The organism is Spirosoma liriopis, from assembly GCF_023196085.1.
Lineage (GTDB): Bacteria > Bacteroidota > Bacteroidia > Cytophagales > Spirosomataceae > Spirosoma > Spirosoma oryzicola.
The window spans coordinates 518,637-576,307 of record NZ_JALPRF010000001.1; the positions used below are offsets into that span (position 1 = coordinate 518,637).

46 protein-coding genes and 1 riboswitch (1 of these 47 only partly in view) are annotated in these 57,671 nt (G+C 50.6%); of the genes, 20 read left to right on the forward strand and 26 right to left on the reverse strand.

Features of this window, described 5'->3' with window-relative positions; all coding sequences use genetic code 11:
- Positions 1-432, forward strand: partial view of a 2,3-bisphosphoglycerate-independent phosphoglycerate mutase gene (gene gpmI, locus M0L20_RS02190; protein ID WP_232559188.1) — the final stretch only. Its footprint begins 1,140 nt before the window's first position; only the last 432 of its 1,572 coding nucleotides appear in the window; its start codon lies beyond the left edge, outside the window; it ends in the stop codon at positions 430-432.
- 63 nt (positions 433-495) lie between these two features.
- Here gpmI and odhB read toward each other — a convergent pair whose 3' ends face one another.
- From odhB to mce, 3 genes are all read right to left on the reverse strand, one after another.
- Positions 496-2,127, reverse strand: coding sequence for a 2-oxoglutarate dehydrogenase complex dihydrolipoyllysine-residue succinyltransferase (odhB, locus tag M0L20_RS02195; RefSeq protein WP_248475415.1), 1,632 nt, complete (start codon positions 2,125-2,127; stop codon positions 496-498).
- A 92-nt stretch (positions 2,128-2,219) separates the two neighbouring features.
- Complete coding sequence (locus tag M0L20_RS02200) at positions 2,220-5,000, reverse strand: 2-oxoglutarate dehydrogenase E1 component (protein WP_248475416.1); 2,781 nt, start codon at positions 4,998-5,000, stop codon at positions 2,220-2,222.
- Positions 5,001-5,230: 230 nt separating this feature from the next.
- Entirely contained in the window at positions 5,231-5,635 is a 405-nt protein-coding gene (gene mce, locus M0L20_RS02205) for a methylmalonyl-CoA epimerase (protein WP_248475417.1), read from the reverse strand.
- A 106-nt stretch (positions 5,636-5,741) separates the two neighbouring features.
- On the opposite strand from mce, the gene M0L20_RS02210 reads away from it, so the two are divergent.
- Positions 5,742-6,068 carry a HesB/IscA family protein gene (locus M0L20_RS02210; protein WP_232559192.1) on the forward strand — a complete coding sequence of 109 codons (327 nt, stop codon included), beginning with the start codon at positions 5,742-5,744 and terminating at the stop codon, positions 6,066-6,068.
- Between the two features lie 85 nt (positions 6,069-6,153).
- Here M0L20_RS02210 and M0L20_RS02215 read toward each other — a convergent pair whose 3' ends face one another.
- The 6 genes from M0L20_RS02215 to M0L20_RS02240 all read right to left on the reverse strand — a co-directional run bounded on the left by M0L20_RS02215 (position 6,154) and on the right by M0L20_RS02240 (position 11,801).
- Positions 6,154-7,182, reverse strand: a complete 1,029-nt coding sequence (locus M0L20_RS02215) for a methionine synthase (RefSeq protein ID WP_248475418.1) — start codon at positions 7,180-7,182, stop codon at positions 6,154-6,156.
- A gap of 81 nt (positions 7,183-7,263) precedes the next feature.
- Positions 7,264-7,767: a GNAT family N-acetyltransferase gene (locus M0L20_RS02220; protein ID WP_248475419.1), complete on the reverse strand. Its 504-nt coding sequence runs from the start codon at positions 7,765-7,767 to the stop codon at positions 7,264-7,266.
- On the reverse strand, positions 7,764-8,573 hold the full coding sequence (locus M0L20_RS02225) for a sugar isomerase domain-containing protein (protein ID WP_248475420.1): 810 nt from the start codon (positions 8,571-8,573) through the stop codon (positions 7,764-7,766). The genes M0L20_RS02220 and M0L20_RS02225 overlap by 4 nt, the downstream gene beginning before the upstream one ends.
- Positions 8,574-8,591: 18 nt before the next feature.
- Complete coding sequence (locus M0L20_RS02230; RefSeq protein WP_248475421.1) at positions 8,592-9,482, reverse strand: ROK family protein; 891 nt, start codon at positions 9,480-9,482, stop codon at positions 8,592-8,594.
- A gap of 81 nt (positions 9,483-9,563) precedes the next feature.
- The gene (locus M0L20_RS02235) at positions 9,564-10,346 is read right to left on the reverse strand and encodes an SDR family NAD(P)-dependent oxidoreductase (RefSeq protein WP_248475422.1); all 783 of its coding nucleotides are present in this window, start codon (positions 10,344-10,346) and stop codon (positions 9,564-9,566) included.
- A gap of 231 nt (positions 10,347-10,577) precedes the next feature.
- On the reverse strand, positions 10,578-11,801 hold the full coding sequence (locus tag M0L20_RS02240) for a Gfo/Idh/MocA family protein (protein WP_248475423.1): 1,224 nt from the start codon (positions 11,799-11,801) through the stop codon (positions 10,578-10,580).
- Positions 11,802-11,872: 71 nt separating this feature from the next.
- Between M0L20_RS02240 and pnuC the strand changes: the two genes are divergently transcribed.
- The 3 genes from pnuC (at position 11,873) to M0L20_RS02255 (ending at position 13,608) form a co-directional block, all read left to right on the forward strand.
- Positions 11,873-12,553: a nicotinamide riboside transporter PnuC gene (gene pnuC / locus M0L20_RS02245; RefSeq protein ID WP_248475424.1), complete on the forward strand. Its 681-nt coding sequence runs from the start codon at positions 11,873-11,875 to the stop codon at positions 12,551-12,553.
- 66 nt (positions 12,554-12,619) lie between these two features.
- A complete protein-coding gene (locus M0L20_RS02250; RefSeq protein WP_248475425.1) occupies positions 12,620-13,033 on the forward strand; it encodes a lipocalin-like domain-containing protein in 414 nt (137 codons plus the stop codon).
- 266 nt (positions 13,034-13,299) lie between these two features.
- Complete coding sequence (locus M0L20_RS02255) at positions 13,300-13,608, forward strand: isoamylase early set domain-containing protein (RefSeq protein WP_232559201.1); 309 nt, start codon at positions 13,300-13,302, stop codon at positions 13,606-13,608.
- Positions 13,609-13,712: 104 nt separating this feature from the next.
- Here the strand turns inward: M0L20_RS02255 and M0L20_RS02260 are convergent, their stop codons facing one another.
- From M0L20_RS02260 to M0L20_RS02275, 4 genes are all read right to left on the reverse strand, one after another.
- Positions 13,713-14,648, reverse strand: coding sequence for a hydroxypyruvate isomerase family protein (locus M0L20_RS02260; protein WP_248475426.1), 936 nt, complete (start codon positions 14,646-14,648; stop codon positions 13,713-13,715).
- Positions 14,649-14,701: 53 nt separating this feature from the next.
- Positions 14,702-17,824, reverse strand: a complete 3,123-nt coding sequence (locus M0L20_RS02265) for a PVC-type heme-binding CxxCH protein (protein ID WP_248475427.1) — start codon at positions 17,822-17,824, stop codon at positions 14,702-14,704.
- 237 nt (positions 17,825-18,061) lie between these two features.
- Positions 18,062-19,774: a GMC oxidoreductase gene (locus M0L20_RS02270; RefSeq protein WP_248475428.1), complete on the reverse strand. Its 1,713-nt coding sequence runs from the start codon at positions 19,772-19,774 to the stop codon at positions 18,062-18,064.
- 86 nt (positions 19,775-19,860) lie between these two features.
- Positions 19,861-20,391 carry a gluconate 2-dehydrogenase subunit 3 family protein gene (locus M0L20_RS02275; protein WP_248475429.1) on the reverse strand — a complete coding sequence of 177 codons (531 nt, stop codon included), beginning with the start codon at positions 20,389-20,391 and terminating at the stop codon, positions 19,861-19,863.
- A 259-nt stretch (positions 20,392-20,650) separates the two neighbouring features.
- Between M0L20_RS02275 and M0L20_RS02280 the strand changes: the two genes are divergently transcribed.
- Positions 20,651-22,240, forward strand: coding sequence for a Na+/H+ antiporter (locus M0L20_RS02280; protein WP_232559206.1), 1,590 nt, complete (start codon positions 20,651-20,653; stop codon positions 22,238-22,240).
- Between the two features lie 7 nt (positions 22,241-22,247).
- On the opposite strand, the gene M0L20_RS02285 is transcribed toward M0L20_RS02280, so the two are convergent.
- Complete coding sequence (locus M0L20_RS02285; protein WP_248475430.1) at positions 22,248-23,591, reverse strand: D-arabinono-1,4-lactone oxidase; 1,344 nt, start codon at positions 23,589-23,591, stop codon at positions 22,248-22,250.
- Positions 23,592-23,791: 200 nt separating this feature from the next.
- Here M0L20_RS02285 and M0L20_RS02290 point away from each other — a divergent pair, with 200 nt between their 5' ends.
- Positions 23,792-24,277, forward strand: coding sequence for a Cif family virulence factor (locus M0L20_RS02290; RefSeq protein ID WP_248475431.1), 486 nt, complete (start codon positions 23,792-23,794; stop codon positions 24,275-24,277).
- 107 nt (positions 24,278-24,384) lie between these two features.
- Here the strand turns inward: M0L20_RS02290 and trxA are convergent, their stop codons facing one another.
- Positions 24,385-24,693 carry a thioredoxin gene (gene trxA, locus M0L20_RS02295; protein ID WP_232559209.1) on the reverse strand — a complete coding sequence of 103 codons (309 nt, stop codon included), beginning with the start codon at positions 24,691-24,693 and terminating at the stop codon, positions 24,385-24,387.
- A gap of 104 nt (positions 24,694-24,797) precedes the next feature.
- Here trxA and M0L20_RS02300 point away from each other — a divergent pair, with 104 nt between their 5' ends.
- Positions 24,798-25,403, forward strand: a complete 606-nt coding sequence (locus M0L20_RS02300) for a DUF1684 domain-containing protein (RefSeq protein ID WP_248475432.1) — start codon at positions 24,798-24,800, stop codon at positions 25,401-25,403.
- A gap of 20 nt (positions 25,404-25,423) precedes the next feature.
- On the opposite strand, the gene M0L20_RS02305 is transcribed toward M0L20_RS02300, so the two are convergent.
- On the reverse strand, positions 25,424-26,197 hold the full coding sequence (locus tag M0L20_RS02305) for an SDR family oxidoreductase (protein WP_248475433.1): 774 nt from the start codon (positions 26,195-26,197) through the stop codon (positions 25,424-25,426).
- Positions 26,198-26,445: 248 nt separating this feature from the next.
- On the opposite strand from M0L20_RS02305, the gene M0L20_RS02310 reads away from it, so the two are divergent.
- Both M0L20_RS02310 and M0L20_RS02315 read left to right on the forward strand, forming a co-directional pair.
- Entirely contained in the window at positions 26,446-26,784 is a 339-nt protein-coding gene (locus tag M0L20_RS02310) for a PadR family transcriptional regulator (protein WP_232559212.1), read from the forward strand.
- Positions 26,781-29,483, forward strand: coding sequence for a permease prefix domain 2-containing transporter (locus tag M0L20_RS02315; RefSeq protein ID WP_248475434.1), 2,703 nt, complete (start codon positions 26,781-26,783; stop codon positions 29,481-29,483). The genes M0L20_RS02310 and M0L20_RS02315 overlap by 4 nt, the downstream gene beginning before the upstream one ends.
- A 302-nt stretch (positions 29,484-29,785) precedes the next feature.
- On the opposite strand, the gene M0L20_RS02320 is transcribed toward M0L20_RS02315, so the two are convergent.
- Positions 29,786-32,074 carry a GH92 family glycosyl hydrolase gene (locus M0L20_RS02320; RefSeq protein ID WP_248475435.1) on the reverse strand — a complete coding sequence of 763 codons (2,289 nt, stop codon included), beginning with the start codon at positions 32,072-32,074 and terminating at the stop codon, positions 29,786-29,788.
- Positions 32,075-32,407: 333 nt separating this feature from the next.
- Between M0L20_RS02320 and M0L20_RS02325 the strand changes: the two genes are divergently transcribed.
- From M0L20_RS02325 to M0L20_RS02345, 5 genes are all read left to right on the forward strand, one after another.
- Positions 32,408-34,045, forward strand: a complete 1,638-nt coding sequence (locus M0L20_RS02325) for a hypothetical protein (RefSeq protein ID WP_248475437.1) — start codon at positions 32,408-32,410, stop codon at positions 34,043-34,045.
- Positions 34,046-34,150: 105 nt separating this feature from the next.
- Complete coding sequence (locus M0L20_RS02330) at positions 34,151-35,494, forward strand: M16 family metallopeptidase (RefSeq protein WP_248475439.1); 1,344 nt, start codon at positions 34,151-34,153, stop codon at positions 35,492-35,494.
- A gap of 48 nt (positions 35,495-35,542) precedes the next feature.
- Positions 35,543-36,919, forward strand: coding sequence for a M16 family metallopeptidase (locus M0L20_RS02335; RefSeq protein ID WP_248475440.1), 1,377 nt, complete (start codon positions 35,543-35,545; stop codon positions 36,917-36,919).
- A gap of 106 nt (positions 36,920-37,025) precedes the next feature.
- Positions 37,026-37,215, forward strand: a riboswitch (cobalamin riboswitch).
- Positions 37,216-37,359: 144 nt separating this feature from the next.
- Positions 37,360-39,360 (forward strand): TonB-dependent receptor plug domain-containing protein, encoded by a 2,001-nt coding sequence (locus tag M0L20_RS02340; RefSeq protein ID WP_248475442.1) that lies wholly within the window; start codon positions 37,360-37,362, stop codon positions 39,358-39,360.
- Positions 39,361-39,580: 220 nt separating this feature from the next.
- Positions 39,581-40,672, forward strand: a complete 1,092-nt coding sequence (locus M0L20_RS02345; RefSeq protein ID WP_248475444.1) for a DUF5074 domain-containing protein — start codon at positions 39,581-39,583, stop codon at positions 40,670-40,672.
- Between the two features lie 27 nt (positions 40,673-40,699).
- On the opposite strand, the gene M0L20_RS02350 is transcribed toward M0L20_RS02345, so the two are convergent.
- The 3 genes from M0L20_RS02350 to M0L20_RS02360 form a co-directional block, all read right to left on the reverse strand.
- The gene (locus M0L20_RS02350) at positions 40,700-42,292 is read right to left on the reverse strand and encodes a M20/M25/M40 family metallo-hydrolase (RefSeq protein WP_248475446.1); all 1,593 of its coding nucleotides are present in this window, start codon (positions 42,290-42,292) and stop codon (positions 40,700-40,702) included.
- 195 nt (positions 42,293-42,487) lie between these two features.
- Positions 42,488-43,666 (reverse strand): DUF4062 domain-containing protein, encoded by a 1,179-nt coding sequence (locus tag M0L20_RS02355; RefSeq protein WP_248475448.1) that lies wholly within the window; start codon positions 43,664-43,666, stop codon positions 42,488-42,490.
- Positions 43,667-43,758: 92 nt separating this feature from the next.
- Positions 43,759-46,254 carry a ribonucleoside-diphosphate reductase subunit alpha gene (locus tag M0L20_RS02360; RefSeq protein ID WP_248475450.1) on the reverse strand — a complete coding sequence of 832 codons (2,496 nt, stop codon included), beginning with the start codon at positions 46,252-46,254 and terminating at the stop codon, positions 43,759-43,761.
- Between the two features lie 599 nt (positions 46,255-46,853).
- Here M0L20_RS02360 and M0L20_RS02365 point away from each other — a divergent pair.
- Together M0L20_RS02365 and M0L20_RS02370 are read left to right on the forward strand one after the other, a co-directional pair.
- Positions 46,854-47,096, forward strand: coding sequence for a type B 50S ribosomal protein L31 (locus M0L20_RS02365; protein ID WP_232559222.1), 243 nt, complete (start codon positions 46,854-46,856; stop codon positions 47,094-47,096).
- A gap of 342 nt (positions 47,097-47,438) precedes the next feature.
- Positions 47,439-47,711: a hypothetical protein gene (locus M0L20_RS02370; protein ID WP_232559223.1), complete on the forward strand. Its 273-nt coding sequence runs from the start codon at positions 47,439-47,441 to the stop codon at positions 47,709-47,711.
- Positions 47,712-47,733: 22 nt separating this feature from the next.
- Here the strand turns inward: M0L20_RS02370 and M0L20_RS02375 are convergent, their stop codons facing one another.
- Both M0L20_RS02375 and M0L20_RS02380 read right to left on the reverse strand, forming a co-directional pair.
- Complete coding sequence (locus M0L20_RS02375) at positions 47,734-47,976, reverse strand: hypothetical protein (RefSeq protein ID WP_232559224.1); 243 nt, start codon at positions 47,974-47,976, stop codon at positions 47,734-47,736.
- 174 nt (positions 47,977-48,150) lie between these two features.
- Positions 48,151-48,399, reverse strand: a complete 249-nt coding sequence (locus M0L20_RS02380) for a hypothetical protein (protein WP_232559225.1) — start codon at positions 48,397-48,399, stop codon at positions 48,151-48,153.
- 502 nt (positions 48,400-48,901) lie between these two features.
- Here M0L20_RS02380 and M0L20_RS02385 point away from each other — a divergent pair.
- Positions 48,902-49,144, forward strand: a complete 243-nt coding sequence (locus tag M0L20_RS02385) for a hypothetical protein (RefSeq protein ID WP_248475451.1) — start codon at positions 48,902-48,904, stop codon at positions 49,142-49,144.
- 77 nt (positions 49,145-49,221) lie between these two features.
- Here M0L20_RS02385 and M0L20_RS02390 read toward each other — a convergent pair whose 3' ends face one another.
- On the reverse strand, positions 49,222-50,229 hold the full coding sequence (locus M0L20_RS02390) for a glycosyltransferase family 9 protein (protein ID WP_248475453.1): 1,008 nt from the start codon (positions 50,227-50,229) through the stop codon (positions 49,222-49,224).
- Positions 50,230-50,259: 30 nt separating this feature from the next.
- Between M0L20_RS02390 and M0L20_RS02395 the strand changes: the two genes are divergently transcribed.
- Positions 50,260-51,495, forward strand: coding sequence for a M16 family metallopeptidase (locus tag M0L20_RS02395; RefSeq protein ID WP_248475455.1), 1,236 nt, complete (start codon positions 50,260-50,262; stop codon positions 51,493-51,495).
- A gap of 116 nt (positions 51,496-51,611) precedes the next feature.
- Positions 51,612-52,673 carry a M28 family metallopeptidase gene (locus M0L20_RS02400; protein ID WP_248475457.1) on the forward strand — a complete coding sequence of 354 codons (1,062 nt, stop codon included), beginning with the start codon at positions 51,612-51,614 and terminating at the stop codon, positions 52,671-52,673.
- A 64-nt stretch (positions 52,674-52,737) separates the two neighbouring features.
- Here the strand turns inward: M0L20_RS02400 and M0L20_RS02405 are convergent, their stop codons facing one another.
- The 3 genes from M0L20_RS02405 to M0L20_RS02415 form a co-directional block, all read right to left on the reverse strand.
- Entirely contained in the window at positions 52,738-54,792 is a 2,055-nt protein-coding gene (locus M0L20_RS02405) for an alpha-1,4-glucan--maltose-1-phosphate maltosyltransferase (protein ID WP_248476593.1), read from the reverse strand.
- Positions 54,793-55,174: 382 nt separating this feature from the next.
- On the reverse strand, positions 55,175-56,659 hold the full coding sequence (locus M0L20_RS02410; RefSeq protein WP_248475458.1) for a phosphatase PAP2 family protein: 1,485 nt from the start codon (positions 56,657-56,659) through the stop codon (positions 55,175-55,177).
- 54 nt (positions 56,660-56,713) lie between these two features.
- Entirely contained in the window at positions 56,714-57,634 is a 921-nt protein-coding gene (locus M0L20_RS02415; RefSeq protein ID WP_232559231.1) for a hypothetical protein, read from the reverse strand.
- Positions 57,635-57,671: the final 37 nt, after the last annotated feature.

Genomic DNA, 57,671 nt, shown 5'->3' on the forward strand with positions numbered 1-57,671 from the left:
CAGAAGCCTGAAATGGCTGCTTACGATATCCGCGACGCCATCATACCGGAATTACAGAACGAAGAAACGGATTTCGTTTGCCTGAATTTTGCCAACACTGATATGGTCGGCCATACGGGCGTGTTCGAAGCGGTTGTCAAAGCAGCGGAGACAGCTGATGCTTGTGCTCAAGCGGTTACCGAAGCCGCTCTGGAGCACGGCTATACAACGATCATCATTGCCGACCACGGTAATGCTGAGTACATGGCTAACGAAGATGGTTCACCCAACACGGCCCACACGACCAATCTGGTTCCTTGCATTTTGGTCGATAAGGATTATCATCCGGTTCTAAATGATGGTAAACTCGCCGACATAGCACCAACGATTCTGCACCTGATGGGTATTCCTCAGCCGCCGGAAATGACGGGTGTTAGCCTGATTAACGAATAATATTTTCGCAAAACGAAAAGCCCCGCTCGACACCGAGCGGGGCTTTTCGTTTTGCATAGTAGCTTACATATCCAGTAGCAAGCGGGATGGATCTTCGAGGATCTGTTTTACGCGAACCAGGAAGCTTACCGACTCTTTACCATCGATGATGCGGTGATCGTACGACAGTGCTACGTACATGATAGGCCGGATAACGATTTCGCCATTGACGACAACGGGACGCTCAACAATGTTGTGCATACCCAGAATAGCCGACTGGGGCGCGTTGATGATCGGCGTTGACAGCATGGACCCAAATGTCCCCCCGTTGGTGATCGTAAACGTACCGCCGGTCATTTGCTCAATAGTCAACTTGTTGTCACGGGCTAAACCTGCCAGACGAACGATTTCTTTCTCGACCTGCGCGAAGCTCATTTGCTCTGCGTTCCGAATCACAGGAACGACAAGGCCCCGGTCGGTTGACACAGCGATGGAAATATCACAGAAATCGTTGTAAACGATGCTGTCTCCGTCGATCTGGGCGTTCACGGCTGGGAAGTCTTTCAACGCTGCGCAGACCGCTTTGGCGAAGAACGACATAAAGCCAAGCCCTACGCCATGCTTCTCCTTGAACTTGTCTTTGTATTTGTTCCGCAGGTCCATGACCGGTTTCATGTCTACCTCGTTGAAGGTAGTCAGCATAGCCGTTTCGTTTTTCACGGCTACCAACCGACGGGCAATAGTCCGGCGGAGCGAGGTCATTTTTTCGCGACGCTGATTGCGGCTTCCGGCAATCGGAGCACTAGCCACCGGAGCGGGTGCTGGTGCCGCTGGCTTCGGTGCTGCGGGTTGTGGAGCTGGCTGAGCCGGAGCAGGTGATGCTTTCATTGCATCCTCCTTGGTGATCCGACCACCGACACCCGTTCCTTGTACTTGCTGAGCATTAACGCCTTTCTCGTCCAGAATCTTAGCCGCAGCGGGCGACGGATAATTGGCCGCATAACCGTTCTGACCGTTGCTGGCAGGCTCTGCGGATTTTTCTTGAGAAGCCGGTTGAGCCGGAGCAGGCTGTGGCGATCCTGCGGGTTGAGCAGCCGCTGTTCCGGTTTCGATTTTAGCGATCAAAGCGCCGATTGCCAGGGTTTCACCCGCTTGGGCAACGATGCGAAGCGTTCCGGCGGCTTCGGCGGGAAGCTCAAACGTAGCTTTGTCCGATTCGAGTTCGCACAGTACTTCGTCGAGGGCTACCTGATCCCCATCTTTCTTACTCCAAGAGGCAATTGTAACTTCCGTAACTGACTCACCAACGGCCGGGACTTTCATTTCGATTACACTACCACCCGTAGCAACAGCAGCCGCAGCAGGTTCAGCCACAGGCTGTAAAGCAGGAGCGGATTCGGCGACCGGTGCCGCCTGTTCAGCGGGTTTCGGCGCTTCGGCTTTGGCGGGTTCGGACGATGGCGATGCAGCAGGAGCACTACCGTCACCGTCGATTGTGCAGATACTGGCACCAATTGGAAGAACGTCTCCTTCCTGCGCTAAGATGTGCAGAATACCATCAGCTTCGGCTGTCAACTCAAATGTAGCTTTGTCGGAATCGAGTCCACACAGAACATCGTCCATTTTTACGTGGTCACCTTCCTTTTTGTACCAGGTGCCAACTGTAACTTCGGTAATGGATTCCCCCACGGGAGGAATTTTCATGTCAACGGCCATTTTTTTCTAGTTTTCAGTCTTGGGTCCTCAGTTTTCAGTTCTTGCAGCAATGATTCACCCAAAAACTGAAAACTAAAAACCGAAAACTTTATTTATTCAAAAGCTCTCCGAACGATATCGGCTTGTTCCTGCGTGTGTATTTTGGGATAACCCGTAGCCGGTGATGCCGCAGCCTTACGCGAGATGATGGGTAGATTCATCCCTACCCGCAGCAGGTAAGTCCAGTAGCCCATGTTTTCGGGTTCTTCCTGTACCCAGAACACTTCAGCGGATTTATACTGCTCCAAAATAGCGTCCAGTTGCTTTTTAGGCAGCGGAGCCAGTTGCTCTAGTCGAACAATCGCTACATCGTCACGCTGATCGGCCTGTTGTTTGTCGAGCAGATCGTAGTAGACTTTACCGGTACACAGCAGCACTCGTTTTACTTTTTCGGCCTGTGCATAGTTATCATCGAGCACCTCCTGGAAGCTTCCTTTGGTCAACTCTTCCAGCGGGGAAACACATTTTGGATGACGCAGCAACGACTTAGGCGACATCACCACCAGTGGCTTACGGAACGGCCAAGCCAGTTGCCGACGCAGCAGGTGGAAGAAGTTGGCTGGTGTTGAAATATTGGCAACGACCATGTTGTACTCCGCATAGAGCTGAAGATAACGTTCAGGCCGGGCGTTCGAGTGTTCAGGTCCCTGTCCTTCGTAACCGTGTGGCAAGAGCAACGTTACACCGTTCTCAATGCCCCACTTCGATTCAGCAGCTGCGATAAACTGGTCGATGATCAACTGAGCACCGTTCGAGAAATCCCCGAACTGCGCTTCCCAGATAACCAGCGCGTGCGGGTTCGCCATGGCATAACCATATTCAAAACCCAGTACGCCGTATTCCGACAGCAGTGAGTTGTAGATCTGGAATTTCTGTTGACCGTCCTGGATAAAATCAAGCGATGAATACGACTGGTTCGTTTCCGAATCGTGTAATACTGCATGACGGTGCGAGAACGTACCCCGCTGCACATCCTGACCACTCAACCGAACGGGTTTACCATCCAGCAATAGCGACCCGTAAGCCAGCAGTTCGGCGGTGCCCCAGTTCACCATTTTGGTGTCATTGAGCATCATCTGCCGATCTTTCAGCAGTTTATCAATTTGCTTAAGCGGCTTGAACCCTTCCGGAATTTTGACGAGCGCTTTACCAACTTCCGCCAGTACTTCAGGCGAAACACCCGTTTCGGGTGACTGATCAAAATCAGCGGGTTCGCTGAACCGCAGTTCTGCCCAGTCGAGGTCGAGCCGCAGTGGTTTATACGGAATCTCAGCTTTTTGCTTCACGCGGTCGAGCCGATCCTGCAACTGCTGCTTGAATTCGGTATCCATGCGTTGCGCCAGTTCAGCGTCTACGTCGCCCCGCTCAATCAGCAGGTCTTTGTACAGTTCGCGTGGGTTGGCGTGCTTATCGATGATGTTGTACATCGTCGGCTGCGTAAACTTGGGCTCATCCGATTCGTTATGACCATACCGACGGTAGCAAACCATATCGATAAACACGTCCCGATTGAATTTCTCACGGAACTCAACCGCTAGTTTAGCGCAGAAAATAACGGCTTCCGGATTGTCGCCATTTACGTGGAAAACCGGTGCGTCGATAATTTTGGCAATGTCCGAGCAATAGATCGATGACCGAGCATCATCGAAGTCGGTTGTAAAGCCAATCTGGTTGTTAATGACAAAGTGAACCGTACCACCGGTTTGGTAACCCGGCAGCTTAGCCATTTGCGTAACTTCATAGACGATCCCCTGCCCTGCCACCGCAGCGTCGCCGTGAATCAGGATTGGCATGATCTTTCTGAAGTCACCATTGTATTCTTCGTCGGCCTGCGCCCGCACAAATCCTTCAACTACGGGGTTTACAGCCTCCAGGTGTGAAGGGTTCGGTGCAAGTTTTACGCTGATCTGTTTACCCGATTTGGTTTCGATCAGGCTTGAATAACCCAAGTGGTATTTTACGTCGCCGTCGCCGTGAACTTGCTCAGGCACGTTTCCTTCGAAACCATCAAAGATCGACTCGTAGGATTTACCCAGGATATTGGCCAGCACGTTCAGCCGTCCGCGGTGCGCCATACCGATCATCACTTCTTCCACGCCCATATCGGCGGCCTGACTGATGATGGTATCCAACGCCGGAATGGTCACTTCCCCTCCCTCCAGCGAAAAGCGCTTCTGTCCGAGGTATTTCGTTGCCAGAAAGTTCTCGAAAACGGTCGCTTCATTCAACTTCTCGAAAATACGCTTCTTCTCGTCGTTTGATGGCGTAAAGACCAGCGCTTCTTTTTCGATTTTATTCCGTAGCCAGTTTTTAACGTCCAGCTCACGGATAAACATGTATTCGAAACCGATATCACCGGCATATACCTTCCGAAGCGATTCCATGATGACCCGTAAGGTAGCGGGTCCAATGCCAAGCAATTTACCTGACTCGAATACCGTATCCAGGTCTGCTTCCGACAAGGCGTAATCGGGCAGATCGACCCGTGGCTGACGGTCTTTGCGCTCTTTGAGCGGGTTGGTTTTGGCTAACAGGTGACCGCGAGACCGGTAGGCTTTGATCAGACTGGCAACCGAAACTTCTTTTTCGGCATGACTTGCATCAACCGGTTTTGTCGAAGCGCCAGCTTGAGCAGCCCCATTACCGTTGGTCGAAGCGCCGTTGGTTTTACCATTGGTTCCTTTGGCATTTTCGCCGTAGGTCAATGAAAATTCGAATCCTTTGAAAAATTGTTGCCAGCTTTCGTCAACTGATTGAGGGTCTTGTTTATAAGACTGATACAGTTGGTCTACGTAAGCCGCGTCGGAATTAGCGATATATGAATACTGGTCCATGACGGGGGCGCGTCGTTGTTTTGACCCGCAAAGGTAAGCTATCAACCAAACACTTGGTCCTAAAATTTTTGGTTTTTATTCTATACCTATACTGGAAACGACGCCCTTATTCCAATAACAGCATTAATTGCGGTTTAGTTGACCCCTCTATATACCAACGGACCTATGTAAACGGTGTCACCGGATAAAACATCGTGTTTGTAGGTACGAACCGATCGAGTTAAAAATACTTATCTGATCTCTTGACATAATTCGATCAGGACGCCATTTGTCCCTTTGGGATGCAAGAAACAGACTAGTTTGTTGTCGGCTCCACGCTTAGGCGTCTCGTTTAGCACCGTAAACCCTTCTTGCTGTAAGCGATCCATCTCGGTCCGTATATCGTCAACTTCGAAGGCGATGTGATGGATACCCTCGCCCTTTTTCTCCAAAAATTTGGCGATTGGACTTGTGGGGTTTATGGCTTCAAGCAGCTCTATTTTCGTCTGATTGACCTGAAAGAATGAGGTTGTCACGCCTTCTGCTTCAACCGTTTCGGATTTGTAAGGCTGAACGTTCAGCAGTTTGGCAAATAGCGCATTGGACGCGGCAATATCGCGGACCGCAATACCGATGTGTTCGACGTTGGTTAGCATCGTTATGGATCAATTAACAGACTAACGGGGTAAGCAGAACTTTTCCGATTGGCAGAAAGTTAATAGAATAGCATTAATTCGCGTCAAATTCGATTCCATTACGACTATGGTTACTGTCTCAGAAATCGCCAAAGATAAAATCATTGAACTCCGTCAGAAAGACGGCCTCACCGACAGTTACGCAATCCGAGTGGGTGTTCAGGGCGGAGGCTGTTCGGGCCTGATGTACGATCTACAGTTCGACGCTACACAGCAACCAACCGACCATGTCGTTGAAGATAAAGGCATTAAGATTCTGGTTGACCGCAAAAGCCTGCTTTACCTGGCAGGTACCGAACTCGACTTTTCGGACGGTCTGAACGGAAAAGGTTTTCAGTTTAAAAATCCGAATGCGTCACGTACCTGCGGTTGTGGCGAAAGCTTTGCTGTTTAACCGGATTGTATTCTCGATTAAGAAGACCGCCTGAAAAGCGGTCTTTTTCGTTTATCCCCCTTCTCTGTCTACTGCCTTCCGTTCACTACAGTTCTGATCTGACCATCTTTGCCCCGGCAACCATGTTGGCTAGTTTTTGCTTGGCCGCCCAGCGAGCCGTCTGGCTAAGCCCACAGTCGGGAGCAACGGCCAGTTTTTCGGCGGGTACATAAGGCAAACATTTGCGAATCCGTTCGGCTACGTCGTCGGGCGTTTCGATGTAGTAGCTTTTTACGTCGATCACGCCGACGGCCACATCAACTTTTTCGGCAAACCGTTCGAGCAGATTGACCTCGGCAAAATTCAGGATCGTCATTTCGGAATGAATTTCATCGACGGTCATATCCAGAAAGTCGGGGAGCATGGGTGCGATGGTCTTTTTGCCCACCGAACGTCCTTTGTAGTTGCCGAAACAGAGGTGCATCGACAAGCGGGTTTTACCAACTCCCGGTGCAACGGTCCGATTAAAAATATCGACAAACCGCCGGGTATCTTCGCGGTACGCGTAACACGACATGGACGGCTCATCGACGCAGATTTCCGGGACACCCAGCGCTACCAGATCAGCGATCTCCTTGTTTACCAAGGGTAATAAGGCTTCGGTTACTTCCCACCGATCTTTGTACAAATGGCCCGGCAACAATCGACCGCTGAGCGTATACGGACCCGGAATCGAAACTTTTAGTCCTTGTCCGTTGGGAGCGATTCGTTTTAACCGCAGGTATTCTTCCACTACGCCCAGTCCGTTGGGAGCCGTCAGCGGTTCCAGAATGTTGTGCTTGCCCCGCTGATCATGCGCGGGCGGGCCAAACCGCCGGAGTTCCGTTTCGTTGTTCTGGATGCCGTTGATGTAGCCATAAAACGACAGGTTGAAATCGAAGCGGGTTTGCTCACCGTCGGAAATAACGTCCAGGCCAGCCGCCACCTGATCGTGAACGGACGAAACAACGGCATCGTCAATCATTTCGTTGATGTCCGCAGGACCAAACTGCGCGAGGTGCTGACTGGAAAATTCCAGCCAACCCGGAAACGGCATAGAGCCAACAACCGTAGTTTTGATGGGAACAGGCTGCACGTTGGTAGAGGGTTAGTAAACTGATCAAATCAGGTTAAGGCAAAGCCCTGTTTCATCTACTGTCTGACCGGGTCAGCGCCTTTAGACTATGTATTCCCACCAAAGCATATTCTCAATACGATCGAACAGAGCAAACCCGTTCTTTTCCAGCACCTTCTGCGAAGCTACATTTTCAACGTCGGTATCGGCTATAACGCGATGAACTCCCGGTTGCTGCCCAACCCAGTTGACCAGACCACCCACCATTTCGCTCATGTAGCCGTTTCGCCAAAGCGCCGGGTACGTGCCGTAGCCAATCTCTACCGTACCCGTTTCGTCGGGCTCACCTTTGAATTTCGCTTCGGCCACAAACTGTTGCTTATCGCGATCAATTGCCAGCCACATGGTATGGTAAAGCGGGTCGTTCGACGGATCTTTCAGGCGGGGAACGGTGAAGTGTGTGATGATACTCAGCAAAGGCTCAGTCACTTCCCGATGTCCTTTTTTCAGTCCCAACGTCTTTTCCAACTGGTACCGATCAGCAAGGTGCAGCCGAATTTGATCAAGCGTCAGAGGGATAATTGTCAGGCGCGACGTTTCAATCATAAGTCTTGTGTATTCTCTTGGCTAACGTAACTGGGGATGCCCACCTGCTGGTATAGTTTTGCCAGTCGGTGCGCGTGCTCATCGTAGGCCGATTCGAACAGATCAACCGCTCGTTCGGCACCCACTACCACGCCCGCACTAAGCACTTTTGGCGGACGACCGGCCTCCGTTAGCAGTCGCGCAACTTCGGCTTTGAGGCTATTTACCACAACGGCTCCCCCAACCGTACTGCCGGGCGCGACCGGCGTGTCTAATTCGGGTATGGTTAGCATGGCGTCGCCAACGGGTGCGCCCGTATCCAGAATCAGATCGGCGAAGTCCCCTAATTTTTTTCCATCGGCGCGTTTGCTTGTGCTTTGTTCGGAGTGCTCTTTGGTAATCAGCGCCACCACTTTCACACCCTGCCGCTGAAACAGTTCGGCCATTTCGATGGGAACAACGTTACAACCCGACGACGATATAATCAGAGCGGAATCCTGCCTGGTCAGCGCAAAGTTACGAAGGATGCGGTCGGCCAGCCCCGGAACGTTTTCCAGAAACATTGCCTGCCGCTGCCCGTTGGCTCCTACGACCAGGTTATGGAACGTTAGCGAGAGTTCGACGATGGGGTTAAAACCGGGAAACGAACCGTAACGAGGCCACATTTCTTCGACCATGATCCGGCTGTGACCCGATCCAAACACATGCACCATTCGGCCCGCCAGAATCGTATCGGCAAACCACTGAGCCGCCTGCTGAATTTGGGGAGTCTGGGCTTCGATGCTATCCAGCATCTGGCGGCACTTCGCAATATATTGTTGAGTCATTGATCGGCAAAAATCCAACTAAACTGGTGAAATAGAACGCTGAATGGCAAAACTCGCGGCCCCAATCGCACCCGCCATATCGCCAAATTGGGCAATCTTTAGGGGCGTAGCCTGACCACCGGGTCGCCACTCGTACAAAGTCATAAACTCAGCCAGGGGCCGCATCAAATCCTCTTCAGCTTGCGTAATGCCTCCCCCCAGCACGACCAGGTCTGGCGAGAAACCGTTGATCAGCGAACTCACCCCAATGGCTAGCTTCCGAACAGACGACAGCCAAACCCATTGCGCCACGTAATCACCCTGTTTGTAGGCTTCCAGCAATTGATAGGTCGATGTAAACCGACCCATTGATCGTTTCTCGATGGTACAGTTGCCAATGGCATTTTCCAGGCTTCCCGGCATACCCGTTACGTCCGAATCACTCTCGCCATCGACGGCAATGTGACCAACACTACCCGCCTTCTGAAAATTGCCCTGGTACAAGCGACCATCGATTAGAATACCGCCCCCAACCCCCGTGCCAAGCGTCAGCATCACGACCTGACGATACCCTTTGGCAACCCCAAACCGACTTTCGGCCAGCAATGCTGCATGAGCATCGTTAACGACGTGAACGTTATCATTCAGAAAACTTCCCCAATGAAAGCCTTCCAGACCGCTTAGCCGTCCCGGCATGAACGCGATGTACTGATTGGTTTCGTCGGGCAGCCCCGGCGCTGATAATCCGGTAGCCGTTACGTTGTCCGGGGACAGCTTTCGTAAGTCGGCAACGGTTTCGGCAACGGCCTGTTTCCAGTCCTTTTCACCATTGGTCGGATGGTATAGTTGTTTGACGATTTCGCCCGTTTCACTATTCATTAAAACGCCTTTGATCCAGGTACCGCCAAGGTCAATGCCGATTGCGTTCATCTGTCTAAACGATGCTTTAGGTGACGGGTCAATTAGCTTGTTTTTACGTTATTGAATTAGGCGAATTATCTGAATCCAGGTCTAAACCTGACCTTCACTCACGCTCCATCCGCCGTCGATTGTCAGGACCTGTCCGGTAGTAAAAGCCGAATAATCGGACATAAAGTACACAGCGGCTCCGTCCAGGTCGGTAGGCTGGCCAATTCGACCGCCATCCAAGGGTTGTTTAGTACGAGTAAAGGACATGATCGCATCGTTGGTCGTTGCCCGCTGCGACATGGGTGTTTCAACCAGCGCCGGAGCCAGTACGTTGACGCGAATGTTGTCGTTGGCGTAATAGGCCGCTACGGATTTTGTAAAGCCAATCACGCCCGACTTTACGGCGGCATACGCGTGCGTAGCAAAATACGTTGGTGACGGACTCGACCCCAGCACAGACCCCATGTTCAGAATTGTGCCGCCCGTACCCTGCGCCCGGAACGCCCGAACAGCCGCCTGATTCGACAGCATCAATGAGGTGAGATTGATATTGATGGTATAATTCCAGCCTTCAGGCGTAATCTCGTGAAGCGGCCCGTCGCCGAACCGTCGGCCACTACCGCCCGCTACGTGAAATAAACCGTCGAAGCCACCAAAAATCTGCTGGCAGAGGGCAATGGCTTTGGGAGCCGTTTGCGGATCGGAGGCATCCCCCGACATCGCCAGTCCATTTCCATCAAGTTGTTGCTCGGCAGTAGCACAGCTTTCAGCATTTCGCCCAACGACAACCACCTGCGCTCCCTCGCGCACAAACGCCAAAGCCGCTGACAAACCCATGCCTGTCGTCCCTCCAATCACCACTATCTTTTTCGATTCTAACCACATTCCAATTCCTGATAATTGTTTCGACTAAACTCAACGGATTACGGAGCCAATATAGGGTAATTGGGTTTGTAACTACTGTTTTTTTTGACAGGATTAACAGGATTTACAAGATAGCGAGTCCGAAAACTACGCTCAGTAGTATAGCTATCGGGCGAGTTCTGCTTTACAATAAAGACGGGCGTATACGCCAAAATCCTGTCAATCCTGTTAATCCTGTCGAAAAACCAATCATTACATAATGTCCCGTTCGCTGATTTTTCCGGTTTGTTTGTCTTTCAGGATTACTTTGTGGCGACCGTCGTGGGTAACTTCTTCTTTGATCAGGTAGTACTGCTCGTCGTAATCGACCAGCGTGGTTTGTTGCGTCAGCCCTTCCTGACCACGCCAGACCGGAAGAATTACTTTCTCCCATTGCTTTGTTTCGGCTGACCGATAAGCAGCGTCCAGCACAGCGTTGACGATATAGCCATCGTAGAAGGTTTCGGCGGGTTCACGCCCTTCTTCCTGGGACAGAAACATGTCGGTAAACATGTGATTGTAACCCAGATCATTTACTTCATCGCCCACCGGAAACAACCAGCCCGTAGTCGATTCAGCTTTTTCGGCCACATAATCCGCGCCTTTCCCCTCGGAGCGCCGACCGTCAGAGCGCTGACCGGTCGTGAACATTTCGAAGCCCGTTCGCAAAAAGTTATTGATCCAGATCGTACCTTCGGTGCCCATCACTTCGTCGCGCAGGTCCATACCACCCCGGAAGGTCCAGCTTACTTCGAACTGGCCGATGGCTCCATTTTCGTATTTCACGAGCGCAATGGCGTGATCCTCGGCGTCGATTGGCTTAACCTGCGTGGCAGCCCAGCACATCACTTCCACTGGCTTTACATCCTTACCGATAAAGTTACGGGCGATTTCGACGCAGTGACATCCCAGATCGAGCATGCAACCGCCACCGGCCTGTTCTTTATCCCAGAACCAATCGGAGTGCGGACCGGGGTGCGTTTCACGCGACTTCGCCCAGAGGATTCGACCCAACGCTCCATTCTTTACGCTGTCCAGCGCTTTTAAAAACTTTGGCGTGTAGCACAGATCTTCGAGATAACCGGCAAAAATACCCGCTTCTTCGACCGTCTGCATCATCCGTAAGGCTTCTTCCGCATTGCGACCCAGGGGTTTTGTACACACCACTGATTTCTTATGTTTTGCACAGAGATTGACCGCCGTCTCGTGAAGATTGTTGGGCAGCGCAATACAGACCATATCGACATCAGGATGTGCAACTACTTCTTCCATATCTGTCGAAGCAAAATCACAGCCGTAATCCTGGGCGAACTTGCTGGCGGTTTCCTCCCGACGAGCGTAGATAGCTACTACCTTGTCGCGGCTGCGTTGTCCGTGAATCGAGTCGGCGTAGAAGCGGCCAATGAAGCCACCACCGAGCATGGCAATACGTTGCATAAATGGGTTCAGGTAAATGGTTAATCCGTACTTTCGCAAAAGGTAAGATCCTCCGCTGATTACTTTGCTCAATGGGCCACTTTTTCGACATCAACACGATTTTTTTTACAATCTGGGGTTACTCCATGAGTTACCTTGAGTTTTTCGGGGCCGTCACGGGCGCTGTAGCGGTCTGGTTATCAGCCCAGGCGAACGTGTGGAGCTGGCCTATCGGAGCCGTTAGCGTCTTTTTATTTTTCTTTCTTTTTTATCAGGTTCAGCTGTACCCTGACATGTTTTTGCAGGTATTTTTCTTTGTAACAAACCTACAGGGTTGGTGGCGCTGGACGCATCCTAAGCAGAATGAAGCAACGAGTAGCCATGAACTACGAATCAGCCGAATACCCACTCGACAGCTCGTTGTCTGGACTCTGTCCGGCCTGGTGGCGACACTAGTGCTTGGCACCTTTGCCAGTAATCTGCACGAATGGTTTCCGGTGCTCTTCAGTAAGCCAAGTGCGTTTCCTTACTTAGATTCGTTTACCACCGTCATGAGCATTGTCGCCACGTTTCTGATGATTGAGAAGCGGGTCGAATGCTGGTACGTTTGGCTTGTCGTGGACGCTATCCTGACGTACATGTATTTCGTAAAAGGCGTCAAATTCGTTGGCGTTGAGTACTTTGTGTTTTGCTTTATCGCGGCCGTGGGTGCCTGGCACTGGACACGCGAGTACCGGAGTTACCCAACGCAGCGGGTCGTTCAGCACCAGTAAGCATCGTCGTTCCAACGGTTACGTACGCGGTCGGGTCTTGCTACCAAACGCTAGATTTATTCATCGATGAAACAGTTCTCCGCAGTGCTTCTACTTTTTACGGTTATAGCCTGCTCGAAGTCAGACCAGGACGTTAAGGCTAACCGACTGGTAGGTACGTGGCAGTTGACCACCTACTGTCGGCCAACGGGTGGCGCTTCCTGTACGGCGGTCAGTGTCCCTACGGACAAGGGGGTTTACATTACGTTCGATAAGGATGGTGGATTCAATGAATTCTACGAAAACACCAAGCCCATTGACTACAGCTTTTTAGGCTGCGGCATGGGTAACTACACCATCGAAGGGGACGAGGTTCGAATCATGGCGGTCTGTATGTCATCCATGCAGGGGCGATTAATGAAAATAGTTTCGGTAGCGAATAACCAGCTAATCATTAACCCGTACGGAACCGGCGAATACGTTTTTGTTGAACGACGCTGACCGCATTCGCCACGAATGAGTAAACCGATCTATCAGAACGAACTAACGTTTATTATTCGGTAAATGTAGTGTTATCTGCTTCATTAAATTGGCATAAAGTAGTGTCTTACTCGGCGAATTAAATAGTATTTTTTCTAGACATAACTATAAAACTAAAAGCAAACAATGTAATTTTTTGAAGAATATTAGCGCTTAAGAGTTTGATAACTATGATCTTACTTTTTTTTCAATATAATTTTGCACTGTAAATCAAATAATTAACCACTATGGCGATTGCCAAACAATTTCTCAAAAGCAAGCCTATCGCAAAAGTTACGTTTGAGTTGCCGGCTGAGGCTGTCAACGGTGCAAAAACGGTCGCTCTGGCCGGTGAATTCAATGACTGGGACGTCACAACGCAGGTCTTGAAAAAACAAAAGGATGGTTCGTACAAAACCACAGTTGAACTGCCAGTTGGTGGCGAATACCAATATCGCTACGTGTTAGATGGTACAACCTGGACAAACGATTGGGCCGCTGATAAATATGTTGCTAGTGGCGTTGCGGGTGAAGAAAATTCGGTTGTCGTTCTGTAAGCCAGATCAACCCTTCAGTAGCTCAGAAAAGGATATTAAAAGCAAATAACCCGACTAGGTGGCCGGGTTATTTGCTTTCTGGTCTGTGAGACCAATCTATGTGATTACACGGTAAAGCTATCGGATTCTACGTACGCTTTAATCAACGCCACTTCGCCTTCTTTGCCCTTCTGCGACTTGCCGTGTTCCATGCCAAAAATAAAGTCCTTTCCGGTTTGTTTTTGCTTTTGGTAAATGTGCTTGAACACGTTTTTATAATTGATTTCGCCCGTTGTTGGCTCGTTCCGGCCGGGGTTGTCACCGATCTGAAAATAGCCGATCTCGCTCCAGCACCAGTCGATATGCGGAAGAATATGCCCTTCGTTTTTCTGCATGTGATAAATGTCAAACAGAATTTTGCAGGAAGGACTGTTGACCGCCCGGCAGATTTCGTAGGTCTGGTCCGATGTGCGTAAGAACAGATTAGGCGTATCGCTGAGTGGTTCCAGTACCATTGTCACACCAGCCGGAGCCAGAATGTCGGCTCCCCGGCGCAAGGCATCAATCACGTGACCGGTTTGAATACCAATGGGCAGATTCCGTTCGAAGTCACCCGGCACAACGGTCGTGAACTTACCGTTGATGCGCTTGGCCGTTTCAACCGCTTTCCGACAGCCGTTCAGAAAAATATCGATGTATTCCTGCTTACCGGCGGCCAGCGTGTTTTGTGAGTTACCGCCTTTATCCAGAACAAATACACCCATCGTCATGCCCAGACGCGCCATCTCCTCACCTATCTTGGTTTGTTGCGCCGGGTCACGTCCCATCATGCCGTTATCTTCCAGGGCGGTAAAGCCCATGTCGGCCATAAACTTCAGCTGATCGATAGGATCTTTTCCAGCACTGTTCTCAAACATGCCGAAGTGGGGCGCGTACTTGAGCTTGAAAGTATTTTTAGCCAGAAAGTTAGGTTGCGAGTGCCAGTTGGTTGTGAACGCTTCGCCGGAAGCGGTAGCACCGGCTAAGCCTACTGTCGATTTGACAAAATTGCGTCGTTGCATAGTGGTTGTAGTCAGAACGGTAATTACGTTGATTTAAGAATCCGTCGCCCCGCTTATTTCTTTTTCAAACTCGTTAAATACGCGACAAGGTCTACTAGTTCCTGCGTGCTCATGGCTTCCTGAAGGCCCGATGGCATCATCGACGCGTCCATCTTTTTCATAGACACCACATCGGCCATTTTGTAATTCTGCACGACACCGCCCGGAAATTTCATCTGCAAATCCGTTTCGGTTTTACTGGAAATAATACCCGACATGGTGCTGCCGTCTTTGAATTTCACCTCCCACCCTTCGAAGCCGAAACTGATCCCAGCGTCGGGGTGTAAGATCGCCAGGTATTGACCTTCTTTGGGTAGCTTGGAACCGATCTCGGAAAGTTTAGGCCCGAAATCCATTCCTTCTCCGTTGACCTGATGACAGATTGAGCAGTTGTTTTTGAAGACCATGACGCCTTTTGCGGCATCGCCGTTCATCGCCATCAGTTCGTTCATACCGGGCAATTTTTTACCTTCGGCGCTTTGTCCACCGTCCAGAAAGCTAGCCGCTTGCTGACGAATATTTTTGCGCCAGTCGTTGCTTACCCCTTGTACAGCAGCTTTTTTGTAATCGCCTTTGATGTCGCCTGATTTCAGCAGAGCAACCACCATGTCGGCTCCGTCCATGCTGCCGCCCAACGCACGGGTAGCGGTCATTCGCAGTGATGATGGGCGCTTTTCGTCCAGCGCCACCAGCTTAAGAATCTCCAGGGATTCTTTATTACCCACGCGTTGCAAAGCCGTTACCATCTGCGAGGCATCGTCAGCATTGGTGCTGTTGATGCTGTTCCAGATCAGTGCACTCCCATTTTGCTTGATCAACTGCCGAACGGCATCCCGGCCCAGTGCATCGTTGTATTTGCTGAGCGCCAGCTGACTCAATTTCGCGTTCTCCGAAACGGGCTCGTAGCGCGTCACCAGCTCGATGTATTCAGGCGTTCCATATACATCCGTCAGCAGCTTGTTCAAAGCACTCGTCGCGACGGGCGAACTTTTCACAAAAGCGGGATCGAGGTGGCGCAGTACCAGCTTGGTCACGTCCATTGAACCGCTATTGGCCTGCAAGATTCCCAGCAAGGCAGCTGATTTTTCGCTCGCGCCCGGATTGAAATCAAACGCCCGGAAATAACGCAATCGCTGATTCAGATCCGTTCCACCGTCGCCGGCCAGTTTAGCCAGCAGGGGCACCGATTCTTTCGTGCGGGCTCGCCACACAATGTCACGGCTCGGCGCATTGGCTAACACGTCATTGCCTTGCTGCTTCATCCAGGCGGTAAAATAACTATCCCAACTGCCATCGGCTCCGATACCGAGCGCTTCCAAGTACCAGCGGTCTTTGCCATCGTACTTACTCGCCAATTGGGCCCACAAACCCGGTGCGTCGGACGAAGACGGCCCGGCGTTCTGGTTCCGGCGAAGCGCAAGGGCACATTCCCGGCGCACCTGTGCATCGGGGTCGTTGACCAGTTGTTTTACGTACGGGATAATGTCTGTTTTGAGTTGGCGGGCCGCCCGTAACGCCGTAATGCGGACATCAGGATTATCACTTTTGAGCGCCGTTTCCAGGTATTTAGGTCCTTTGTCCAGTTTGCTCAGCAGCCACAAGGCCCGAGCCTGCATCCGGGGATTGGTAGCCGTTTTGTACAATTTTGCCAATGCCTTCTCGGCCTTGGGACCTGACTCGCGCAGTTTCTGCCATCCGGCGTAGCGAATCGACATGTTCGGGCTTTGCAACGCTTCGATAGCGCCATCGATCGTCGAAACGTCAACCTTCGGCATTTTGTACGGCGAGTTGGGCGGAGCTACCCGGTAGACCCGGCCCCGATTCTGATCCCCCGCCTGGTGACCACCGACACCGGGGTCGTACCAGTCAGCAATGATCAGCGAACCATCAGGAGCCACGCATACGTCAGCCGGGCGAAACCACTGATCGCGAGCGCCTTCCAGCACGTTTACGATATCCGCTCTATACCCTGCGCCATCTTTCTGAACCGTGTACGACCGCACCACATTCGGCCCTGCATCGCAGTGAATGATCTGATTCCGAAATACGTCGGGTAGTAAGCTTCCTTCGTAAACGATGATGCCGGTTGGCGAACCCGCACCCGTCTGCAACAAATTCGGGACAACGCCGGGATCGTTGAGGTGCCAGTGCCGCCGGGGGATTTCGGGTTCGATGTTTTCCCGGTTGGCCTGCCAGCCCGCGCCCGTCATTTCGTCGGTGTACCCGTAGTTGCCGTACTCCATGACGTAATTGATCCGTACGCCTTTGTTGCCATCGTCATCGTTGTCCGACTGCCAGAGCGTTCCGTAGGAGTCAACCGCTACTTCGTAGTTGTTCCGGAAGTTTTGACCAAGCAGCTCTACGTTTTTGCCATCGGGATCGCAGCGGAATACCATGCCCTGCTTGAAATTCTGCTTATTGATGGGTTTTCCGGTGGCAATGTCAATGACGGGCTTTCCGTCTTTATCCAGCAACTGTTGGCCTTCGTTACCGAAATTGAAGTACCATTTTCCATCGGGTCCGAACACAAATGTGTGCATCCCGTGATCGTGTTGTTCACCCCCGATTCCACTGAACAGCAATTCTTTTTTGTCAGCCTTATCGTCACCGTTCTCGTCGGTCAGCACCCACACGTTCGGGCTATCAGCAACGATCACTTTGTTGCCCTGCACCCAAATACCCAGGGGTGACTCGATGCTTGGGTCCTGATAAAACACTTTGGTGATGTCGGCTTTACCGTCGCCGTTCTGGTCTTCCAGAATAACGATCCGGTCGCCTTCCTTGCGCGTCGGATTGCCGTTGATAGCCGGACGGTAGTTGTAGGCTTCGCACACCCAAACTCGCCCCTTGGCGTCAACGTCAATATCGGTTGGGTTACTCAGCATCGGTTCGGCGGCAAACAGTGTCGCTTCCAATCCAGAAGCGACGTTCAAACTGCCGACTGCGTATTTGGGGTCGTGCTTGTCATCATCGTTGAGCCCGGCAAACAAACGGGTCAGGTAACGCTCCGAAGCGGCATTAAGGTTGGTGTTCTGGTAAGCGCCTACAAGCGTTGCACCGACAACCAGACCAGCGGAGGAAAGGGCTACAGCCCGGCGGGAAAGTCGGGAGCGCTTAGCCGAACGAAAAAGATTCATAAATCAGAACAGGCTAAAAGATTGGGGGGTAAGGCGTAAAAACGGTGATACACCACTAGCCGATAAAGCAGGCAAGAAAGGTATTTATACCCATACAAAAACAAATTTTATTACGCTGGCTTTACGGATGACACAGCATCAAATGCTGGCTTCATCCTCACTACAACGCCTTTTAACCAAAAATCACCGGGTCGTTTGTCGCTGAACCGGTGATTTTTAGGCTAGTATAAAAACGGATTAGATCGTTTTCTTTTTCGACTCTTTCAGGGCAAAGTCAACGGCACGCGCGGTCAGGGCCATGTACGTGAGCGACGGGTTTACGCAGGACGCCGAGGTCATGCAAGCGCCATCGGTGACGAATACGTTTTTGACCGCGTGCATCTGGTTGTTACCATTCAGCACCGACGTTTTCGGGTCGCGACCCATCCGGGCGGTTCCCATTTCGTGAATCGCCATACCCAGGTACGAACCCCGGTCATAGGCTTTCACGTTCTTCACGCCAGCGGACTCGAGCATTTCCTTGGCGTCGTTCATCATATCGACGCGCATTTTCTTTTCGTTTTCTTTCAGTTCGGCATCGAAAACGGCCAGCGGCATTCCCCACTTGTCTTTCTCGTTTTTGTCGAGATACATGCGGTTTTCATAGTACGGCAACGTCTCGCCAAAAGCACCGAGTCCCATTGTCCACGGGCCGGGTTTTGTCAGTTCTTCCTTGTAATCGGCACCGAAGCTCATTTCAGCAATGTTACGCTGCCAACCCTGACGACTACCGCCCCCCTGGTAGCCGAAACCGCGCAGGTAGTCGCGTTTGTCGTTGCCGATGTTGCGGTAACGCGGTACGTAAATACCATTGGCTCGCCGACCGATGTAATATTTGTCCAGATCGCCTTCCCAGTCGCCGGAAGCCCCCGTACGGAAGTGGTGATCCATCAGGTTATGACCCAACTGTTCGGAATCGTTACCGAGACCGTTGGGGAACCGGCTTGACTTGGAGTTCAGTAGAATCGACGTAGTTCCGAGGGTACTGCCGCAGGAAAAAATCAGCTTGGCAAAGTACTCACGGCCCTGTAAGGTCACGGCATCAACGACCCGCACGCCCGTAGCGCGTTTCTGGTTTTCGTCGTACATGATTTCCGTAACAACTGAGTCAGGGCGAAGGGTTAGCCGACCGGTTTTAGCCGCGTACGGCAGCGTGCAGGACTGGGTGCTGAAATAAGCGCCGTAGGGACAACCCAATGAGCATTTGTTCCGGTACTGGCACGGAGCACGACCAATGCCCAGCTGCGCCTGACCCGCTTTCGACAGGTTAGCGACCCGACCGATGGTCATTGTCCGACCCGGAAAGTTTTTCTCAATCCGCTTCCGAACTTCCTTTTCTACGCAGTACATCTCCATCGGCGGCAAAAAGTCGCTGTCGGGCAGTTGCGGCAGATTGAGCGCTTCCCCCGAAATGCCGACTACTTTTTCGACATATGAGTACCAGGGAGCAACGTCTTTGTAACGGATCGGCCAGTCGACGGCAATCCCGTCTTTGGCGTTGGCTTCAAAATCAATGTCGCTCAGTCGGTACGATTGCCGTCCCCACATAATCGACTTACCCCCAACGATGTTAGGCCGAAACCAGTCGAACCGCTTTACTTCTTTGTAGAGCGAATCCGCATCCTTCATCCAATACGTTTCGGTCATCTCGTTGTACGGATAATCGCGCATCAGTTTCGGGTGCGTTTCTTTCTGCTCCGTGGTCAGCCGGCCGTTGTACTTCAGCTGCCAGGGGTCTTTCATGGCGTTTTCGTAGCCCGTTACGTGTTCGAGCTGGTGCCCTTTTTCGAGCATCAGCACCCGCAGGCCCTTTTCGGTCAGTTCTTTAGCAGCCCAACCACCCGTCACGCCCGATCCGATGACAATGGCATCGTAGGTCGTTTCTTTTACAGAATCAATATTGAGGTTCATTTTTGACGATGTTTTCAGTCTATAGTCTTGGTTTCTAATGACGGTTCAAGGGATTGAAACGACACGAAAACTTAAGCTACAGACGGTTATAATGCCCATGTTTTCTGACCGGGTTTTAAAGGCATACAGCCGTTGAACTGTCCGGGAACGGGAAGGTATTCCAACGCTTTGGTAGCCCCAATTTCAGAGGTGAAATAGCCGGTAGTGGTCAGTTCCTTCATCCGCAGGAAGAAAGGCTTATCATCGGTCATGGTCTGTTTCACCATTTCGTTCTTCTGAGCTACATCCAGGTCCGTGAATCCTTTGCCGAATTTGGTTTTGCTAGTAGCGTCCAGCTTGGCTAGTCCGGCGTAGAAATTGTCTTGGTCACTCTTGGGATAACAATCGCGCATGACCCGAACGATGAATTTTTCGGCGCCAGCGGCTTTGGCACCGGGCGTACTCGTAGTCGGGATGATTACATCAGCAACTTCGGCCAGCAGCGCTTCCTGTTCAGCCGTGACGGCCACACTAGGTCCGGTGTTGGTGACCCGGCCCATAGCGCCCGCAAGCGTGGGTGCCGACAGCAGCCCGCCCATCATCAGGGCCGCTTGCTGTATGGCTTCTCTACGTTTCATAAATAGTCAAGTAAACGTGATTAAAGTGAGTTTCGGTTGTAAAACGAACGGGAGTAGCAGGAAAAATACATTTCTAACCAGCAAATTATCCAATCTTTTTCAAAGAAGGAAAAACGCTGATCAGAAAAGACGGGCACGAAGGAAATATCCTCTATTTGTACAAAAATAGTTGCCATTCCGAGCTGCGGTTTCAGGCATGGTCTAGGTAGTTTTGCCACTTGGACCCAAACACACCGACGAAGCGCCGGGTTGTTAGGTTATGAGTAGTGCAGCATTACTGGTTACATTATTAGCAATTGTTACCGCATTAGCGGCCCTGGCCGAGCGGGTTCGGATTGCCTCTCCGATTGTGCTGGTGCTGGCGGGGATCACCATTAGCCTGATTCCTGGCTTACCAGAAGTCGTGATCAGACCCGACGTTATCATCCTTATTTTCCTGCCGCCTTTGATTTATGCCGCAGCCTGGAATACCTCCTGGGCCGATTTCAAGGCCAATTTCCGCCCTATTTTACTACTAGCGTTTGGTCTCGTTCTGTTCTCTACGGCGGGCGTAGCCTGGGTCGCTCACACATTCATACCGGGCTTCTCGTGGCCGCTGGCTTTTGTGATGGGAGCGACCGTATCGACTACCGACCCCATTGCCGGTACGGCGGTTATCAAACAAATGGGGCTGCCGCGTCGGGTTATTGCCATTCTGGAAGCCGAGAGCCTTGTCAACGACGCCACGGGACTTATTGCCTATCGTTATGCCGTCGTGGCGGTAACGACCGGAAATTTTGTGCTGCTGGAAGCAGGCCAACAGTTCCTTGTCGTTGTTTTAGGCGGTATTCTGATTGGTGTGGCGTTGGCCTGGCTCGTCAAGGCTATTCATCAACTGACCAATGACACACCGGTTGTTGAAACCACGCTGACCCTGCTTATGCCCTTCGCAGGCTATATCGTTGCGGAGGAACTGCATGTGTCGGGCGTGCTGGCCGTATTATCATCGGGCTTGTTTCTAACGCTCCGGTCTTCCGAGTTTTTGTCGCGGCAGGCTCATTTACAGATCATCAACATCTGGAACGTCGTCACATTCCTGCTCAATAGTGCCGTGTTCGTGTTCATGGGTTTACAACTCCGACGGATCTTGATGACCACGTCCGTCTATTCACCAGGAATGCTTATCGGCTACGGGGCACTGATTAGTCTGGCGGTTATCGTGGCTCGCTTTGTATGGGTATTCCTGGCAAGTTATATCCCTCGGTTATTCGGCAGACACCACGCTCCGCTGTTCAACAACAAACTGCTTACCGTGATAGGCTGGACGGGCATGCGGGGTGTACTCTCGCTGGCAACGGCGCTGGCCCTTCCGCTAACACTGGCAAACAAATCACCATTCCCTCACCGCGACCTTGTTATTTTTTTCACCTGCTGCGTTATCTTTTCTACGCTCGTTCTACAAGGTATCGCCTTACCTTTTCTGATCCGCTGGCTGAACATTGAACCAGACCAGCGCTCCAAGCAGGATGAAGTCAAACTGCGGATTCGGCTGGCAGCAAGCGCTATTGAGCACCTGGAATCGAACTATTCCCTGAGCGACGATATATCCGACGAGGCCCTGGCTTTGCTCAAGCACAAATACGAAACCCGCATCGACCGGCTACGCCTTCAACAGGATCGCCGACGCCGGCATATCAATGAATCCGAAGTGAAAGAATCGCTTCGGATTCAACAGGAAATTATTCAGGTCGAGCGCGAAATGGTTTCTCAGCTCCGCCGGGAAGGTCGCCACGACGACGAAGTACTACGCACGATCCTGTATGAACTTGACCTCGAAGAGTCACGATTGCTGATGGAAACGATGGGCTGATACCGGACTACCCATAAATGGTCGAATCCAGAAACGCGTTTCGAAATTTGCCTTTCGGGTCAAACTCCCGGACCAGCTTTTTGAAATCGTCCAGCTTCTCGTAGCGAGATTGCAGTTTGGCTGCCGATAGCGTAAACAGTTTTCCCCAGTGCGGACGCGCCCCAAACGGCTCCAGCTCTTTTTCGATCATCGGCAATACCTTACTGACCGACGCCCAATCCTGTTTCCAGGTAAAGTGAATAGCCAGGCTCGGCTGTTTGTAGGCCATACTCATCCACAAGTCGTCGGCGTCGATGGTGCGCAGTTCCGAAATCAGCAGGTGCGGGCTAATGTGGTCGCGGAGCCGCTCGACAGCAAGAATCGCTTCGACGGCATTTTTGTACGGGACAAAGTATTCCGATTGCAGTTCTTTGCCGCTGCTCGGTGTAAAGCCCATTCGGAAGTGGGGTAAACGCTCATACCAAGGACCCGGTACTCCCATCTGTTCGGTACAGTTCTCAGCCGAGATTTCGGCAATAGGATGTAGATTTTTGGTAGCCAGCGTAGCACCGAAGAAATCCGGTTTAGCCTTCGCCTGATCATCTTTCTTGGCGCGGCTTTTAATCCACACTTCATTGACGCGCTTTTTCTGCCAGTCGGTAAACAGGCTGACGCTGTAACCACCCGACATGATGGCATCGAAATTTCCGCTCATCTGATCCAGCGGGAGATCGACATACACGTCCTGCCGCATCGTAAAGGTCGGCTGTACGTCAAGCGTCATTTTTGTGACAACCCCCAACGCGCCAAGGTTAACGACAGCCGCCCGAAAGGTGTCGCCGTCTTTCGCGCGCGACAAGGTTCGTACCTCGCCATTGGCCAGCACAATTTCCATCGCCGATACCGCCGTTGCCAGATTCCCGTTTTTCACCCCTGAACCATGCGTAGCTGTTGCGCAGGCCCCAGCCACGGAGATGTGCGGTAACGATGCCAGATTGTGTAACGCGTATCCTTTGCTATCGAGGTACGGCGCTAACTGTCCATACCGCATACTAGCGTCAACCGTTACCGTACGAGCCTCCGTATCCATCGCCAGCACCTTGTCCATCTCCCGGAGTGAGATAAAATTATGGGTGCTATCGGCAATACCGTTGAAGCAGTGACGCGTGCCCAGCACCTTCAATTTGTCGTACTTTTTTACCAGTTCCGGCACCTGCTCGATTGATTTGGCAGCGTACAACCGACTGGTGCTGTATGTATAGTTACCGGCCCAGTTCTTTAGCTTTTCGTCCGATACTAGCTGAGCCAGTGGAGAGATGATTGGAGTTGCCATTAAGGCCGAAGATAGTTTAAGAAAGGTTCTTTTTTTCATAGTTACAGGGTTTCGGCTAAACTAATTGAATTAATTGATTGACCAGTCGTCTTCCAGGGAGAGATACAGCCTTGTTCATCTGAAGTCACTCTCTATCAGATGATTATTTAATCCCTATTTAAACTAATAAAAATACCAAAATAAGTTGACTCTAGCCAAATTACTCCATACATTAACCGTTGAATCAACATTTACCGGTCATGAAAACGTCATTCGTAGCAACCGCTTTTTTGTTGAGTATGGCTTCGTACAGTTGGGCTCAGACCGACACGGAAGCCATCAAACGGGTATTGTACAACGAAACCGAAGGGTTTTTCAAGCGCGACAAAGCGAGATGGGCTGCGGCCTGGGCTCATGAGCCTTACGTGAATTTTGCGGCTAATCTATACGGGGGTGACTTTATGCTCATCAAGGGATGGGCTAATTTGGAAAAGCAGTTCGCCAACCAATTCAAAAGTTCAAAAGTCTCGGACAACGTAACGGTGCAGAATGCCAATTATACCATCCATCAAAACGGGAATATGGCTTTAGTCACCTACGATCAGACGCTGCTGGACAGTCACGGCAAGACAACATCGAAAGAGACGCGGGTCGTTGAAAAATTCAACGGCCAATGGAAGATAATCAACGTAATTGCCCTGACCAACCTAAAGAATTTTGGGTTAGCGCAGGCGCAGAAAAAGTGAAGTAAGCAATGTGCGGGCGTGTTCCACAGAGCATGGAGCCAGCTTGAAAAGGAAAAAGTCCGGTCGTGCGTGTACGACCGGACTCTTTCCTTTTTACCTTTTTTAGATTAGCTGAACTGTTTAACCAGCCCTTCCAGTGTGTGTAGGGGTTGAACGCCCGACTGCCGCCAGACAATCTTTCCGTCTTTAAACATGATCATGGTCGGGATACTCCGAATCTGATACTGGTTGGCCGCAGCCTGCGCTTTATCGACGTTGATCTTAACGACCCGTACTTTGTCGCCGGCACGGTCGGTGAGTTGCTTCAGGATGGGAGCCTGCTGTTTACAGGGACCGCACCAATCGGCGTAAAAATCGACAAGTACGGGCTTGTCTCCTTTTATGATGTCCTGGAATGTTTCTTTGCTCTGATTCATGGCCTTGTTGCGTATGTTGATTCGATGTGGTTCTTTCGCATAGGAATAACACTGCCCTGTTCGTGGCGGTTCACTGCTATAAACATCGCTTTGCCCGAATAGTTATGCGCTTTACCCTGCTCCTATTATCCGTTTTGCTGACAACCACTGCACTCGCACAACTACCTTACGCAGAAGAAGTTGCCAAACACCGCGAAACGTACAAAAGTGACTTTATAACCTCCTCAAGTAGCCCGCTGAAATCGAAAGACGATCTGTCATTTCTGCGATTCTACGAACCCGATTCGACCTACCGTGTTATCGCTACCATTCAGTTGACGCCTAAAGCGGAGCCGTTCGATATGCCCACCTACAGCGGCAAAACACAACCCCACGTAGCCTACGCCCTGCTATCGTTCACGGTAAACGGCAAACCCCAACAGCTAACGATCTACCGCAATCTGAACTTGCTACGCATGCCGGAATACCGCGATTATTTATTTCTTCCGTTCAAAGATGCGACGTCCGGCCTGTCAACCTACGGCGGAGGCCGCTACCTCGACTTTCGCATGAGCGACATCAAAAACGGGCAGATGACGCTCGACTTCAACAAAGCGTACAATCCGTATTGTGCTTACCGCGAAGGGTACTCCTGCCCGATTCCGCCCAAAAACAATGTTTTGCCGGTAGCCATTGAAGCGGGCGAAAAAACATACGGCAAGGCGCATTAACCTGTTTCTTACTACCGTGCTTAGTAACCCCAGGCCAGTAATCCGCCATCTACGGCAATGACTTGACCGGTGATGTAGCCCGATGCGGGCATCGTCAGAAACGAAACGGCGGATGCTACCTCGGCGGGTTCGCCAATCCGGTTCATGGGCGTTCGCTCAAGAATGCCACCTAACTTTTCGGGATTGGTCAGAACCGGCGCGGCTAAGGGCGTATTGATGTACCAGGGTGCAACCGCATTCACCCGAATTCCATCCGACGCCCATTCGACTGCCAAATTGCGCGTCAGTTGCAGCATAGCCGCTTTGGTCATGCCATACAACGAGCCACTACTGGTATGTGTAAGCCCCGACACCGACGATACGAAAACGATTTTTCCGCCTGCTTCAGAATCCTTCAGCATCGGATAAGCCGCCTGACTTAGTTCGTAGGCCGAGCGCAGATTGGTGTTCAGCACATAATCGTACTCGGCAGGACTGTATTCGGCAGTGGGTTTCCGGATATTCGATCCGGCATTGTTGACCAGAATATCCAGCTTACTCCAGGTCGTTTTTACGGATTCAATGATCTGAGCCGCTACGCCCGGCTGACTAACATCGGCCGCAATTCCCTCGACCGTATGGCCTTGCTGCCGGTAATCGTTGATCTGTCTCTGAAGCAATTCATTGTCGCGAGCCACGATAAAAACCGAGGCTCCCAGATCGAGAAACTGACGGACAATAGCCTCGCCGATACCTTTGGTTCCGCCTGTTACGAGCGCACGTTGACCGCTCAACGACCACAGCGTTTGATTCATACAATAGCTTTTTACACGTTTTTCTCGCTAATAAGCGCGAAACTAAACGCCAATTTCCGCAGAACAAAGCTTGTTTTCCGCTTAATTTAAAACAGGTTTATCGACAAGCGCATCTGTTCGGCTTCGGACTGTTGTGTCCGAATTCGTACAACCGTGTTAATCCGAAAAGCAGTCCATTTTAACAGAAAAAGGCTTTTTTAATCCTGGCAAGAGATTTGTTCTACAAAAGTTGAATATATCTCAATTGCATGAGAAGATCGTATCTGGGCGAGTTCGAAGAGGTGGTTTTATTGACGGTTGCCGTGCTGGGCGATGGCGCTTATGGCGTGGCGATTACCGATGAGCTTGATCGACAGACTGGGCGCTCGGTAAGCATCAGCGCCGTTCATGCCGCCCTCCATCGGTTGGAAGAAAAAGGCATGCTGTCTTCCCGCATGGGTGATGCCACCGCCGAACGCGGAGGGCGTCGTAAACGGCTGTTCGCGGTCACGGCATTAGGTAGCCGGACGCTGCATGACATTCGGGCAACGCGCGACCAGTTGTGGAGTTCCATTGCGCCTAACGCTTTACCGGCTATCAGCCTATGAACGCTAAGAAACGACTAGACAGCCCAGAAAAACCAGTTGCCCCGCCCCGCTGGGCCGACCGGCTGCTCGAATGGTTCTGCGCTCCACATCTGCTGGAAGAAGTGCAGGGCGACTTGCACGAACGCTTTGAGCGCAATCAAACCCAGCTGGGCGAGCGATCCGCCCGGCGGCAGTACGCCAAAGAAGTGCTGAGTTTCCTGAAACCCTTCGCGATCAAACGAAATCCAACGGACTATCCCTCCCCTTTTTTCCTAAATCCTGCCATGCTACGCAACTTTTTCAGAATCGCCTTTCGTAATCTGGTCAAGCACAAAGCCAGTACGCTCATCAACCTGTTTGGCCTGACGCTGGGCGTAACGGCCTGCCTGGTTATCTACCTGATCACCAACTACGAGCTAAGCTACGACACGTTTCATCCCGATAAGGAGCGGATTTACCGGCTTGTTGGCGACGTAAAATATGAAGCGAACGACGAACGGCATCCCGTTGGTTTTGTTCCCAATGCGGTTCCGGCGGCTGTTCGAAACGAGATTGCGGGCGTGGAAACGGTAACCGCTTTTCACAATATCGAAACCGACGTACTGATTCCGAACGGCAGCGAAAAGCCGGTACGCTTCGAAAGCCGCCGGAGCACAGGCAACAATGCGGATATTATCGTTGCTGATCTACAGTACTTTTCTGTTTTCAACTACAAATGGCTCGCTGGCAATCCCCGCACAGCGCTCAATGAACCGTTCAAACTAGTACTATCCGAGCGCAAAGCACGCACCTATTTTGGTGACATTCCCCTCCAGCAGATGCTGGGCAAAGAAGTCATTTACCGGGATTCGATACGGACTAGCGTGGCGGGTATTGTGCAAGACTGGGAGCAGCCGACCGACTTTACGTTTACCGATTTTATTTCGATGGCTACGGTACGGGCCAGCCAGCTAAAGCAGGACATCGACCTCGATCAATGGAACGACAACTGGTCGGCATCACAGGCTTTCGTTAAACTGCCCCAGGGTACAACACCCGCTCAGCTAGCCGCTCAATTCGGACAGTTTTCGAAGCGTCACTACACGAAGGAAATGAAGTTCTGGCCGAGTTTACAGCCGCTTTCCGACCTTCATTTCAATGCAGATTATGATGACAATTATTCCCGAAAAGCGCACCTCCCGACCCTATACGGCCTGATGGGTGTTGCGGCTTTCATTCTGATCATTGCGGCTATCAATTTTATCAATCTATCGACGGCGCAGTCTGTTCAGCGGTCAAAAGAAATCGGTATTCGCAAAGTCATGGGAAGCAGCCGAAAAAGCCTGATCGTTCAGTTTCTGAGCGAAACAGCGCTACTAACGGGCCTGGCGGTGGTGCTGGCTTTACTGCTTACGAAGCCAATCCTGTCATCAATTCAATCGTTGACGCCAAACGGCTTAACGTACAGTTTATTCAGCCTCGAAACGCTCGCTTTTCTAGTGGCGATGGCGCTGATCACGTCGTTGCTGGCCGGTTTTTATCCGTCCTGGCTCTTATCGTCGTACCTGCCAGCGTTGACATTGAAAGGGCAAAACGCCTTGCCCGGTAGCCAGAAAGGATATTTCCGAAAAGGGCTGATCGTCTTTCAGTTTACGGTGTCGCTGGTTTTCATCATTGCCACGTTGATCGTCGGTCAGCAGCTTGATTTCATGCGCAACAAAGATCTGGGCTTTACCACGAACGCTACGCTCGAAGTACGCACCCTGCGGGATGATAAAAGTCAGGTATTGGCCGAAAAAATCAAACGATTATCGGGTGTTGATCGGGTATCGATGCAATGGTTTTCGCCGATGGGCGGTGCATACATGATGACCAAGCTGAAATATCCCGGAAAAAAGACGGTAGATATGGAGTCTTCGATCAAGGTGGGCGATGCCAATTATATACCACTCTATCAGTTGCGCTTGCTGGCGGGTCGAAATTTTCATCCGGCGGATTCGCTTCGTGAACTGGTCATCAACGCAACTTTTGCCAAAGCTATGGGCTTCAAAAAGCCAGCCGACGCGGTAAATCAACAGCTCCAATTCAACGATAAAACATATCCTGTCGTTGGCGTTGTCGCCGATTTCCACGAACGGTCATTTCACGAAAAAATCTCCTCGTCTTTTATTGGCTACATTCCCCAACTAGCCCAAAATATTGGGGTCAAACTAACGACAAAAGGCAGGAACGCCGACGATTTGAAAGCAACGCTAGCGAGTATTGAACAAGCCTGGAATGAGGTGTACCCAGACAACAAATTCGACTACGCATTTCTTGATGATTCCATTGCCAAACTCTACGAGAAAGAGCAGAAAACTGCTCAACTTGTCAATCTGGCAACGGCCATCGCCATCCTGATTTCCTGCATGGGCTTGTTTGGTCTGGCTACATTCACCGCCGAACAGCGCACGAAAGAAATTGGCATTCGTAAAGTGCTCGGGGCCAGTGTCGGGAGTATCGTCGGCTTACTGTCGAAAGACTTTTTGAAGCTGGTTATCATTGCCTTATTGATTGCTTCGCCAGTGGCGTGGTGGGCGATGACAACGTGGTTGCAGGATTTCGCCTACAAGATTGATGTGGCGTGGTGGGTGTTTGCCTTGGCGGGCTTGGCGGTTGTCCTGATTACGCTCCTGACCATCAGCTTCCAGAGCTTAAAAGCCGCTTTGACCAACCCGGTAAAGAGTTTACGAACGGACTAAAAGTCTTGCTTCCCATGCTGAAAGTGGTATCGCTAAGGCCACACATTTGGTGGTGTCGGTGGGGCCGCCCGCGCGCTTCTCAAAACAGTATTGTCCGAAATCCGTACAATGCATGATGTGGTGGTGTCGGCGGGGCCGCCCGCGCGCTTCTCAAAACCGACACAGATTGCTGACGCGAAGTGTCGGTTTTGAGAACCGCGCGGGCGGCCCCGCCGACACCACTATAGAAGGACATCGGATCGAAGCAAATTTAACATTTCGGACAATACTGGTTCGCAAAACCGATACCACCGAAAAATACGTTATTTCCTGACGGGTTTGTTGGTCATGTAAAACGTCAGTTTACCGCCTTTTAGAATATCAGCGTGCGTAATGCTTGGCTGCGTTAGTGGTTTGCCGTTTAAAAGCACTTTTTGAACGTACACATTTTTGTCGCTCTGGTTGATGGCCTCAACTGTAAACGTCTGACCATTTTCGAGTTGCAATCGGGCACTCTTAACCGATGGACTACCCAAGGCGTATTCGTCTGATCCCGGCGCTACGGGATAAAAACCCATCGACGAGAACATATACCAGGCGCTCATCTGCCCGCAATCGTCGTTACCGCCCAGACCGTCGGGGGTCGGTTTGTACTGCATATTAAGAATCATACGAACGCGCTCCTGCGTTTTCCAGGGTTGGCCCGCCCAGTTGTACAGATAAGCGACGTGGTGCGCCGGTTCGTTGCCGTGAATGTAGCCGCCAATGATGCCTTCGCGCGTAATATCTTCGGTTTCGGCAAAAAACTTGTCGGGCAGGTTCATGGCAAACAACGTATCGAGCCGGGCCGCAAACTTCTTGGGGCCACCCATGTACTGGATCAAAGACGCCGGGTCCTGAGGGACGAAGAAGCTGAAGTTCCATGAATTTCCTTCGATAAACCCTTGCCCGTGCGTACTGAGCACATCAAACTCTTTCTTGAACGACCCATCGGTCAGGCGCGGACGCATAAAGCCAATCGACTTATCGAACACGTTTTGCCAGTTCTGCGCGCGTTTACGGTAGATTTCGTACACGTCCTGCCGGTTTAGTTTCTTCGCCATCTGGGCGATACACCAGTCGTCGTAGGCATATTCCAGCGTGTTCGACACCGATGTTCCATTAGCCGACGCCGGAATGTAGCCTTTGTCGATGTAGTCGCCAATTCCTTCGTAATCGCGGTGATTGGAGGTAGCCATGCAGGCATCGAGCGCTTTCTGGGCGTCGCCGTTGAATACGCCTTTGATAACTGCGTCGGCTAGTACTGACACGCTGTGGTAGCCGCTCATGCACCAGTTGTCGTTGGCGTAGTGCGACCAGACCGGCAGCATTTTCAACGTACTCTGATCGTAGTGACTAAGCATGGATTTGACCATGTCATTGTTACGGGCGGGCTGCATAAGATTGAAAAACGGATGCAGCGCCCGGTACGTATCCCACAGCGAGAACGTCGTATAATTCGTAAATCCTGCGGCCTGATGAACATCCTGATCCAAGCCTTTGTACTGCCCATTCACGTCCATGTACTCCGTTGGGTTGATGAAGGTATGGTACAGCGATGTGTAGAAATTCACCTTATCGGTTTCCGACGCGTCAATCTGAATTTTGTTCAGCTCCCGGTTCCAGTCGGCCTGCGCTTTGGCTTTAACCTGCTCGAAATTCCAGTGCGGAACTTCGGCCCGCATATTCGCCAGGGCATTTTCCTGGCTAACTGGCGACAAAGCCATTTTTAGCTTTACCCGCTCGCCTTCTTCCGTGTCGAAGTCGAAATACATCCGAATCCGCTTACCAGCGATGTCCGGAAAATTGCGGGTCTGGTCAAACTTGCGCCAGAAGCCTTTGTAGACCTGCGCTTTGTCCAGATTTTTCTGACCGTAGCTTTTGAACGGCTTCGAGAACGACAAGGCAAAGTACACCGTGCGGGTGCGCGCCCAGCCGTTGGTTTGCCGGTAACCAGTCACCAGTGTGTCGTTCACCACGCGTACGAATGTCCAGACGGTCTTGTCGTCGTAGTTGTAGATGCCATGCATTAAATCGAGAATGATGTGCGACTGGTCGGACTTGGGAAACGTGTACTGGTGAAAACCGACCCGGTTCGAAGCGGTCAGCTCGGCCAGAATTTTGTGATCGTCGAGCTTTACTTTGTAGTAGCCTGCTTCGGCCACTTCATTCGCGTGAGAGAAAGCCGAGCGGTAGCCGCTCTTTGGATTCGAGGCCACCCCCGGATTGAGCTGTAAAGCGCCCTGCGTGGGCATAATCAAGAAATCGCCCAGATCGGAATGCCCCGTACCGCTGAAATGCGTGTGGCTGAAACCGACAATCGTTTTGTCTTCGTATTTATAACCAGCGCAGTACTTGTACACATCGCCGTTGTATTTGCCGTTGAGTTCGTAGGATAGCGTATCGGAGTCAGGACTTAGCTGAACAGAGCCGAAGGGAACGGTAGCGCCGGGGAAGGTGTGCCCCATTTTCTCGGTACCGATCAGCGGGTGCACATAAGGAACCAGGTTTTGTTGAGCGTAGGAAACAAGTAAAACGAATTGAAAGAGGATGGTCAGGTTTACTTTAATCATTTTCTGAATGAGGAGAAATAAGGCTAAAAGGTACGAAAAGCTTCGCTAAACCCCTATTCGCATCGCCCATGGAGGTCTATTATCGCGCACCATCCTGGACCGCTACCAAAGATTATAGCCAGCTGGAAACGATTTATTGCCGGATCTGGCTTATTTAAGTCCAACAAACCGTATTTTTCATACCGTTATTCCTGCGCAGTCGTTAATTATTCGATAAAACATAAACGTGGTACTGCGTAGGATCGCTCGTTACTTACTTGTACGTCCTCTCAATCAACGTCTGGCATACGTATTGATAGCTCATCAACCAGCAGTATCCTTTACCTTTTCCACATGAATCAATCACCTTATCGCCTTCTCATCGTAACCATTTTTATAGGTATTCTTGGACTAGAGGGTTGCAAAGATGCTCCGCTTACATGGCCCACTCCGGGAACTGGCGGTAATCCGGCACCGCCCGCTGTGGTCGTTCCACCCGCTACTGTCGTATCGTCAAGTACCGTTGGTCCTTTTACGTACACGGTCCCAGCTCAGGAAGCCGAGTGGCTGAGCTACAACGGCAACCTGATCAATGGCCGCGCGATTGGAGCTACTACGGTTCAGGAATCGGCCACGCTTCGGCTGGAAGTACGGAAAGAGTACGGCGGATCGATCCAGATCTACGACAAGACGACCAATCAGTATCTGGTCAACTTCTTCGATAAAGGGCGCGAATCAGGTTTTGCTTCTTACGCCGGGCCTCGCTCCTTTGCCGATGATTCACCCCGCTGGAAAGGTGTGGGGTACAATCCGTTGCAGGCGGGTGACGATGGTGGCAATCCCTCGCCGGTATTATTTCACGGTCTGATTAATGGGTACATCTACACGAAAACGCAATGCCTTTCCTGGGCGCATCAGGACAAGCGACTGCTGCCTTTCTTTTATGAGCAATGGGTACGGCTCGATGAGAACAAGGTGCATGTGAAAGTGCGCCTGACGAACCAGCGTGGCGACAAAGGTTTTTACAATTTCGAGGAACAGGAGTGGCCGTTTCTGATGATCAACGGAGCAAAGAGCGTTCGGTTTTATAACGGATCGGCTCCGTTCACCAACGCAGCAACGAGCACATCGGACGGTATCGAGCGGGCGCAAACGCAGGGCGGATCGATTATTACGCAACAGATCTCGTCCTTTTACCTGACCGAACCCTGGGAAGCCGTTGAAATTGGCGCAAACCGGCTGATCGGCCTGTATTCACCCGAGATGTACCGGGCAAATTATAACGTTGCGGCTATTCCAGCTCACGATAATTGGGAAGGCGGCAATACCATGACCTATCTGGGCGGGCGGGTTTTCGATCCGCTGGATAGCGACAATACCTGGCTGAAAGAATTCACGCTTATCGTGGGTACCGAGGCCCAGATTCGGGAGCATGTGTATGCGCAACCTCGCCTGACTAAACCCGATTTCTGGTTCGACAAGACCAACGGCCGCAATCAGTGGTACGTGTTTGATGGCGGCCACGACCAAAAGCAGCCATTCCGCGTAGACAACTGGACCGTCACCTACGACGGCCACATCGACAACGGGCCGCTGAACGCTCGGGGAACAAAAATTCTTTCGTCGACGGGAAGCTGGCGGGCCAGTGACATTGACACGATCTACATTCGAATGGGCTATAAAGGTCCCGAGCAGCAACTCAACCTGACCTGGCTCCTGAACGGACAGTCGCCCGATGGCATTAATCCGGAGTTTCCTATTCAGAATTCACTTGTGTTTCCGCGCGGAGCACGACCGCACTATGGTCAGGTTTTGCCGATTTCCGTCGTCAACGATGGGCAGATCCGCACGTATCGCATACCCATGCGCCATAGTTTGTGGAAAGATATCGTTCAGCAATTCGAGATTATTCATACACAAGGAACATCGGTGATTGCGCCCGGCGAACAAATTGAGCTGGTATATTTTGGGACGACGAATCCAGACAAGTAAATTCGGGCTTTCCGGCTGTATTACACGATGCAACATCAACCGCGCATTGTTGTCTTTTAGCCCGAAAACCGTTTCATTTTACTATTTCATTCGCAAATCATTTCCATGAACAAACGAATCGGGCTGCTGGCCGGACTAACCCTTTCTATGGGTATTGCGCTGGCGCAGAACAAGCCCAAACCGGAGGACGTGCAGACGTTCACGCTCAAGAACGGCATGAAATTCATGGTCCTCGAAGACCACTCTATCCCTAACGCCAACTTCTACACATTCTGGAAAGTCGGTGCCCGCAACGAAGTCCACGGCATCACGGGGCTGTCGCACTTTTTCGAGCACATGATGTTCAACGGGGCAAAAAAATACGGTCCTAAACAGTTCGACCGGGTGATGGAAGCCAACGGCGGTTCGAACAATGCCTACACAACCGAAAACACGACGGTCTATACCGACTGGTTCCAGAGCGGTGCCCTCGAAACAATCTTCGACCTCGAATCCGACCGCATTCGCGACTTAGCGATTGACCCCAAGATGGTGCAGAGCGAACGGGGCGTCGTGCTGTCCGAGCGCAGTACGGGTCTGGAAAACAGCAACTACCGTGTCATCAGCGAACTGGTCAAATCGGTCGCTTTTGTCGAGCATCCGTACATGTTTCCGGTCATTGGTTTCGAATCCGACATCAAAAAGTGGACGCAGGAAGATTTAGAAAAGTATTTTAAAACCTATTACTCGCCCAACAATGCCGTTGCGGTGGTCGTCGGTGATGTGACGGCGGCTCAGGTAAAGAAGCTGGCCGAAAAGTACATCGAGTCGATTCCGGCCCAGAAATTACCCGACAGCCTGCGCACGGTAGAACCGGCTCAAAACGGTGAACGGCGCGTGACAACCTACAAGGACATTGCTACGCCGAACATTCTGATGGCGTACCACACCCCCGAAGCCCGCAACCCCGACTACTACGCGCTTGATTTGCTGAGTGGTGTGTTGAGTTCGGGAAACTCGTCGCGGTTGATTAAATCACTGGTACTCGATTCGACCATTGCCTCGCGGGCGTCCAGCTACTTTGGCGAGTCGTTCGATCCAAACCTATTTTCGGTCTACGCCATTGCCGCCAGCAATGTTTCGGCGGAGCAACTGGAAAAATCGGTGCTTAACCAGATCGACAAAGTCATCTCGGAAGGCATTACCGACGTTGAGTTGCAGAAATTGAAAAACCAGAAGCTGATGGAATTCTATCGCACGATGGAAACCATCAACGGTAAAGCCAATTCGCTCGGCACCTATGAGCTGTTTTTCGGCGATTACAAAAAGCTGTATGAAGCACCGGCGCTTTACGAGAAAGTCACCAAAGAAGACATTCAGCGCGTGGCCAAAACGTATCTGACGGCCCGCAACCGCACGGTTGGCTATCTGCTGCCAGAGCCAAAAACCAACCCCGCGAAAAATAACTAACTACGATTATTCATTCCCAACGATTCAAAGACCGACGGGCTTTGTAGTATGAAAAAAATAGTCATAATCATAACCGCCTTGCTTATAGCGGGCGTGTCGCTGGCGCAGACATTCAAAGTGCCACCTTACCAGAAGTTTAAACTCAAAAATGGCTTGACCGTCTACCTGATGGAACAGCGCGAAGTACCGCTGATCAACGTGTCGGTGGTCTTCGACGCGGGCGCTGTGCAGGATGGCAACCGCTACGGCCTGGCCAATATGACCGCTGATGCCCTTTTGTTTGGCAGCTCCAAGTACACCAAAGCGCAGCTGGAAGAAAAAGCCGAATACGTGGGAGCCAGCGTAGACACCTATGGCGGAAAGGAAGTAGCGAAACTAACGGCTTCATTTGCCGTGAAAGATCAGGATCTGCTCTTCGACATTATTCAGGACGTAATCACCAAACCGACTTTCGACAAAGGCGAGTTCGATAAATACAAACAGCGGCAACTGCTCCAGCTAACGCAGCAAAAAGAAAGTCCGCGCGCGGTTGTCAATTCGTATTTCAACCGGTTCGTATTTGAAAACCACCCGTATGCCAACCCGATTTCGGGAACCCCTTCGTCGGTGTCGGCCATTACAGCGAATGACGTTCGGCAGTTTTACCAAAAAAACTACACCACCGACCGTGCTGCCATCGCCGTTGTAGGTGACTTCAATACGGCTGCCATGAAAAAGCGGATTACCGATTTGTTCGGTAACTGGAAAACAGCTGCGGCTACCTCACCCAAACTAACGGACCCGACCGTTTCGTTCGACAAAAATCGGGTCTTGCTGGTCAACAAAGACGATGCTCGCGAAACGACCTTTTTGATTGGCGGCAAAGGCATTACGCAAAACAACCCGGACTATATTCCGGTCGTAGTAGTCAACACCATTCTGGGCGGTCGGTTTACGTCCTGGCTCAACGACGCCTTGCGCGTAAATTCAGGATTGACCTACGGGGCTGGTAGCCGGTTCGGTACGTTCCGCAACAGCGGTACCTTCGCCATTTCGACGTTTACGAAAGTGAGTACCACCACGGAGGCCATTGATATGGCCCTTCAGGTACTGGACAGCCTGCACCGCACGGGTATCGACGAGAAAACGCTGCTTTCGGCTAAAAACTACGTCAAAGCCGATTTCCCGCCCCGATACGAATCCGCCGGTTCGCTGGCCGACCTGCTGACGGATATGTTTAGTCTGGGTTTTGACGAGTCGTTTATCAACAATTTCCAGAAGAATGTCGATGGGTTGACGGTAGCGAAAACGCGGCAGATCATCGATCAGTATTTTCCGAAAAACAACCTGCAATTCGTGCTGATCGGCAAAGCGGATACCATCCGCGAAAAGGTCAAGAAATACGGCACAATCACCGAAAAGGAAATTAAGGCCGACGGCTTTTAAATAACGCGCCCATCTGGTCCCCCCTCGAATACACTGTCCGGTAAATTCGTACCGACACATTGATTCAGGACGGACCGGATGGCCGTCTTACGCGTTTATGGCCTATCTTTGTCCGCTCGTTTCAGGTTTGCCCTTCTCGTAAGGGTGATTAAAAGGGAACACCGGTGTAAATCCGGGGCTATTCCCGTAGCTGTAAGTTCTGATTACCAGCCGATAACTAAAAAGCCACTGCCGTTTGGCGGGAAGGCGTTGTCGGTAGAACAAGCCAGAAGACCTGCCTCAAACGAATTCATGATTCGAGCTTTCGGGTAAAAAGCCGGAGATGAAAGACAGTTCGGTTAGGTGGCGCGTCACCTGTGCGGTCACAAACGAGCAACGGTTCGTTTGTCTTTTATTTCAGTTTCCGACAGCTCATTACTTAATCTCATTTTACCTGATTAATGATGAGCAAAATCAGTACATTTCTTTCGGCGGCTCTGGCCGTATCCTCCCTGTCCGCTCTGGCGCAGGACAATCCACAAGTTCCTTCTTCGAACTCGGTTCAACTGGATGCCGTGACGGTCACGGCCAACAAGATTGAACAAAAGCTTTCTCAAACCGGCAAAGTCGTTACGGTGCTGTCTGACTCGGTATTGCAACGCTACGCAACACAATCCGTGAGCGAACTGCTGTCGCGGCAGGCCGGTCTGCAAATCGTCGGTTCGAATGGACCACTCGGCACCAACACGGACATTTTTCTACGGGGAGCCTCAGCCGGTAACACGTTGATTCTGCTGGACGGACTGCCGGTTTACGATCCGTCTGGCGTAGCGAACACCTTCGACCTGAACTTGCTGACAGTGGGCGAGTGCGACCGGATCGAAATCTTACGGGGAGCGCAATCAACCAGTTACGGTTCCGATGCAGTGGCGGGCGTCATCAACATTTTTACGAAGCGCGCGAGCAGCAATGCCGTTGGCCGTAAGCCGTTTGGCGTGAATGCAACGGTTAACTACGGTACGTACAAAACCTTTCGGGGAAGCGTGGGCGTAAGCGGCCAAACCAATAGGCTATCGTACAACGTGCAGTACACCCGGCTGTCGTCGGCGGGTTTCTCGTCGGCCACCGATCCCACCGGCACAAATAATTTTGACAAGGATGGTTACCGGCAGAACGCCTTACTGGCCAATTTTGCGTTTCAAGCAACGTCACGGCTTACGCTGAAAGTACAGGGTTTGACGACGGCCTACTCCGCCGACATCGACGCCGGAGCGTTTGCCGATGATAAAGATTTCACGTTCAAGAGCCAGTTCAAGCGGTTAGCGACCGGCTTCGATTACAAGCACGCCCAGGGCAAACTGTCGTTTAACTATAGCATTGGTGATAGCCGCCGGACGTTTAAGAACGATTCGACAGCGGTTGAGCCGAACGCATCGGAGATTTACTCGTACCAGCAATACGGGGGGCTAGCTCACTTTGCGGAAGTGTATCACAACCTGAAGCTGGGTTCCTGGAGCGAATTGCTGACCGGTGCGGATTATCGTTTTAGCAACACCGACCAAAGTTACCTGTCGATCAGCCAGTACGGTCCTTACCAGTCACCACCCATTGGAAAAGATACCGCCCGTGTTGGGCAACTTGGTGTGTATGCCACGGCCATCCTCACCCCCTACCGAGGTCTTTCGGTCGAACTGGGTGGTCGCTACAACCGGAATTCGTTGTACGGAAACGTGTTTACGTACTCGTTTAACCCGTCTTACCTGCTGTCGGATCGGATCAAGATCTTTGCTAACCTGTCGTCGGGATTCCGGGCGCCTTCGCTTTACCAGTTATTTTCGCCGTACGGCAACAAAACACTGCGGCCCGAATACAGCGTCTCCACCGAAGCCGGATTGCAAGTATTCACCAAAAGCCGCACGGCCTGGGTCCGGGCCGTTTATTTCGACCGGCAGATCAAGGACGTTGTATTTTTTGAATCGCTGAACAGCGCACCCTTCGGTCGTTATATCAACTTCGACCGGCAGCACGATCACGGTCTGGAACTGGAAGCACAGGCGGCTATTAACAAACTGACCCTGTCAGGCAACATTACCTGGCTAACGGGTAAGGTAACGACTGCTAATGCCGGACGCGACACGACCTACAACAACCTGTTTCGGCGACCCAAGACTCAGATCAACCTGAGTGTAGGCTATCAGATTATACCGCGCCTGTTCGTTTCCGCCACGATGCGCTCCATCGGTGAGCGTACCGATCGTTTTTATAACGGAGAAACCTTTGCAACGGAGAGCGTGACGCTGACCTCTTATACCACGATTGATCTGTACGCGGAAGGGCAGATTACGCCTAAACTGCGTTTATTCGCTGATGTTCGTAATTTGTTTGACCAAACCTATTACGATGTCTACGGCTATAACACCCGCCGTCGGAATGCGAACATTGGTATTCGCTTTACTTGGTAAGGGGTAAGGCAGTCAAATCGGCTCATCGGTAACGAAGATGATGCATTCAGGCCGGTTGGCAGCAACCAGAGAACAACAACGAGGTCTTTTGCAAACGGGTAACTAACCGGAGTACGCGGAGGGTAATTTCAGGCACAAAAAAAGCGTCAGGGAGCGCGGTATGTCAGCAATAAATCGGTTCTTTGTCTAATAAAATAGCTCAGCCGTAACGTTTATGACCATGCGTACTCTTCTACTCAACAGCCTTAGCCTTGCTTTTCTGACGCTTTTTAGTGGAGCCTGCCACGTTGGAGATGCCCCGCCTTCGCCCTATGAGCGGGGTGCGTACGTTGTCAACGCCGGTTCTCCCTCAGCCAATAACGGGACAATTTCCTTTATCGCCCGCAACACCAATACGGTTACGAACGATGTGTTTACCGCTGCTAATGGCCGATCCTTGACCGGCATTATCAAAGACTACGTAGAGATCGATGGGAAAGGGGTGATTCTGCTCGATAACAACGCTGCGGGTCAGGATAAAGTTGAAGTCGTTGAATCGGGTACGTTTAAATCACTGGTGACGTTCCAATCACCGGACGTAGAAAATCCGCGATTCGTTATTTATGCCGCCCCCAACAAGGCGTATATCAGTTGCTGGGATGCCGTAGGAAGCGGAGGAAACGCCTTCGCTAACCCCGGCTATATCCTGGTGCTGAACCTAGCCTCCCGGACCGTCAGCAAAAAGATACCGGTTCCGAAAGGTGCCGAGCGCATGGTACTGGTCGACAAAGAAGTGTTTGTTGGCAGCGCGGGTGGCGAACGGGTACTCACCGTGATCAATACAGACACGGATGAGGTTGTTCAGCCGGGTATCGATGCGGGCGTCAATGCCAATCCAGTTGGGTATGATTTCAATCAAAAGCTGTGGGCCTATGTACCGTCAACCAACGAAATGGTGCGCATCAATCCGGCGACAAAACTAGTCGAAACCCGGCTGCGCGTTGGCAATGGCTCCCGAACGCCCAGCGCCATCACGCTGAGCGCCGACCGAAAGCTTTTTTTCTTTGTCAATTCCTACAACGATAACGGCAGATTGCGGGGCGAAACGTACCGTTTTTCGATCAACGATACGGACATTCAGGCCAGTACACCGTTTATACGCCGTTTCTTCAGTGGACTCAGTACAGACCCCAATGACGCACGCGGATTGATTTATGCCGCTGTGACGCCTTCGAATGATCAACCGGGTTACGTGCTCCGTTATCAGCCCAACGGCGCTCTGGTTGACTCCGTTCGGGTTGGCATTGCCCCTAGCCGTTTCTTCTTTCGGTAGCTATCTGGTAATTGTTGACGGATAGCGCTAGTTCAGCGGTGTCGTCAGAATAGACAGGCAGGTTTTTATACCTGTCCGTAAGTTACCGAGTCGTAAGTTTTCGTTCGGGCTATGCTGGTTGTTGTCCATGTTAACCAGCGGGACGATGACTGCCGGAATGTTCAGCGCTTGAATAAACGGTACGACGGGCACGGTTCCTCCCATGATGCGGATGATTACCGGGTCCCTCCTGACCGGCTCTTTACCAAATCCATTAGTCATTGCTTTTCGCAGCCAGACGCCCATCGGTTCGTTGATACTCGTTCGGAAAGCTGGCGTACCTGCATTGCCTTCGAAGTAAACAAGCTGCGCGTATTTCAATCGTTCTTCGGGTGTAGGTACATGGTCTAGCACGGTAAACCCTTGCTTTTCGATGTGCTTGCGGACCAGTTCGACCATCCGTTTTCCGTCGGTTTCGGGCACCAGCCGAATGTCGAACAGCGCGGTAGCTTCACTCGGCACAATGGTTGCTGCCCCTTTGCCGATCTCAGCGGACTTCATGCCCCGGACATTCAGCGACGGATATTGCAGCGACTCCTGGTAATTACTGCCTACTTTGTCCTCCTGGGCAATCAGCAACGCTTTGTTGATGTCCTGTTCCTTATCCGGCACGGCGGCCATGATCTTTTTTGTTTCATCATCGAACGCAATACCCTCGTAGAAACCCGGAATCAGGACCCGCCCCTGCTCATCTTTCATCGACGTAATCAGCCGGGCGAGCCGAAAGGCTGGATTGGGCGCGTAATTTCCAAAATGCCCGCTGTGCTGGGGAGTAGCAGGTCCGTAGGTTGTAATGGTGAACCCGGCGTTTCCCCGACAGCCGAACGTGAGCGTTGGCAGGTTGGATGAATGCATCGGACCGTCCATGACAATCATGTAATCGGCCCGCAATTTATCTTTATACGTGTCCAGTGCCCCTTTCAATGAAGGTGAGCCTTTCTCTTCCTCCGAATCAATGATGATTTTTATGTTGAAAGGCGGGGTTTTCTTTTGGGCCTGTACGATGTCGAGCGCGTTGAGCATCATAATGATCGGCCCTTTATCATCCGACGTAGACCGACCGAACAGACGCCACTCGTCGTTAACTACTGTCTTAGGTGGATTAGAACTCAATTCTTTATAGTCACCGGCGCCCGTTTTCTCCTTCAGTACGGTCACAAACGGATCTTTCTGATTCCATTCATTAGCCCGTACCGGTTGACCGTCCAGGTGAAAGTAAAACAGAACCGTTTGGGTAGCTTTAGGAAATGTTTTCTCGGCCAGAACCAGCGGCAGATTAGCGGTTTTGAGTACGGTTGTCTGGAATCCTCGTTTCGCCAACGCTTTTTCAGTCCACGCAATGTTGTTGAGAATATCCGATGCATTGACCGCGTCATTGGGTAAGGCCACGTACGCGCTAAGCTCATCGATGGCAGGCCACAGCTGCTTGTCAACCAACGCGTCTATCTGCTTAGAACTCGGACTCTGCGCTAAAACACTACCTGGATAACTAACGACAAGCCAAAAAGCAATCCAGATAAGGCGATGGCATTGGGGTTTGCTAAAAGACTGGTCGTGCCGATTTGTTTGCGGGAACGTCATCTTGAGGTTTTGTAGGAAGGTATAGGACGAAATAAGAAAACATATATGTACATTCAAATATTCTACAATTTCGCAGCTATTCGAATATAACAATCTTTTGAATATGTATCATTGCGCAAAACTTACTACTATATAATTAAAAATTCAATCTATTTATTCACTGTTTGTAGATTTGAATTTATTATTCGCCCTATATCATTTTTTATTATTTGTATCTTCAAGGAGTTTGAGCGAAAGCTCAAATTCTGAAATGAGTTTATCTATTGTTTTTAAGTACTCTTTCTTTGCTTTAGCTAGTTTTGATGTCATGGCTGGTAATTCGGCCACAGTTTCCTTTAAACTAGCTAATGATAATAAGCCAAAGTTAATAGATTCTTCTAATGTGTTTTTACTTACCTCTAATTCAAGCAACTCTTCATCATTCGAAGCGAATGAGCGAGAATTAACATAGACATTGGAATAAGCGTTGAATCCTTTTGTAACTGCGTCACGGTATTTTGGTATTTCTACATTTGTTTTCTTCACAAACAGCATAATATCATCCGCCGTATCATCAATAATTTTCCTAGCTTCCCGTATTCTTGCTTGCTCGGGAATATGTTTTATCCCGCTTATTTTTTCTGTTCCTTTACCTAATTTGTTTGACATATCAACCATATAAATAGTTATACGGCCTGCAGAATCTTTTATTTTGGTAAAATAATCATTAACAACTATAAGGCTATCTAGATAGCCAATTTCTTCTACTTCTTCTATATCCTCTGCACCGAATACTATAATATCTTCACTTTCCTCTACCTTTTTTTTTTCTGGTGCAGGTTTCGCAGCAATAAGTCTATATTCGTTAACTAACTTCGGCAATAGTAAATTTAGATGATTACGGGCTAGGTCTTTAAAGTCAATCGCTTTGTTATAATCCCAATATAGTCCTCCTTGGGGTCCTAGACCTTTTTTAAAATCTTGTATTTTCTTAATTTGCTCTATATCAATCTCATTCAGTGATAGTGAAACGTTCTTGAAATACATCATGATTTTAGTAGTTCCACCATCTTGTTTTGACTTTTCATAAGCTCTAGTAAACTCTTCTAAAGTGCCAGAGCCAAATCTATTTGTAGGACTACCAAATCTACCACCCATTATTCCAATGAAAACATCATAATCATCTTCGATTTGCTTGTTTATTACGTCTTGTGCGTCATCTCCAAACGAAGGAAATATATTTGTTTCCCATCTAATTAGCTCTAATTTTATAGATAGTAAATTAGCAGTAGTATGGTTGAGTTCATCAATTACTTCTGCCAACATTTCACGCTCTTCTATTAAATCACCCGGTGATACTAAGAATATATTAAATAGAGTTACAGACTTTGCCATTTATATATAGTATAATTATTAGTCAAATTTTTTAATGAGAAAACCCTACTTTAGTAGGGTTTTCTCATTAAAAAACCATAAGTTAATGTGTACTACGATCCGCACATTTCGCAACCTTCGGGATCGTCGAGCGAGCAGGTCATAGCAGCGTATTGCTGTTCGAGGTCGGTTACCATCGGCACCGGCGTTGGTACAGCGTTGGTAGCGTGCTCTTTTGCGTACTGCGCGTAATCGAGTGGCTTCTCGATGGGTGCGGTTTCGGCCATAGCGGGCTCCAGCTGTGGTTCGGCCTGTGGCTGAACAACGGTAAACTTAACGGCATCGGCAGCAGCTTTGGTACGCAGGTAGTACATACCCGTTTTCAGACCTGCCTTCCACGCGTAGAAGTGCATCGATGTTAGTTTACCGAAGTTCGAATCCTGAATGTGAATGTTCAACGACTGCGACTGACAGATGTACGCACCCCGGTCGGCGGCCATGTCGATGATATTCTTCTGCTTGATCTCCCAAACTGTTTTGTACAGCTCTTTGATGTTTTGCGGAATACCGGGAATCGCCTGAATCGACCCGTTGGCCAGGATCAGGTTGTTCTTCATGGTATCGTTCCACAAGCCTAGTTTTACGAGATCTTTAAGCAGGTGCTTGTTAACCACGACAAACTCGCCCGACAACACGCGACGCGTGTAGATGTTGCTTGTATACGGTTCGAAGCATTCGTTGTTACCCAGAATTTGCGAGGTCGAAGCGGTTGGCATCGGTGCCAGCAATAGCGAGTTCCGAACGCCGTGTTCAACAACATCTTTACGCAGGCTTTCCCAATCCCAACGGCCCGACTTTGGTTTCACCGGTTCGCCGTCGCGGTCCCACATATCGAACTGGAAAATACCCTGCGAGATAGGTGAGCCTTTCCAGGTTTCGTAAGGGCCTTGTACTTTCGACAGTTCCATCGAAGCGGTCATGGCTCCGAAATAGATAGTTTCGAAAATATCTTCGTTCAGGCGACGCGCTTCATCCGACTCAAACGGCATCCGCAGCAGGATAAAGGCATCCGCCAAGCCCTGCACGCCCAAGCCAATTGGCCGGTGGCGCATGTTGCTCCGACGCGCTTCATCAACTGGGTAATAGTTGATGTCGATGATTTTGTTCAGGTTACGCGTAGCCGTTTTGGTAACCTCGTATAACTTATCGTGGTCGAACCGCAACATACCATCGTTACCACGAGTGATGAACTTCGGCAATGCTATCGACGCCAGGTTACAAACCGCTACCTCGTCGGGAGCCGTGTATTCGATGATCTCCGTGCACAGGTTCGACGACTTGATCGTACCCAGGTTTTTCTGGTTCGACTTTTTGTTGGCCGCATCTTTGTACAGCATGTACGGCGTACCCGTTTCGGTTTGCGATTCCAGAATCTTGAACCATAAATCCTGCGCTTTTACCGTCCGGCGGGCACGGCCTTCGCGTTCGTACCGGGTGTACAGTGCTTCGAATTCTTCACCGTAGCAATCCGCCATACCGGGGCATTCGTGGGGGCAGAACAGCGACCAGACATCATTGTCCTCAACCCGCTTCATGAACAGATCAGGCGTCCAGAGCGCGTAGAACAAATCACGGGCACGGTTTTCTTCTTTTCCGGAGTTCTTTTTCAAGTCCAGGAAGTCATAGATATCCGCGTGCCAGGGTTCCAGGTAAATAGCGAACGACCCTTTGCGCTTACCACCGCCCTGATCGACGTAGCGCGCCGTATCGTTAAACACGCGCAGCATCGGGATGATCCCGTTACTGGTTCCGTTGGTACCTTTGATGTAGGTTCCGGTTGCGCGAATGTTGTGAATGCTCAGACCGATACCACCCGCTGATTGCGAGATCTTGGCGGTTTGTTTCAGCGTATCGTAAATACCTTCGATGGAGTCGTCCTGCATCGTCAGCAGGAAGCAGCTCGACATCTGTGGCTTAGGTGTTCCGGCGTTGAACAGCGTTGGCGTTGCGTGAGTGAACCACTTCTCACTGAGCAGGTTATAGGTTTCGATAGCCGCGTCGATGTCGTCCATGTGAATACCTACAGCCACGCGCATCAGCATATGCTGGGGCCGTTCGGCAATCCGTCCGTTGATCTTCAACAGATACGACTTTTCGAGGGTTTTGTAGCCGAAATAGTCGTACCCATAATCCCGATCGTAAATGATGGTAGAATCCAGCAAAGCCGCGTTCTGGCGAACTACCTCGTAGACCTCTTTCGAAATCAGTGCTGCGTTCTCCCCGGTCTTAGGATCTTCGTACGTATACAGCCGTTTGATGGTACCGGAAAACGATTTGTTCGTCTCTTTGTGCAGGTTCGAAATAGCAATCCGAGCGGCCAGGATGGCGTAATCGGGGTGCTTGGTGGTCATTGAAGCGGCTGTTTCAGCGGCCAGATTGTCGAGCTCAGTGGTTTTCACACCGTCATAGAGGCCGTTAACCACTTTCATGGCAACCTCCACGGGCTGAACATAAGCCGGATCTAGGCCGTAGCACAGTTTTTCGATCCTGGCGGTAATCTTGTCGAACTTAACCGACTCCCGGCGTCCGTCACGTTTGATTACGTACATGAGCGTTATGATTATATTTTAATATATGGAATAAATATTGAATTCAAGAAATTGAAGTTTCCAGGAGAAACGCCGACAGGCTTGCTCGCATCATTTCAGTTGGCAGTCATGTGTAAGTAACTAAAGAAACAAAGTTGGCCTAGTTAGCCGCTGCCAGACTAAAATCGAATTTTAAAGTTCTATTGAAATAGACGGAAAAGCAACCCCGAAGGTTCGGGTGTTCTTGCAATTCGTTAAAACGTTCAACTCTGCCGGAAGGTTAAGAAATTGTTAAGCCGTAATCCTTAGCGACTTATCAAATACCCAAGTGGAGAGCTATGCTAAGAAAAATAAAAATTGATTTTACTGACTGGTTACGGTGCACAAGCAGGTTTGACGGAGGGCACTCATGCCGTACTGAGGCTTCTAAAGATATAGAAAATAGCTAGTAGTAACACCTAATTCGTCGTCCAATGTTAGCAAACGGACATGAGTATTCGCTTGATAATCATCTACGCAAAGAACCCTAGAAACTGCTTGTCAATCCGCACAAAACCACGTACCTTTGCGTTCCTTTTCGGTCGGAAACCGAGAAGATGACAAGAAACTGAGATTAGATTATGAAAAAGGGCATTCACCCGGACTACCGCGCAGTGGTATTCCACGACCTGTCGAGCGATTACAAGTTCCTGACGCGTTCGACGGTTCAAACAAAAGACACGATCGAGTTTGAAGGCCAAACCTACCCGCTCGTTAAGATCGAAGTTAGCTCGCAGTCGCACCCATTCTACACCGGTAAAAACGTGTTGCTGGATACGGCGGGCCGTGTGGACAAGTTCCGCAAGCGTTACGGCACAAAATAAGCCTAAGAAGAGTTCAACTCTTTTTAGTATACCATCAAAAAAACCTGCTTGGTCTAGACCGGGCAGGTTTTTCTTTTTACAGTCGGTTTAGCTGGATGTATAAGCGTACCAATCAGGAGCAGAAACCTTATTTGATCGATTGCCAACAGAGCGTCATTTATGTTTACGATAGTCGGTTATCAATGACAGCTATACTTATAAAACTTTTCAAATAATAGTATTTAACCGTAAATTTTCGTGTAACCAGTCACACTTTGGCCTGTAATTTGTCAAGTTAATCTATGGATCTATTCTATACCTCTTCTTGCTCAATCACTAATCAGGCCATGCCTGCCCTCTGCTATGACACTCACGTTTGGCCACTATACCCTTCTGATGGCTACCCGCCACGGGGTGACCTTACACCAGCTTGCAGAACAAACCAACTTCGACCCGAAACTCATCTTTTATCTCCTCGAAGAGTTGGTTAATCATGACCTATTGAGAACCAGCCAGCAGGCCAACGAAGAGCAGGACTACTACGAATTAACCGATATAAGTTTTTCCTATATCCAAGAGTACGAGCGGCAAAATCCTGATTTGATTATCAGTGGCTCCATTGATTCGAACCGATAAGCGAACGATTGTTTCGCTATGTTCAGGCTACGCGCTCAAGGTGCTTCTTGGCCAAACGAGCAATCATCCTTTCCTCCATATTTAGTAGCGAATACTCTTCGCCTTTGTACGGAATAACGACGCCCATGACGGCATCATAAATGCCAAGCGGAGCTATGTCCTGATCGTTGTCAGCTTTACTTAAATAATCAGTTGCTTGCTGTAGCGACGGAAACCCTTTTGCTACCGGGAAAGCAAATAGTGTAAATACGGATATGTATTGCATAGGTTTCGGTTAGTCTACCTATATATACGAACGAAGCTTGCCTATAGTTTTACTTTTAACTACAAATTGTTAACATTTTTTTATAAAGGTAACAAAATTAGAATTAATAACGCAACAAACAACAAAAGCCAGATCCTAAGATCTGGCTTTTGTACGATGACTTATCTTGCTAAACTAGTTGTCGCTGGGCTCTATGACGCAGCCTAACTGTTGCTGTACGGCTTTGGCGAAAGCAACCTTGTCCGATTTCCGGTACTTCTCAATTTGTTGTGTTTTAGACGGTGGACAGAAATCCTGCTGTATGTGCTGGCAGGCACCCCACATGGCAGGATTCAGTTTAATTTTGTATTGCCGAATCGGCGTATCTTCGCTAAACCAAAGATTAATTATATTACTGACGGTTGGTTTAAGAACAACACTCATGATCTGTTTGACTAACAGGATTTAAAATTGCGGCCCAAAAATAAAGAATAAAACAATCGTAGCCCATAAAATATGAGTTAACGGCTGGAGAACTGAACCGAATGGTAACCGCATCTTACCAACTTTTCAAAACCCGGCTCTATCCTCCCAAAATTCCATACGAACAACAGTAAGGCCCCTTTTCAGTATTACCATTCCAACGACAATTCCGGGTGAGTTATTAGCTGTGACTGCTAAATAAGCCTAAATCTCTTGCGACAGAGACGATTTGTGAAACGGCAACTCGTCACTAAGCTAGGTAAGGTAGTTTGCTGCTCTCTACTAACAAAAGCAGAATTATCCGGCATGTAGTTAAAAATCGAATTAGTAACGCCTACTCCGCCAGTGATGCATTTTGCACAAATAGTAACTAACTAAATCCAAGCTGTAGCGTTACTACGTTAATATACAACGAGTAAAGCCGCTGCTTCACACAAGTACCATCTTCTAATCCTATGCAGTTATGGACACCAATACCACCGTATCCTATACCCTGCGTCAGCGGACGGTACAAGATCACAAGCGACGCGAAAAAGAAATTTATCTGGAGTTGTGGAATGCCTTATCCGACCTGCTCGCTATTCCCGCTACCGAGCTGACTCACGAACAAACAATTCAAATGGATAAGATCGCTAACCTGCTGTATGAATACGAAAATAAATTATACCCACTCCCAAAAGATACCGTAGCGTTCACAGCAGGTTAAATTATGAGTCGTCTATTTTGCAGCCACATTTGTGCTATCCGTCAACGGTCTGGATCGTAGTAGATCCAGTATCCTGTTTAAAACGTTGCCAGTTCATCCACGGAGATTCCCCAGGCACAGGCGTAATGACCCAGCGGGCACGCCGATCTACCGTGCAAAGTGCAGGGTTTACACTCCAGTTCTTCGCGCGTCTGTACCACTCTTGACTGATCCGCTAGTGGTCCAAAACCAAATTCCGGCACTGTCGAACAAAAGATGGCCGTAGTGGATGCGTTCATCGCTGAACACAAGTGCATCGGGGCGGAATCGTTCACGTAATTCATCCTGGCCCCTTGCTGCAAAGCGGCAGACTGCAACAAGCTTAGTTTACCAGCCAGATTAATGACTGCTCCCGCTGGTCGACCGACTTGCGCAAGGATGGCATCGCAGACCGGCGCGTCGGTGGGTGCACCCAGTAAATAAATCGTCGAGTCGGAAGGTAGTTTCTGGATTAGCTCAACCCAGCGCTCGGCGGGATACTGCTTGGTAAACCACACCGATGTTGGTGCCATGCAGATGTAGGGACGAGTCTGGTAAGGGCGGACGGTTTCGTAATCAGCGCCAGACGGATACAGCTTAGGCTGCGCAACAGGAGCCTGCAACCGAAGCGGTTTTAGAAACTGGGCGTTTCGCTGGACCTCGTGCACACCGGGTTCGATGTGGTGCTCGATACGGTACGTAAAGAACCGAGAAAAGGGATTATTCGCAAAGCCAATCGTTATCCCTGCTTTCGACAAAGCTGTCAGCAACCCCGTTGTACCAAACCGCTGAAGGTTTAGCATAACGTCATAGTTGCGGGAGCGGATAAGGCCAAGTAATCGCCAGAGGCTGCGATATTTACCGTCTTTTTTTTCCCAGATCAATACCTCATTAATAAACGGATGATTTGCCAGCAGACTCTCGTTACCTTTGCGAACCAGTACGTCCAGTACGGCATCGGGCCGGGCCAGACGAAGCTGTTCCAACAGAGCCGTAGCCAGAATCACATCGCCAATGAAGGCAGTTTGACAGATCAGGAACCGGGGCGAATTGGTTACGGTTATCATTAGCGCGCTTACAGCGTCAATTGCTTAAGAATGGAAGATTACGAAGTATATACCCTGCCCAATGGCATCCGAATTGCTCACAAACAGATTCCGCATACCCAGATCGCTCACTGCGGGATCATGCTCGATATCGGAAGCCGCGATGAACAACCCCACCAGCAGGGATTAGCCCATTTCTGGGAACATATGGCCTTCAAAGGTACAGAGAAACGAAAATCGTACCACATTATCACACGACTAGAAACGGTTGGTGGTGAATTAAACGCGTATACAACGAAAGAAAAAGTTTGTTTTCACGCGTCGGTGCTGGGTGTTCACTTCGAGAAGGCAGCCGAACTGCTGGCCGACATCACGTTTCACTCGATCTTCCCCGAAAAACAGATCGAGCGCGAACGGGGTGTTGTTCTGGAAGAAATGGCCATGTATTACGACTCGCCGGAAGATGCGATTCAGGACGATTTCGATGAGCTGGTGTTTCCAAATCATGCGTTAGGGGGCAATATTCTTGGTACCAATGAAACGGTTAGTTCATTCCGGCGCGAAGACCTGCAACGGTTCATCGCAGAAAACTATGATACGAGCCGGATTGTATTTGCTTCGGTGAGCAACCTGCCGTTTAAGCAAGTTATTAAAATAGCCGAAAAATACCTTCGCGATGTACCGACGCAGCATTCGTCCCGTCAGCGTAAGACGCCCACGGATTATGTTCCCCGGCATACGCGGGTAGAGCGTCCCATCACACAGGCTCAGTGCGCGCTTGGCCGGCCCGCCTATGGCTTGACCGATCCGCGCCGACTACCGTTTTTCATGCTTGTCAACCTGCTGGGCGGACCGGGTATGAATTCTCGGCTTAACCTCAACTTACGTGAGAAATACGGCTTGGTTTATTCCATCGACGCCAGCTATACACCTTATCTCGACACAGGTTTTCTGGGTATTTATTTTGGCACCGACCCGAAGAAAGTAGACCGGGCGCATAGCTTGATCAATAAAGAGCTGAAACGTCTTCGTGAAGAACCGCTTACCACCTTGCAGCTTCACCAGACCAAGGAGCAGCTCATTGGGCAGTTGGCGATGGCCGAAGAAAGCAACAATAGCTTTATGCTGATGATGGCCAAGAGCCTGCTCGACATCGACCGGGTAGAAGCGCTGAACGACATCTTCAATGACATCAAAGCCGTTACGGCGGATGAACTGCAAACGCTGGCCCAGGAAGTTTTCGAAGAAAGCCAGTTCAGTTCATTGACGTTCGTACCGGAGAAATAAGTTACTTACAACACAACGCATGTTTTGGGGGAGTCGGTTTTCAGAAGCCGACTCCTTTGTATGTTTACGGGTATTGATACTGTTTTCACACCACATGGCCCTATTCCTCCCCGTTTATGCCTGGAATTGCTTTACGTTTCTTACTTTTTTTGATACTGATTACTCGTCAAACTCACGCGCAACCGGCTCTTTCCCGGCTTGTGGTGTCGGATTCGTTACTCAAAAACCATGTTTATGCCCTAGCCGATAAGCGTTTCGAAGGTCGTCAAACGGGTACAAAGGGGCAACAGGAAGCGTCTCTGTATTGTGTCCGCTCCTTTCGCCAAAGCCATTTGTCCGCCGTGTTTAGCCTCGATTCGCTTAGGGGTTCTTTACGCCAACCGTTTTTCTATTCACGGAGCCGTATCAAGCCATTCGGTGCCCGATCAGGGCTTGCCGCCAGTTCATACGAACAGTACGAGTTGATTTCTCCTCCGTTGACCACCGACGATAGCAGTCAAGTCATTATGGGACACAACGTAGCTGGTCTTCTTATCGGTACTGATTTGAAAAAAGAGATACTGGTGCTGTCTGCCCACTACGATCATCTGGGTCAGAATGGGGACGAGATTTACCACGGGGCCGACGATAATGCCTCGGGCACAGCGGCCCTGTTGAGTATCGCTTCTTTATTCGACAGCTTAGCGCAAAAGGGTATTCGAAGCCGCCGGAGCTTACTGTTCGTGCTCTTTTCGGGCGAAGAACAAGGATTACTTGGTTCGAAACACTTCGTCAACAATAGCCCTATTCCTTTGCAGCAATTTATTGCTGATCTGAATATAGACATGGTAGGACGAACGGACTTCAAACACCGGAAAAATCATAACTATTGCTATTTGATCGCGGGAAAAAACGACGACATGCTGCGTAAAACCGCCGATGCGGCCAACAAACAATCCGTCGCCATTGACCTGGATTATGCGCACGATAGCGAGAATGATCCAAATCAATATTTCTACCGATCTGACCACTACAACTTTGCCCGGTTCGGTATACCCGTGATGTTCTTTTCGGACGGTGAACACCCCGATTACCACCGCCCCTGGGATACAGCGGACAAGATAAATTACGGTGTCTTGCAAAAACGGGCTACGTTGGTCTTTCAGACAGCCTGGCTATTAGCCAACCCACCTCTGTAAACGGTGTGGGTATGTGGTGTCGGGTTCTCAAACCGCACGGGCGGCCCCGCCGACACCACATATCTTACAGCTCGATTCTGAACAGGTGCATCGGCAGCGCGTAGGGGTCCAGCTCAACGTAGTTCCATTCGCCACGCCAGGTGTAATAGGCCTGCGTTAGCAGATCGTGTACCGTGTATTCCTGATCGGGTGCAATACCCAGTTGCCAGATGGGTACTTGGATGGTAGCGGCCCGCCGGTTGTAGGCATCGGTATTGACAACGATCAGCAGTCGGTTATCACCCGACGTTTTCAGATACGCCATAATAGCATCGTCACTCGCGTTGCAGAACGTCAGGTTGTTTGTTTTTTGCAACGCTGCGTTCTCATGGCGAATCCGGTTGACAAGCGTGATCAGGTACGTAAGCTTGTTTGTTTTGTTCCAGTCCCACCGCCGAATTTCGTACTTCTCGGAATTCAGGTACTCTTCCTTATTCGGGAACGGCACGTGTTCCATCAGTTCGAAAGATGGACCATAGATGCCATAATTACTGGATAGCGTTGCCGCCATAAAATAGCGAATCAGGAATTGCGGCTCATGGCCTGATTGCAGACTATACGGGTTGATATCGTGCGTCGTCGGCCAGAAGTTGGGGCGAAAATAATGCTTCATTTCGCTCTGCGTCAACTCGGTCAGGTACTCCTGCAACTCCGCTTTTGTGTTGCGCCAGGTGTAGTAGGTGTACGAATGCGCAAACCCCCGTTTGGCTAACTCCTGCATCACTTTCGGTTTTGTGAACGCTTCCGAAAGAAAGATCATGTCCGGAAACTCGCGCTTCACCTCCGCGATAACCCACTCCCAGAAACTAAATGGTTTGGTGTGTGGATTATCGACCCGCACGATGCGCACCCCCCACGAAGCCCATACCAACAGAACGCGCTTTAGCTCATTCCACAGGTTTTGCCAATCTTCGGTTTCGAAGTAAACCGGATAAATATCCTGGTATTTTTTGGGTGGGTTTTCGGCGTACTGGATCGTACCGTCGGGACGTTTTTTGAACCACTCTGGATGTTCTTTGGCCCAGGGGTGATCGGGTGAACACTGAATGGCAAGGTCCATAGCGACCTCCATCCCGTAGTTGGCCGAAATAGCAATGAGGTGCTTAAACTCATCAACAGTACCTAGATCAGGGTGGATCGCGTCGTGTCCACCCTCAGACGAACCAATCCCGTACGGAACACCCGGTTCGCCCGGCTGACAAATAACCGAGTTGTTTTTCCCTTTCCGGTGAGCCATCCCAATCGGGTGGATGGGCGGCAGGTACAACACATCAAAACCCATCTGTGAAATGCGGGGCAACAACGCTTCCACATCCCGGAATGTCCCATGGACAGGCTCGCCACCGGGTCCTTCTGCCTGCGATGCCGAGCGCGGAAACAAACAATACCAAGTGCTGAATCCGGCCTTTGCCCGGTCCACTTCGATTCCGAGTTCATGACTGTAGCGCGTAGGATGCTGACGTTCGGGGTAGCGATTCGCGAAGAACGTGAACTGATCGCTTTCAGCAACGGAAACAGCTTCGTCGTAGCGATTTTCGTCGCGAAACAAAGCGGCCATATCGCGGAGAGACTTAACATCGGCTGACTCCTCGACGGTCGAGACCGATGTTTTCTTTTTTTCTTTGCCCGGCAGTTTGCCACCCGCTCGCTGAATCATTCCATCCAGATACTGTGCGCCCGCCAATAGCTCACTGGTAATCCGCTGACCATCGGCTACTTTCAAGTGAATTTCGTGCTGCCACGAGGCCGGGTGATCGACCCACCCTTCAATGGTATATACATAGCGCCCTTGCTTTTCCACGACGAATGACGCGCCCCAGCGGTCATTGACCAGCAAAGTCATCGCGGTTTCAGTCCAATCGGCATCGGTCGCGTGCTTATAAAGCAACTTGGCCGTTAGATAATCGTGTCCGTCCGCAAAAATGTCGGCTTCGACGGCAATAACATCGCCTGGTACTGCTTTTATGGGAAAACGCCCACCGTCAATTTCGGGGGACACATGCTCAATGACCACTCGCGACTGACCGGAACGAAACGAATCTGCGGCAGATAAAGAAGTGGATTCGGTTGCTGCTGGCATTGGCACAGCGACGATTGCACTGGCCGTACGTGAAGAAGAAACTTTCGCGCTTTTTTTGGATGATTCCATTCGTAGTCTATCTAGGTTAATACCTCCTCTATGAAATAATCCCGAACGGTAAAGAATGTTGCAAAAAAACGTGCATTCGTCGTCTATTGCTTCTTATACCGAAACATCATGTTCGTAAAACTACGCGTCGATAGAACTACAGCAAACGATCTATGCGTAAGATAGAATCCCGCTTATGAGCGGAATAGAGCCCGTTCTCCACTAAAAAGGCGCTCAGAGTCTTCGGTTTATTACCTGCTCAGCAATGCGTCTATCAGGTTCACCTGCTTTTCAATGAGGAACCGGGTAGGCGCATTGCTGCCCTAGCGCTGTTTTACTTCGCGCCATCGCCTTTTGCCGACTCGACCGCAAGTTTACCAACAGCTGTACCGAGTCTAGATCCTTCTTCGTTGGCGAACCGATACGCAGTACCGCTATACAGCTCGGCCTGCGTCGCTTCGGTAACCTGGGCGTTCAGTTCAGTCGCTTCGTCGGGAAACAGATAAAGCAGAACGGCTGTAGCAGCGGATGCGAACGTGGCTTGTTCAGACGGGTAAGCAGGCGTGTTGGGAATGATCGTTGCGGTTCTAATCATCGGGTCGATCTGCGAAGGACGCGGTACAAAGTAAGTGTACTTGGCTGCCCAGCAAGCCGTACCGCCATCCTGCAAAGCACGGTTCACCAGCGCGTAAGTTCGGGCGGCCCGCAGTTCGTTCTGCCGGTACTGCTGGATATATTCTTCGGCGATCAGGTTCCAATGGCCGGGAATGGTGTACGTCCCAACACCGTCGTCCCATTTTCCCGCAATACGCGACTGCTCGCGGGTGCGCGCGCTGGCAATTGTACGCACTTCGCTTAAATCATTCTGAAATGTGGCTGACGTGGTAGCTGGTGGTACAGATATAAGACTCTTTCTAACAGCCGTTGAGTCAAGCCAGGTTTTTACGTTTCCGGCCAGCGGGGCTACCGGAGTCCGGGCAGGAATAAACAAGCTGCTCCATTTTACGTCATAAGGCGCTTTCGCCAGTACATTCGTCCACGTGTTGTTCGGGTCGTTGGCGACGCTGAACCGATCATTTTTGACCCGATCAATTACTTTTGCGGTTACGGCGGCTCCCAGATCCTCCCCTCCTTTTATGTCGCTCGGTACGTTGGCTCCGTTCCAAATTCGGCTTTGTTTGTGTTCGGTAGCTTTTGTTTTAAGCCAGGCAGTTTCGTTCGGAAAGAAATAGGCCAGCATCTGGCAGGACACTTCGGCGATAGCAGCATCTTCCGACGGGTACGAAGGAACGTTGGCGATGGGCAGGCGCGTAGTTACCCCCTGATCCAGCAGCGATGGCCGGTTATACTGGTACTTAGCCCGCCAGGCGACAACCATCGCATCGTACTGTGCTACGCTGAGGGCGGCATAAAGTCGGGCGGCAAATGGCGCGCTAACAGGCGAATTCGTTGCCTCCTGCGGATTACCTGACTCTACATTGTACTTAGCCACCAACAGCCGCGCAATCTGATTCCAGCGCTTGACACCCCCAACAGCCCAGTAATTGATGGCCGTGATTTTCTCTGGCTCCAGTCTGGCCACACCGTTCCTAACCTGGGCAAATTCACTTTTATACGCATCGGATGTAACGGCATCCGGTTGCGGAACATTGATAGCAGCCGCTGATGGCAGGACAATCGTACGCCAGTTACCACCGTCGGCATCTACGGTAGCGGGTTCACTGAACGGCAAAATGCCCTCGTCAATTATCGGTTCTTTACAACCCGATACCCACACAAGGACCGCACTCAGAAACATTATGGACAAAGACTTATTCATTCTCGAAAAGATTCGAACGCAAAAGCGGTGAACCGTTGCGTTCATAGATAGTAATTACCGGGCAATCCGTCCAATGACCAGGCCTCCGGTAACCCGGCTCGACTTACCAATATTACGTCCATCAATGGTTGCTCCGTAGCCAGCCGTCAGACCAAGCTGTCCTACCAGCTTCAGGTAGACCGTAGCGCCTACACGGCTAAAGCCGACCGCATTTGACGGAAACGGAATACCGGGCGCGATATTCGTTCCTTCGATGTACTTTTTGTACGGTGTCTGCTGCTGATACCACACGTCGATGTAGAGCGGTTTGGTCACAATGCCGGTTCTGACAATAAGCTCCGTCACGTCGGGTACGTTGATCTTGGCACTGGTGTTGGGATTGACCTGTCCGGGTTCGTAATAATTCACAACCCGATCAAGCGTGACCTGCCCCCGGCGAATATAACCGTACTGCCCGGTCAGGAAAAAGGTACCCGCTTTCAAATGAAGCATGGTACGTCCGTCGAGATTACGGGAACCGCGTCCGATGGCGATCAGATCGTCGTTGACGTAGTTCTGCAACGGCATCGAATACCCCAGAGCAAACAGCCAGGAAAGCCGCGCCTTACCGATTTTGTAATCGTAGGCTTCCCACCGCAACGCAGCCGACACATCCTGAAACCCTTCCTGCTTTTGTCGATACCCAGCGCTAGACTCCGACCGAATGTAAGGGGCCGACACGATCAGATCCAGATCGTAGCCCAATCCGAAACTACCGTACACGTTCAGCGCCTGCGTCGTCACTGTTCCCAAATTTGGGTCCCGCGTTTCGGTTTTGTTGATGTAATAAGAATCGTACGTTTCCTGCGAATAGGTCAGGGCTAGGTTTGCTTTTCGGTCTCCCCGCATAAAGCCGTCGATCAAGCCTTGAGCGTGGGTTGGCCGGGCAAAACACAGCCAGACAAGCGCAATAACAGGGACTGGTAAAAATCGCATAGTTCTGCTTTAGGCGGGTAAAGGTAGCCGTTCGCTA

Bases quoted from the DNA above. Each gene is read 5' to 3' on its own strand.
- odhB (WP_248475415.1), bottom strand. From the start codon at position 2,127: ATGGCCGTTGACATGAAAATTCCTCCCGTGGGGGAATCCATTACCGAA.
- M0L20_RS02200 (WP_248475416.1), bottom strand. From the start codon at position 5,000: ATGGACCAGTATTCATATATCGCTAATTCCGACGCGGCTTACGTAGAC.
- mce (WP_248475417.1), bottom strand. From the start codon at position 5,635: ATGCTAACCAACGTCGAACACATCGGTATTGCGGTCCGCGATATTGCC.
- M0L20_RS02210 (WP_232559192.1), top strand. From the start codon at position 5,742: ATGGTTACTGTCTCAGAAATCGCCAAAGATAAAATCATTGAACTCCGT.
- M0L20_RS02220 (WP_248475419.1), bottom strand. From the start codon at position 7,767: ATGATTGAAACGTCGCGCCTGACAATTATCCCTCTGACGCTTGATCAA.
- M0L20_RS02225 (WP_248475420.1), bottom strand. From the start codon at position 8,573: ATGACTCAACAATATATTGCGAAGTGCCGCCAGATGCTGGATAGCATC.
- M0L20_RS02230 (WP_248475421.1), bottom strand. From the start codon at position 9,482: ATGAACGCAATCGGCATTGACCTTGGCGGTACCTGGATCAAAGGCGTT.
- M0L20_RS02235 (WP_248475422.1), bottom strand. From the start codon at position 10,346: ATGTGGTTAGAATCGAAAAAGATAGTGGTGATTGGAGGGACGACAGGC.
- M0L20_RS02240 (WP_248475423.1), bottom strand. From the start codon at position 11,801: ATGCAACGTATTGCCATGCTCGGTGGTGGCTTCATTGGCCGCTTCTAC.
- pnuC (WP_248475424.1), top strand. From the start codon at position 11,873: ATGGGCCACTTTTTCGACATCAACACGATTTTTTTTACAATCTGGGGT.
- M0L20_RS02250 (WP_248475425.1), top strand. From the start codon at position 12,620: ATGAAACAGTTCTCCGCAGTGCTTCTACTTTTTACGGTTATAGCCTGC.
- M0L20_RS02255 (WP_232559201.1), top strand. From the start codon at position 13,300: ATGGCGATTGCCAAACAATTTCTCAAAAGCAAGCCTATCGCAAAAGTT.
- M0L20_RS02260 (WP_248475426.1), bottom strand. From the start codon at position 14,648: ATGCAACGACGCAATTTTGTCAAATCGACAGTAGGCTTAGCCGGTGCT.
- M0L20_RS02265 (WP_248475427.1), bottom strand. From the start codon at position 17,824: ATGAATCTTTTTCGTTCGGCTAAGCGCTCCCGACTTTCCCGCCGGGCT.
- M0L20_RS02270 (WP_248475428.1), bottom strand. From the start codon at position 19,774: ATGAACCTCAATATTGATTCTGTAAAAGAAACGACCTACGATGCCATT.
- M0L20_RS02275 (WP_248475429.1), bottom strand. From the start codon at position 20,391: ATGAAACGTAGAGAAGCCATACAGCAAGCGGCCCTGATGATGGGCGGG.
- M0L20_RS02280 (WP_232559206.1), top strand. From the start codon at position 20,651: ATGAGTAGTGCAGCATTACTGGTTACATTATTAGCAATTGTTACCGCA.
- M0L20_RS02285 (WP_248475430.1), bottom strand. From the start codon at position 23,591: ATGAAAAAAAGAACCTTTCTTAAACTATCTTCGGCCTTAATGGCAACT.
- M0L20_RS02290 (WP_248475431.1), top strand. From the start codon at position 23,792: ATGAAAACGTCATTCGTAGCAACCGCTTTTTTGTTGAGTATGGCTTCG.
- trxA (WP_232559209.1), bottom strand. From the start codon at position 24,693: ATGAATCAGAGCAAAGAAACATTCCAGGACATCATAAAAGGAGACAAG.
- M0L20_RS02300 (WP_248475432.1), top strand. From the start codon at position 24,798: ATGCGCTTTACCCTGCTCCTATTATCCGTTTTGCTGACAACCACTGCA.
- M0L20_RS02305 (WP_248475433.1), bottom strand. From the start codon at position 26,197: ATGAATCAAACGCTGTGGTCGTTGAGCGGTCAACGTGCGCTCGTAACA.
- M0L20_RS02310 (WP_232559212.1), top strand. From the start codon at position 26,446: ATGAGAAGATCGTATCTGGGCGAGTTCGAAGAGGTGGTTTTATTGACG.
- M0L20_RS02315 (WP_248475434.1), top strand. From the start codon at position 26,781: ATGAACGCTAAGAAACGACTAGACAGCCCAGAAAAACCAGTTGCCCCG.
- M0L20_RS02320 (WP_248475435.1), bottom strand. From the start codon at position 32,074: ATGATTAAAGTAAACCTGACCATCCTCTTTCAATTCGTTTTACTTGTT.
- M0L20_RS02325 (WP_248475437.1), top strand. From the start codon at position 32,408: ATGAATCAATCACCTTATCGCCTTCTCATCGTAACCATTTTTATAGGT.
- M0L20_RS02330 (WP_248475439.1), top strand. From the start codon at position 34,151: ATGAACAAACGAATCGGGCTGCTGGCCGGACTAACCCTTTCTATGGGT.
- M0L20_RS02335 (WP_248475440.1), top strand. From the start codon at position 35,543: ATGAAAAAAATAGTCATAATCATAACCGCCTTGCTTATAGCGGGCGTG.
- M0L20_RS02340 (WP_248475442.1), top strand. From the start codon at position 37,360: ATGATGAGCAAAATCAGTACATTTCTTTCGGCGGCTCTGGCCGTATCC.
- M0L20_RS02345 (WP_248475444.1), top strand. From the start codon at position 39,581: ATGCGTACTCTTCTACTCAACAGCCTTAGCCTTGCTTTTCTGACGCTT.
- M0L20_RS02350 (WP_248475446.1), bottom strand. From the start codon at position 42,292: ATGACGTTCCCGCAAACAAATCGGCACGACCAGTCTTTTAGCAAACCC.
- M0L20_RS02355 (WP_248475448.1), bottom strand. From the start codon at position 43,666: ATGGCAAAGTCTGTAACTCTATTTAATATATTCTTAGTATCACCGGGT.
- M0L20_RS02360 (WP_248475450.1), bottom strand. From the start codon at position 46,254: ATGTACGTAATCAAACGTGACGGACGCCGGGAGTCGGTTAAGTTCGAC.
- M0L20_RS02365 (WP_232559222.1), top strand. From the start codon at position 46,854: ATGAAAAAGGGCATTCACCCGGACTACCGCGCAGTGGTATTCCACGAC.
- M0L20_RS02370 (WP_232559223.1), top strand. From the start codon at position 47,439: ATGACACTCACGTTTGGCCACTATACCCTTCTGATGGCTACCCGCCAC.
- M0L20_RS02375 (WP_232559224.1), bottom strand. From the start codon at position 47,976: ATGCAATACATATCCGTATTTACACTATTTGCTTTCCCGGTAGCAAAA.
- M0L20_RS02380 (WP_232559225.1), bottom strand. From the start codon at position 48,399: ATGAGTGTTGTTCTTAAACCAACCGTCAGTAATATAATTAATCTTTGG.
- M0L20_RS02385 (WP_248475451.1), top strand. From the start codon at position 48,902: ATGGACACCAATACCACCGTATCCTATACCCTGCGTCAGCGGACGGTA.
- M0L20_RS02390 (WP_248475453.1), bottom strand. From the start codon at position 50,229: ATGATAACCGTAACCAATTCGCCCCGGTTCCTGATCTGTCAAACTGCC.
- M0L20_RS02395 (WP_248475455.1), top strand. From the start codon at position 50,260: ATGGAAGATTACGAAGTATATACCCTGCCCAATGGCATCCGAATTGCT.
- M0L20_RS02400 (WP_248475457.1), top strand. From the start codon at position 51,612: ATGCCTGGAATTGCTTTACGTTTCTTACTTTTTTTGATACTGATTACT.
- M0L20_RS02405 (WP_248476593.1), bottom strand. From the start codon at position 54,792: ATGCCAGCAGCAACCGAATCCACTTCTTTATCTGCCGCAGATTCGTTT.
- M0L20_RS02410 (WP_248475458.1), bottom strand. From the start codon at position 56,659: ATGAATAAGTCTTTGTCCATAATGTTTCTGAGTGCGGTCCTTGTGTGG.
- M0L20_RS02415 (WP_232559231.1), bottom strand. From the start codon at position 57,634: ATGCGATTTTTACCAGTCCCTGTTATTGCGCTTGTCTGGCTGTGTTTT.